General features: G+C 45.0%; 61 protein-coding genes and 2 riboswitches (1 of these 63 running past the window's edge). Of the genes, 6 read left to right on the forward strand and 55 right to left on the reverse strand.

Annotated elements, in window-relative coordinates; genetic code table 11:
* Positions 1-331: 331 nt before the first annotated feature.
* The 5 genes from BTR1S_RS07790 to BTR1S_RS07810 form a co-directional block, all read right to left on the reverse strand.
* The gene (locus tag BTR1S_RS07790; protein WP_006636417.1) at positions 332-1,372 is read right to left on the reverse strand and encodes an NAD(P)H-dependent glycerol-3-phosphate dehydrogenase; all 1,041 of its coding nucleotides are present in this window, start codon (positions 1,370-1,372) and stop codon (positions 332-334) included.
* Positions 1,373-1,386: 14 nt separating this feature from the next.
* Entirely contained in the window at positions 1,387-2,697 is a 1,311-nt protein-coding gene (gene der / locus BTR1S_RS07795) for a ribosome biogenesis GTPase Der (protein WP_006636418.1), read from the reverse strand.
* Between the two features lie 154 nt (positions 2,698-2,851).
* Positions 2,852-3,052 (reverse strand): capping complex subunit for YIEGIA, encoded by a 201-nt coding sequence (locus BTR1S_RS07800; protein WP_006636419.1) that lies wholly within the window; start codon positions 3,050-3,052, stop codon positions 2,852-2,854.
* Positions 3,049-3,948, reverse strand: a complete 900-nt coding sequence (locus BTR1S_RS07805; RefSeq protein ID WP_006636420.1) for a YIEGIA family protein — start codon at positions 3,946-3,948, stop codon at positions 3,049-3,051. The genes BTR1S_RS07800 and BTR1S_RS07805 overlap by 4 nt, the downstream gene beginning before the upstream one ends.
* Complete coding sequence (locus BTR1S_RS07810; RefSeq protein ID WP_006636421.1) at positions 3,945-4,547, reverse strand: YphA family membrane protein; 603 nt, start codon at positions 4,545-4,547, stop codon at positions 3,945-3,947. Before BTR1S_RS07810 ends, BTR1S_RS07805 begins: the two co-directional genes overlap by 4 nt.
* A 73-nt stretch (positions 4,548-4,620) precedes the next feature.
* Between BTR1S_RS07810 and BTR1S_RS21800 the strand changes: the two genes are divergently transcribed.
* Positions 4,621-4,752, forward strand: coding sequence for a YpzI family protein (locus tag BTR1S_RS21800; RefSeq protein ID WP_006636422.1), 132 nt, complete (start codon positions 4,621-4,623; stop codon positions 4,750-4,752).
* 64 nt (positions 4,753-4,816) lie between these two features.
* Here the strand turns inward: BTR1S_RS21800 and fni are convergent, their stop codons facing one another.
* The 17 genes from fni to BTR1S_RS07890 all read right to left on the reverse strand — a co-directional run bounded on the left by fni (position 4,817) and on the right by BTR1S_RS07890 (position 21,210).
* On the reverse strand, positions 4,817-5,869 hold the full coding sequence (gene fni / locus BTR1S_RS07815; RefSeq protein WP_006636423.1) for a type 2 isopentenyl-diphosphate Delta-isomerase: 1,053 nt from the start codon (positions 5,867-5,869) through the stop codon (positions 4,817-4,819).
* A 13-nt stretch (positions 5,870-5,882) separates the two neighbouring features.
* Positions 5,883-7,028 (reverse strand): 30S ribosomal protein S1, encoded by a 1,146-nt coding sequence (rpsA, locus tag BTR1S_RS07820; protein WP_006636424.1) that lies wholly within the window; start codon positions 7,026-7,028, stop codon positions 5,883-5,885.
* 219 nt (positions 7,029-7,247) lie between these two features.
* Positions 7,248-7,928 carry a (d)CMP kinase gene (gene cmk / locus BTR1S_RS07825; protein ID WP_006636425.1) on the reverse strand — a complete coding sequence of 227 codons (681 nt, stop codon included), beginning with the start codon at positions 7,926-7,928 and terminating at the stop codon, positions 7,248-7,250.
* 80 nt (positions 7,929-8,008) lie between these two features.
* Entirely contained in the window at positions 8,009-8,185 is a 177-nt protein-coding gene (locus BTR1S_RS22775; protein WP_006636426.1) for a YpfB family protein, read from the reverse strand.
* Positions 8,186-8,347: 162 nt separating this feature from the next.
* Positions 8,348-9,700, reverse strand: a complete 1,353-nt coding sequence (gene ypeB, locus BTR1S_RS07830; RefSeq protein ID WP_006636427.1) for a germination protein YpeB — start codon at positions 9,698-9,700, stop codon at positions 8,348-8,350.
* Between the two features lie 16 nt (positions 9,701-9,716).
* Positions 9,717-10,685, reverse strand: a complete 969-nt coding sequence (sleB, locus tag BTR1S_RS07835) for a spore cortex-lytic enzyme (RefSeq protein ID WP_006636428.1) — start codon at positions 10,683-10,685, stop codon at positions 9,717-9,719.
* A gap of 156 nt (positions 10,686-10,841) precedes the next feature.
* Positions 10,842-11,510 (reverse strand): glutamic-type intramembrane protease PrsW, encoded by a 669-nt coding sequence (gene prsW, locus BTR1S_RS07840; RefSeq protein WP_029418342.1) that lies wholly within the window; start codon positions 11,508-11,510, stop codon positions 10,842-10,844.
* 85 nt (positions 11,511-11,595) lie between these two features.
* On the reverse strand, positions 11,596-12,564 hold the full coding sequence (locus BTR1S_RS07845) for an asparaginase (protein WP_006636430.1): 969 nt from the start codon (positions 12,562-12,564) through the stop codon (positions 11,596-11,598).
* 110 nt (positions 12,565-12,674) lie between these two features.
* Positions 12,675-13,643, reverse strand: coding sequence for a YpdA family putative bacillithiol disulfide reductase (locus tag BTR1S_RS07850; RefSeq protein ID WP_029418341.1), 969 nt, complete (start codon positions 13,641-13,643; stop codon positions 12,675-12,677).
* Between the two features lie 87 nt (positions 13,644-13,730).
* Positions 13,731-15,005 carry a Glu/Leu/Phe/Val family dehydrogenase gene (locus tag BTR1S_RS07855; RefSeq protein WP_006636432.1) on the reverse strand — a complete coding sequence of 425 codons (1,275 nt, stop codon included), beginning with the start codon at positions 15,003-15,005 and terminating at the stop codon, positions 13,731-13,733.
* 193 nt (positions 15,006-15,198) lie between these two features.
* Positions 15,199-15,783, reverse strand: a complete 585-nt coding sequence (locus BTR1S_RS07860; protein ID WP_006636433.1) for a genetic competence negative regulator — start codon at positions 15,781-15,783, stop codon at positions 15,199-15,201.
* Positions 15,784-15,958: 175 nt separating this feature from the next.
* On the reverse strand, positions 15,959-16,738 hold the full coding sequence (locus BTR1S_RS07865; RefSeq protein ID WP_029418340.1) for a metallophosphoesterase: 780 nt from the start codon (positions 16,736-16,738) through the stop codon (positions 15,959-15,961).
* 81 nt (positions 16,739-16,819) lie between these two features.
* Complete coding sequence (locus BTR1S_RS07870; RefSeq protein WP_006636435.1) at positions 16,820-17,263, reverse strand: YpbF family protein; 444 nt, start codon at positions 17,261-17,263, stop codon at positions 16,820-16,822.
* A gap of 67 nt (positions 17,264-17,330) precedes the next feature.
* Entirely contained in the window at positions 17,331-18,092 is a 762-nt protein-coding gene (locus BTR1S_RS07875) for a LysM peptidoglycan-binding domain-containing protein (protein ID WP_029418339.1), read from the reverse strand.
* Positions 18,034-18,678, reverse strand: a complete 645-nt coding sequence (locus BTR1S_RS07880; protein WP_034325511.1) for a CPBP family intramembrane glutamic endopeptidase — start codon at positions 18,676-18,678, stop codon at positions 18,034-18,036. Before BTR1S_RS07880 ends, BTR1S_RS07875 begins: the two co-directional genes overlap by 59 nt.
* A complete protein-coding gene (locus BTR1S_RS07885; RefSeq protein WP_029418337.1) occupies positions 18,672-20,159 on the reverse strand; it encodes a RecQ family ATP-dependent DNA helicase in 1,488 nt (495 codons plus the stop codon). The genes BTR1S_RS07880 and BTR1S_RS07885 overlap by 7 nt, the downstream gene beginning before the upstream one ends.
* A complete protein-coding gene (locus BTR1S_RS07890) occupies positions 20,152-21,210 on the reverse strand; it encodes a YpbB family protein (protein WP_029418336.1) in 1,059 nt (352 codons plus the stop codon). The genes BTR1S_RS07885 and BTR1S_RS07890 overlap by 8 nt, the downstream gene beginning before the upstream one ends.
* Positions 21,211-21,475: 265 nt before the next feature.
* On the opposite strand from BTR1S_RS07890, the gene BTR1S_RS07895 reads away from it, so the two are divergent.
* Positions 21,476-21,724: a ferredoxin gene (locus BTR1S_RS07895; protein ID WP_003183064.1), complete on the forward strand. Its 249-nt coding sequence runs from the start codon at positions 21,476-21,478 to the stop codon at positions 21,722-21,724.
* Positions 21,725-21,810: 86 nt separating this feature from the next.
* Here BTR1S_RS07895 and BTR1S_RS07900 read toward each other — a convergent pair whose 3' ends face one another.
* Entirely contained in the window at positions 21,811-22,395 is a 585-nt protein-coding gene (locus BTR1S_RS07900; RefSeq protein ID WP_006636440.1) for an ECF transporter S component, read from the reverse strand.
* A 154-nt stretch (positions 22,396-22,549) separates the two neighbouring features.
* A riboswitch (FMN riboswitch) is annotated at positions 22,550-22,682 on the reverse strand.
* Positions 22,683-22,914: 232 nt separating this feature from the next.
* On the opposite strand from BTR1S_RS07900, the gene serA reads away from it, so the two are divergent.
* Positions 22,915-24,492 (forward strand): phosphoglycerate dehydrogenase, encoded by a 1,578-nt coding sequence (serA, locus tag BTR1S_RS07905; RefSeq protein ID WP_006636441.1) that lies wholly within the window; start codon positions 22,915-22,917, stop codon positions 24,490-24,492.
* 57 nt (positions 24,493-24,549) lie between these two features.
* On the opposite strand, the gene BTR1S_RS07910 is transcribed toward serA, so the two are convergent.
* The 20 genes from BTR1S_RS07910 to BTR1S_RS08005 all read right to left on the reverse strand — a co-directional run bounded on the left by BTR1S_RS07910 (position 24,550) and on the right by BTR1S_RS08005 (position 45,004).
* Entirely contained in the window at positions 24,550-25,395 is an 846-nt protein-coding gene (locus BTR1S_RS07910) for a M23 family metallopeptidase (RefSeq protein ID WP_006636442.1), read from the reverse strand.
* 166 nt (positions 25,396-25,561) lie between these two features.
* Positions 25,562-26,692, reverse strand: a complete 1,131-nt coding sequence (locus BTR1S_RS07915; RefSeq protein ID WP_006636443.1) for an RsiX family anti-sigma factor — start codon at positions 26,690-26,692, stop codon at positions 25,562-25,564.
* The gene (gene sigX, locus BTR1S_RS07920; RefSeq protein ID WP_006636444.1) at positions 26,628-27,212 is read right to left on the reverse strand and encodes an RNA polymerase sigma factor SigX; all 585 of its coding nucleotides are present in this window, start codon (positions 27,210-27,212) and stop codon (positions 26,628-26,630) included. The genes BTR1S_RS07915 and sigX overlap by 65 nt, the downstream gene beginning before the upstream one ends.
* Positions 27,213-27,512: 300 nt before the next feature.
* Positions 27,513-28,430, reverse strand: a complete 918-nt coding sequence (locus tag BTR1S_RS07925) for an LCP family glycopolymer transferase (RefSeq protein WP_029418335.1) — start codon at positions 28,428-28,430, stop codon at positions 27,513-27,515.
* 56 nt (positions 28,431-28,486) lie between these two features.
* Entirely contained in the window at positions 28,487-29,329 is an 843-nt protein-coding gene (locus tag BTR1S_RS07930) for a polysaccharide deacetylase family protein (protein WP_006636446.1), read from the reverse strand.
* A gap of 360 nt (positions 29,330-29,689) precedes the next feature.
* Entirely contained in the window at positions 29,690-30,823 is a 1,134-nt protein-coding gene (locus BTR1S_RS07935; RefSeq protein ID WP_006636447.1) for a PD40 domain-containing protein, read from the reverse strand.
* Positions 30,820-32,277 (reverse strand): sensor histidine kinase, encoded by a 1,458-nt coding sequence (locus BTR1S_RS07940; protein ID WP_029418333.1) that lies wholly within the window; start codon positions 32,275-32,277, stop codon positions 30,820-30,822. Before BTR1S_RS07940 ends, BTR1S_RS07935 begins: the two co-directional genes overlap by 4 nt.
* A gap of 3 nt (positions 32,278-32,280) precedes the next feature.
* On the reverse strand, positions 32,281-32,982 hold the full coding sequence (locus BTR1S_RS07945) for a response regulator transcription factor (protein ID WP_029418332.1): 702 nt from the start codon (positions 32,980-32,982) through the stop codon (positions 32,281-32,283).
* Positions 32,983-33,644: 662 nt separating this feature from the next.
* Entirely contained in the window at positions 33,645-35,426 is a 1,782-nt protein-coding gene (locus BTR1S_RS07950; RefSeq protein ID WP_006636451.1) for an ATP-binding protein, read from the reverse strand.
* Positions 35,423-36,145 (reverse strand): response regulator transcription factor, encoded by a 723-nt coding sequence (locus BTR1S_RS07955; RefSeq protein WP_006636452.1) that lies wholly within the window; start codon positions 36,143-36,145, stop codon positions 35,423-35,425. Before BTR1S_RS07955 ends, BTR1S_RS07950 begins: the two co-directional genes overlap by 4 nt.
* Positions 36,146-36,290: 145 nt before the next feature.
* Complete coding sequence (ccsB, locus tag BTR1S_RS07960) at positions 36,291-37,466, reverse strand: c-type cytochrome biogenesis protein CcsB (protein ID WP_006636453.1); 1,176 nt, start codon at positions 37,464-37,466, stop codon at positions 36,291-36,293.
* A 12-nt stretch (positions 37,467-37,478) separates the two neighbouring features.
* Positions 37,479-39,119 (reverse strand): cytochrome c biogenesis protein ResB, encoded by a 1,641-nt coding sequence (gene resB, locus BTR1S_RS07965; protein WP_006636454.1) that lies wholly within the window; start codon positions 39,117-39,119, stop codon positions 37,479-37,481.
* Positions 39,119-39,655 carry a thiol-disulfide oxidoreductase ResA gene (resA, locus tag BTR1S_RS07970; protein ID WP_029418331.1) on the reverse strand — a complete coding sequence of 179 codons (537 nt, stop codon included), beginning with the start codon at positions 39,653-39,655 and terminating at the stop codon, positions 39,119-39,121. Before resA ends, resB begins: the two co-directional genes overlap by 1 nt.
* 75 nt (positions 39,656-39,730) lie before the next feature.
* Complete coding sequence (gene rluB, locus BTR1S_RS07975) at positions 39,731-40,465, reverse strand: 23S rRNA pseudouridine(2605) synthase RluB (RefSeq protein ID WP_006636456.1); 735 nt, start codon at positions 40,463-40,465, stop codon at positions 39,731-39,733.
* 163 nt (positions 40,466-40,628) lie between these two features.
* The gene (locus tag BTR1S_RS07980; protein ID WP_006636457.1) at positions 40,629-41,165 is read right to left on the reverse strand and encodes a spore maturation protein; all 537 of its coding nucleotides are present in this window, start codon (positions 41,163-41,165) and stop codon (positions 40,629-40,631) included.
* A 4-nt stretch (positions 41,166-41,169) separates the two neighbouring features.
* Positions 41,170-41,760, reverse strand: coding sequence for a nucleoside recognition domain-containing protein (locus tag BTR1S_RS07985; protein ID WP_006636458.1), 591 nt, complete (start codon positions 41,758-41,760; stop codon positions 41,170-41,172).
* Positions 41,748-42,899: a D-alanyl-D-alanine carboxypeptidase family protein gene (locus tag BTR1S_RS07990; RefSeq protein WP_006636459.1), complete on the reverse strand. Its 1,152-nt coding sequence runs from the start codon at positions 42,897-42,899 to the stop codon at positions 41,748-41,750. The genes BTR1S_RS07985 and BTR1S_RS07990 overlap by 13 nt, the downstream gene beginning before the upstream one ends.
* A gap of 159 nt (positions 42,900-43,058) precedes the next feature.
* Entirely contained in the window at positions 43,059-43,547 is a 489-nt protein-coding gene (locus BTR1S_RS07995) for a YpuI family protein (protein WP_006636460.1), read from the reverse strand.
* A 115-nt stretch (positions 43,548-43,662) separates the two neighbouring features.
* A complete protein-coding gene (gene scpB / locus BTR1S_RS08000; protein WP_029418330.1) occupies positions 43,663-44,256 on the reverse strand; it encodes an SMC-Scp complex subunit ScpB in 594 nt (197 codons plus the stop codon).
* A complete protein-coding gene (locus BTR1S_RS08005; protein ID WP_029418329.1) occupies positions 44,246-45,004 on the reverse strand; it encodes a segregation/condensation protein A in 759 nt (252 codons plus the stop codon). The genes scpB and BTR1S_RS08005 overlap by 11 nt, the downstream gene beginning before the upstream one ends.
* Before the next feature lie 183 nt (positions 45,005-45,187).
* Between BTR1S_RS08005 and BTR1S_RS21805 the strand changes: the two genes are divergently transcribed.
* Positions 45,188-45,283, forward strand: coding sequence for a YjcZ family sporulation protein (locus BTR1S_RS21805; RefSeq protein WP_081605343.1), 96 nt, complete (start codon positions 45,188-45,190; stop codon positions 45,281-45,283).
* Between the two features lie 133 nt (positions 45,284-45,416).
* Positions 45,417-45,941, forward strand: coding sequence for a DUF309 domain-containing protein (locus BTR1S_RS08010; RefSeq protein WP_029418328.1), 525 nt, complete (start codon positions 45,417-45,419; stop codon positions 45,939-45,941).
* A gap of 11 nt (positions 45,942-45,952) precedes the next feature.
* On the opposite strand, the gene BTR1S_RS08015 is transcribed toward BTR1S_RS08010, so the two are convergent.
* From BTR1S_RS08015 to BTR1S_RS08060, 10 genes are all read right to left on the reverse strand, one after another.
* The gene (locus BTR1S_RS08015; RefSeq protein WP_006636464.1) at positions 45,953-46,327 is read right to left on the reverse strand and encodes a GNAT family N-acetyltransferase; all 375 of its coding nucleotides are present in this window, start codon (positions 46,325-46,327) and stop codon (positions 45,953-45,955) included.
* A gap of 102 nt (positions 46,328-46,429) precedes the next feature.
* A complete protein-coding gene (gene ribH / locus BTR1S_RS08020; protein WP_006636465.1) occupies positions 46,430-46,894 on the reverse strand; it encodes a 6,7-dimethyl-8-ribityllumazine synthase in 465 nt (154 codons plus the stop codon).
* 34 nt (positions 46,895-46,928) lie between these two features.
* Positions 46,929-48,125 carry a bifunctional 3,4-dihydroxy-2-butanone-4-phosphate synthase/GTP cyclohydrolase II gene (locus tag BTR1S_RS08025; protein ID WP_029418327.1) on the reverse strand — a complete coding sequence of 399 codons (1,197 nt, stop codon included), beginning with the start codon at positions 48,123-48,125 and terminating at the stop codon, positions 46,929-46,931.
* A gap of 19 nt (positions 48,126-48,144) precedes the next feature.
* Positions 48,145-48,792 carry a riboflavin synthase gene (gene ribE, locus BTR1S_RS08030; protein ID WP_006636467.1) on the reverse strand — a complete coding sequence of 216 codons (648 nt, stop codon included), beginning with the start codon at positions 48,790-48,792 and terminating at the stop codon, positions 48,145-48,147.
* 11 nt (positions 48,793-48,803) lie between these two features.
* Positions 48,804-49,892 (reverse strand): bifunctional diaminohydroxyphosphoribosylaminopyrimidine deaminase/5-amino-6-(5-phosphoribosylamino)uracil reductase RibD, encoded by a 1,089-nt coding sequence (gene ribD, locus BTR1S_RS08035; protein ID WP_006636468.1) that lies wholly within the window; start codon positions 49,890-49,892, stop codon positions 48,804-48,806.
* 118 nt (positions 49,893-50,010) lie between these two features.
* Positions 50,011-50,158, reverse strand: a riboswitch (FMN riboswitch).
* A gap of 98 nt (positions 50,159-50,256) precedes the next feature.
* Positions 50,257-50,601 carry a hypothetical protein gene (locus BTR1S_RS08040; protein ID WP_006636469.1) on the reverse strand — a complete coding sequence of 115 codons (345 nt, stop codon included), beginning with the start codon at positions 50,599-50,601 and terminating at the stop codon, positions 50,257-50,259.
* 572 nt (positions 50,602-51,173) lie between these two features.
* On the reverse strand, positions 51,174-51,611 hold the full coding sequence (locus BTR1S_RS08045; RefSeq protein ID WP_029418326.1) for an Hsp20/alpha crystallin family protein: 438 nt from the start codon (positions 51,609-51,611) through the stop codon (positions 51,174-51,176).
* 194 nt (positions 51,612-51,805) lie between these two features.
* The gene (locus tag BTR1S_RS08050) at positions 51,806-52,012 is read right to left on the reverse strand and encodes a hypothetical protein (RefSeq protein WP_006636471.1); all 207 of its coding nucleotides are present in this window, start codon (positions 52,010-52,012) and stop codon (positions 51,806-51,808) included.
* The gene (locus BTR1S_RS08055) at positions 52,002-53,132 is read right to left on the reverse strand and encodes a Rap family tetratricopeptide repeat protein (RefSeq protein WP_006636472.1); all 1,131 of its coding nucleotides are present in this window, start codon (positions 53,130-53,132) and stop codon (positions 52,002-52,004) included. The genes BTR1S_RS08050 and BTR1S_RS08055 overlap by 11 nt, the downstream gene beginning before the upstream one ends.
* 223 nt (positions 53,133-53,355) lie before the next feature.
* The gene (locus BTR1S_RS08060) at positions 53,356-53,793 is read right to left on the reverse strand and encodes a peptidylprolyl isomerase (RefSeq protein WP_006636473.1); all 438 of its coding nucleotides are present in this window, start codon (positions 53,791-53,793) and stop codon (positions 53,356-53,358) included.
* Between the two features lie 440 nt (positions 53,794-54,233).
* On the opposite strand from BTR1S_RS08060, the gene BTR1S_RS08065 reads away from it, so the two are divergent.
* Positions 54,234-55,082, forward strand: a complete 849-nt coding sequence (locus BTR1S_RS08065; protein WP_373870209.1) for a DUF1002 domain-containing protein — start codon at positions 54,234-54,236, stop codon at positions 55,080-55,082.
* A 40-nt stretch (positions 55,083-55,122) separates the two neighbouring features.
* Here BTR1S_RS08065 and BTR1S_RS08070 read toward each other — a convergent pair whose 3' ends face one another.
* Both BTR1S_RS08070 and lysA read right to left on the reverse strand, forming a co-directional pair.
* Positions 55,123-55,914, reverse strand: coding sequence for a poly-gamma-glutamate hydrolase family protein (locus BTR1S_RS08070; protein ID WP_029418325.1), 792 nt, complete (start codon positions 55,912-55,914; stop codon positions 55,123-55,125).
* A 237-nt stretch (positions 55,915-56,151) separates the two neighbouring features.
* Positions 56,152-56,922, reverse strand: partial view of a diaminopimelate decarboxylase gene (lysA, locus tag BTR1S_RS08075; RefSeq protein ID WP_006636476.1) — the 3' portion only. The gene runs 552 nt beyond the window's last position; only the last 771 of its 1,323 coding nucleotides appear in the window; its start codon lies beyond the right edge, outside the window; its stop codon occupies positions 56,152-56,154.

The following is a 56,922-nucleotide window of genomic DNA, read 5'->3' on the forward strand; positions in this document are numbered from 1 at the left end:
CACTAAAAGCCCTCCTTCTCTATCATTCTCTTATGATGTAAGCGTTATATTTCATTTTATATAAGAAAAACCAGAAGTTCAACAGCTTTTCCAATTTTTCGTAGCATATGAACCGGCACAAAAAAAAGCCTGAAGCAAAGAGGGGGACTTTGCTTCAGGCCTACTCACGATGACTATAAAAACCCAATTGACAAGATACAGCTCTTCCAGACTTCGATTCTATTTTATGCAAGTCTACGGACAAATGTATCCTCTCTTGCCTAGGTCTCCAAAATGTTTCAGTTTTTTTGTGCAAACTGCAGGAGAGCGGGAAAAAGCTGTGATGGGCTGGTCATTTTATTCGGTTTTCAAATGTATTCACAAGATCTTCCATCTCGTGTGTTTTGACTCTTGCCATTAATGATTCGACAGCTATGTCAACTTTTTTGCCGTCAAACAAAACCTTGTGCAAGGCTTCAGTGATCGGCATCTTGACATCATACTTCTGCGAAAGTTGATACGCCGCTTTTGTTGTGCGGACCCCCTCAACGACCATCCCCATTTCATTAAGAACTTCTTCAAGTTTGAAGCCTTTACCCAGCATATTACCGGCGCGCCAATTTCGTGAATGGACGCTTGTGCAGGTAACGATCAGGTCTCCGATTCCCGTAAGTCCCGAAAACGTCAGCGGATTTCCGCCCATTTTCGTCCCCAATCGGGCGATTTCCGCCAGGCCTCTTGTAATCAGTGCGGCTTTTGCGTTATCACCGTAGCCCAAGCCGTCCGCAATTCCAGCGGCAAGCGCAATCACGTTTTTTAAAGCGCCTCCGATCTCGACGCCGATGATGTCTGGATTTGTATAAACGCGAAAATTCTGATTCATAAACATATCCTGAATCTCCTGAGCGGATTCCAGGCTGTTTTTCGCTGAAACGGTTACCGTGGTCGGGTGTCTCAGTCCAACTTCTTCGGCATGGCTTGGGCCTGAAAGAACGACGATATCCTCCCTTATGTCTTCTGGGATTTCCTCTTCCATCATCTCCGAAATTCTAAGCAGTGTATCAGGCTCAATTCCTTTAGAAACATGGACAAAGATCGACTTTTGTTTAATAAAGGAGATCGCCTTTCTGAGAACTTCACGGATCGCTTTTGTCGGAACAGCGACAATAATCGTTTTCACATCTGCCAATGCAGCCTGCAAGTCCGTTGTCGCATAAACCTTCTCAGGCAGCTTGACGCCGGGCAGGTAGTCGTTGTTTTCATGATGTTCATTGATTTGCCGTATCAGGTCATCGCGATTCCCCCATACGCACACATCGTACTGGTTGTCCGCCAAGACGAGCGCCAATGCTGTTCCCCAGCTTCCGGCTCCTAGAATTGCTACTTTACTCATTCCATTACACCTCTTTATTTTCTTGCTCTTGCGAAAATCTTGATGGGTGTTCCTTCAAAACCGAATGCGTCCCTGATCCGGTTTTCCAAAAACCGTTCATAAGAAAAATGCATGAGCTCCGGATCATTGACAAAGACGACAAAAGTCGGCGGCTTCACTGCCACTTGCGTCGCATAATAAATTTTTAAACGCTGCCCGCTATGGGTCGGCGTCGGATTCATTGCCACCGCATCCATAATAATATCATTAAGAATGTTGGTTTGCACCCTCATCGAATGGTTTTCACTTGCCGTTACGATGGCGGGCATCAATGTATGAATCCGTTTTTTCGTCAACGCAGACATGAACAATACAGGCGCATAATCTAAAAATTGAAAGTGCTCCCTGATATTTTGTTCAAATTCTTTCATTGTACGCTCATCTTTTTCTACGGCATCCCATTTGTTGACCACGATGACAACGGCTTTTCCTGCTTCATGGGCATAGCCGGCAATCCGCTTGTCCTGCTCAATAATGCCTTCTTCGCCATCCAAGACGACGGCCACCACTTCCGAACGGTCGATTGCCTTTAAAGCTCTGAGGACGCTGTACTTTTCAGTTGATTCATATACTTTTCCTTTTTTTCTCATTCCGGCGGTGTCAACGATGACAAACTCGCGCTGATTATACGTAAATTTTGTGTCAACGGCATCGCGCGTTGTTCCGGCAATATTGCTGACGATGACGCGCTCTTCTCCGAGCATGGCGTTAACAAGCGACGATTTCCCGACGTTTGGCCGCCCGATCAGGCAAAATTGAACCACTTCATCATCGTATTTCGTGTCAGGTATGTTTTTAAAATGCTCGCTGACCGCATCAAGCAAATCACCGAGACCAAGGCCGTGCGTTCCGGAAATCGGGTACGGCTCGCCAAAACCGAGTGAATAAAAATCATAAATATTCGCCCTCATTTCCGGATTATCGACTTTATTGACCGCGAGAACGACCGGTTTTTTTGTCCGGTATAAAATCTTTGCCACCTCTTCATCAGCGGCTGTAACGCCCTCACGCCCGTTTGTCATAAAGATAATCACATCGGCTTCGTCCATGGCGATTTCCGCCTGATGGCGAATCTGCGCCAAAAACGGTTCATCTCCGATTTCGATTCCGCCTGTATCAATGAGATTAAAATCATGGTTCAGCCATTCGGCTGAGCTGTATATCCGATCCCGTGTCACACCGGGTGTATCTTCCACAATCGAAATTCTTTCGCCCGCAATCCGGTTAAAGATCGTAGACTTCCCAACATTGGGTCTTCCAACTATGGCTACGACAGGTTTTCCCATAGTACCCTTCCTTTCAATTCTCTTCCAGCATTCTTTTCAGGAATGATCATCCGCATATTCAAATATTCATCGTGAAGAAAGAAACCCTTCTTTTTTTGTACAGAAGGGCTTAACTCATATATTATATCAATTTCTAAAGAGATCACAACTGTAATTAAAAATGTTTCACGATCAAATACAGGTCATCTCCTATTCCATGGGCGATTCCGTCAAGGATCGCTTCTAGATTTTTGGCATACTTGTTCATTTCCTCGGCATCATCACAATAAAACACGCTAGTCCCTCCGATGACCCGGTCCCGCCTTGTCGTCACGACCGCCAGAATATAACTTTGAATTGTGATTGAATCGCTCATCGAATCACCTTACCATGCTGTTCTTTTATAAACTCCATCGGCACGCGTATCGCATTTTCCAGTGTCGGGACATCCCCGATCACTCTGATGGCCGTCTCCTTGTCCTTAATGACAGGAAGAACGAAAATCGCCACCCGGCCGTCATTTAAATCCCTCTTGGCCAAAGGTGTCAGGGATGGTTCACCCGAATCGCGGTACACCCCGAGAACGTTTGAGACATCAAATAAAATCGCCTGCCTTTGGCCGAGATTTGCAAGGGTGACAGCCGAATTGAAATTTTTCGGCTTCAGGACAAAGCCCATTCCATGCTCCAGAATCAGCTTTTGCTTTTCGGGGATCCCGATGTTCATGATGTAAATATCGTCTACATAAAGCCCCTGGTCCTCAAAGTGCAATGGTTGATGCTCTATATCGGCAATATGCTTAATAAAACTGCCGGACATCAATATGCGGCCGATGATAAAACAAAACAGCGCCATCACCATTCCGGCCCATACGGATGAAAAGAGAATATAGGTCAGCGTCGTCAAAAGCGCTGTGAAAATGACGATGTAATTCCGGCTTTCAAAAGCGATCGCAATTCCTTCGATATAGGTGCTTCCTCTTGAAACGAGCTCATAGCCGTCCAGCTGTGTCAATGTTTCTCTTTCCATATTGCGGACATCCCTGAATTGGGTCGCTGCTAACGTCAAGAACGTAATCGCTGTATAATCGGATTTCAAAATAGACGGGATGATGACCGCTCCGATTGAAGCTGCGATCATGGCCTGAGCTATATGTACTGTTTTTCCGTGAAGATAAGTTGGATACTGGCGGTAATCGGTCCGCAGCATGTACACTCTGACGATAATCCCGGCGACAATGCCCAAGATAATCGGATAGGTATATTGATTCATGACATTTTTGTTGCTCCTTTGTTCAATCGCTTCCATTTTTGATGAATCTGCTGTACAAGCCGCTCATATTGGGAAACTCCGTACAGCAGGACGATGCCTGCCGAACACATCGAAAGCCAAGAATATCCTCCGGCAACAAGGCCTTCATGAAACTTTCTGATGATGAGCGAATATAAAAGCTCTCCATGGCACATCCCGAGCACCATAAGCGCCAGGCGGTTTATGAAGCTTTTTTCAAATGTCAAGGTCATGATGACAAACAAGATGATGATCAGCCACTCAGGCTTTAGGATAAACCAAACCGGATCATATAATGCAAAAAGAAACAAAAATCCGTAGGCAGACACCATTGAAAGATGAAGCAGCAAGCGCTTGATACTTCTATGGAGCGCCGCATAGCCGCCAAGCAGATAAGCGCCCGCATAAAACAGCAGATAAGCGCCGTTCAACAACAGGATAAAGCGGACTTGATACATACTTAATATGATGTTGAGCAAAATAAATGCCGAGGCAAAAAAACGGGTTCTGTTTTTCTCAAGAATAAATGTGGTTAAAACCCATAAAAACCACATTGACCAATAGTAATAAAATTCTTCCATTGTTTTCGTCCTCCATATTTTAGTATGGAGTGACTGAGGAATTTTTAAACGTGCAATAAGGAGGGAAAGGCATTTGGGAAAAGACAGGCAGGAAAAGAAATTGAAGCAGCAAAGGCGCACCGAATCGGACCGTGATCAGTCCATCGCCCATAACGGAGCTACCTCTCTTGAAAGCGCGGAGGAAGCGCGTAAACGAAACCCATAAGTAAAAGGCAGCTTGCCGCAGAGCTGCCTCTGGTTCGCAAAAGCCGCCGGTTAACCGGCGGCTTTTAGCGCATGCTGTAAGCTGAAGAATCAATTCCTCTTGCTTTCAGCCAATGGTATGTATCCCCTTTTAAAACGAGAGGGGCTTTTTTCAGTTCATCTATTGTTTTACAGCCGAGCACGGTCATGATCCTTTTCAGGTCACTGATAAGACCGGTTATTTCTTCGACTAATGCGTCCTCTCCAGACGTTGTCAGCACTTTGAGGAAGTAGCCGGCCATTCCTGCCGCAGACGCTCCTAAAGCAATCGATTTGGCGAGATCGAGGGCGTTTTGAAGTCCTCCTGAGGCGATAACCGTCCCATGTTCACTGCATACGGTGCTCACCTCGGCAATGCTGGCAGCTGTTGATATGCCCCATTGATTGAAAAACTCGACCGCCTGATCTCTGCGCAAATTTTCGATTTCCGAGAAATTCGTCCCGCCATAGCCGCCGACATCCACCGCCGCAGCTCCCGCGTTAAAGAGTTTTGTAGCGGTTTCTCTGCTCATTCCGAATCCGACTTCCTTTACGGAAACGGGGACGCTGACCGTGCGGCAAATCTCTTCGATGCGTCGCAGACGTCCTTCAAAGCAGCGGTCTCCTTCAGGCATGACGATTTCCTGAATGACATTGAGATGAATCTGAAGCAGATCTGCTTCAATCATATCTACAGCCCGCTGGGCCTGATCAACCGTCGCTTCGCTCCCTAAATTGGCAAACACGAGGCCTTTTGGATTTTCCTGTCTGACAACCTCATAAGAAGGCCGTTCTGCCGGGTCGTTTAAAGCTGACATTTGGGAACCGACGGCAACCGGTATGTTCGTTTCTGCGGCGGCTCTGGCCAATGCTCTGTTAATCTCAAGTGTCGTCTGTCCGCCTCCGCCTGTCATCGCATTGATAAAAATAGGCGAACTTAAGAACAGTTCGCCTATTTTTGTTGAAGTATCAACTTGTGACAATGCCGTTTCCGGAAGGCTGACGTGAACAAACGTAATATCATCGAACCCTGTCAAACGTTTTTGTCCGGTGGACAGGGCATGTTCAATGTGTTGTTTTTTTCTCTCGGCTCGCGTCACCATCATCACCAAATTATTTTAATTTATTCAGTTTGTCTCCAATCATTTCTCCGAGCTGGAATCCTGAAGACTCTTCCTTCGCCTGATACTGGCGGTAGTCTTCCTGTTCTGTTTTATCGTTTTCTTCAAGCTCCTTCATGCTCAAAGAAATCCGTTCTTCGGCTTCATTGACATCAAGAACCTTGACTTTCACGTCCTGGCCTTCTTCAAGCACTTCGTGAGGTGTTCCGATGTGTTTATTTGAAATTTGGGAAATGTGAACAAGACCTTCAACACCAGGAAGCACTTCCACGAAAGCTCCGAAGCTTACCAGACGCTGGACTGTTCCGTCAAGGACGTCTCCCGGTTTCACTTTTTCACCGATGTTGGCCCATGGCCCCGGAAGCGTTTCTTTAATGGATAATGAAATCCGTTCATTGTCGCGGTCGACGGAAAGCACTTTCACTTTTACATCCTGGCCTTCTTCAACAACGTCTGACGGCTTCTCAACATGTGAATGTGAAAGTTGTGAAATATGAACAAGTCCGTCAATGCCGCCGATATCAACGAAAGCCCCGAAATCAGTCAAGCGCTGGACCTTGCCTTCAAGAACCTGTCCGGCTTCAAGCGTCTGCAGGAATTCCTGCTTTCTTTCGGACTGTTCTTTTTCGACAACCGCACGGTGGGACAAAATCACGCGGTTTTTATCTCTGTCAAGCTCAACGACCATCAGCGTAAGCGTCTTTCCTTTATAATCCGTAAAGTCTTCGACGAAATGAGCCTCGACAAGCGATGCCGGAATAAATCCGCGCACGCCTATATCAACGACAAGACCGCCTTTGACAACGTCTTTAACTTCGGCTTCAAAAATTTCTTTTGACTCAAATTTTTTCTCTAGGTCTTCCCAAGCGCGGTCTGCATCAACAGCACGTTTAGATAAAATCAAGGCGTCGTCTTCCACTTTTGTCACTTTCAATTCAAGCTCATCGTCAACATTGACGACATCTGATGCTTTTTCTACATGGAGACTTGATAATTCACTGATTGGAATAATACCGGTTTGCTTGCAGTTGGGAATGTCGACATCGACATGCTTGTCCTCTACTTTGGTTACAATCCCTTTGACCACATCTCCAACCTCTGGTACTTGAACATCAATTTGATTCATTTCCTCTGTCATTTCAATAACCTCCTTGGTCCAAACCTACACAGCTTTTGTAAAAACGGTTATACCGAACTGAGCGTAAACATCAATCCGGACAGCCGAATATGTACTAAAGAACTATTCAAAATGGATATTTGAATGTTCTATAAAATGATTTATTATTACTAACTTCTAATAAAAGCATGTGTTTGTCAAGTCAAAACATGCGGACAAAACGTAATTTGTCCGATTTTTTTAATTTTGCGCCTTTTTGTCTACTACCTGCAGGATTTTTTCGGCCACTTCAGCGATGGAAAGTGAAGTCGTGTCGATTTCAAGCGCGTCATCCGCTTTCTTCAGAGGCGAAATCTCCCGCTCGGAATCAAGCTTATCGCGCCTTCTGATCTCCTCTGCAAGCGTTTCATAATTAACATTGTACCCTTTTTTGAGATTTTCTTCAAAGCGGCGTTTGGCCCGTTCTTCGACTGATGCCAAAAGGAAAATCTTCACTTCCGCATCCGGGAGGACATGGGTGCCGATATCACGGCCGTCCATGACGACTCCGCCTTTCACGGCAAGCTGCTGCTGCCTTCTTGTCATTTCTTCGCGGATCCCTCTGTGCTTGGCGACAATCGATACCTGATTGCTGACTTCGTCTGTACGGATCGCTTCTGTTACATCTTCGCCTGCAATAGATACCTTCTGTTCCCCATTTTCCGAAACGGTAAGATCGATGGCCGAGTCTTTCAGGAGCTGGGTCAAGCCGGCCTCATCCGTCAAATCGACGCCTTTTTTCAGCGCCAAATACGTAATGGCCCGGTACATGGCGCCGGTATCAATGTAAACATAGGCTTTTTTTCGAGCCACGATTTTCGCCACAGTGCTTTTTCCGGCTGCGGCAGGGCCGTCGATTGCAATACATAATTTCTTTTCCATAATTCCTCTCCTTGCTCTCTGGTACTCCTTATAGGATTGTATCATGTTCTCAGCGAAAAAGGGGAGATTTTCACGTCGATTTACGGCTTAAATGTCTCGATCCATTCGCCGATATTCATTTTATTCACGCCTTCATACTGCACAACCTTTGACAGATAAGGCTCCGTCTGAGAAAAATGGTAGAGAAGCTGCACACATAATAAAATCATTCCCTGAACGACGAGTATTTTGATTAATATCCGCTCAAATGTTTTCATAAAAATTCCTCCGTGCTTTACCGGAACCGCCGATAAGCCTTTTCATTGAAATATATGGGCTGGCCTCCGCCTCCCATACCATCAGTATGGAAATGTTCACCGCTAATTATTCCGGATGCCAAAAAGGAAAAGGCGTATCGGCCGCCTTTTCCCTTTGTCTTTTTACAATCCCTTGTATATCGGTTCTGCACTTTTCATTTTTTCTATTTTTTCTTCGCTGCCGTCGTTCGCGTTGATGAACATGCGGAACGTATCGTTTTCGATCGTCCCCAGCATTTCATAGCAGAGGACCTCCTGAGAGTCCTCGTTTGTAATCAGGGCAAGCCGTGTTTCCTGGACTTTTACATTATGATTCAGACTCGCTTTCGCTTTCTCAGGCGTCAGCTTAGGCTTTGGAAGGTCCCTTTTCCTGTGGGATGTCAGAAAATCTTTTGCAGAAAAACCGACAATTTCCCCATCGTCAAGGGCAACCTTCATGCGGATGCTGTCAGGGTAAAGCCATACGCCATCCTGAACGGGAACAAATGAAAACACGCCGACACCGTCATATTGAGAGCTTTCGTCCATTTTAAGGTCATCTGTGTCATAACCGTTCTTTTTCAAAAATTGCAGCGCACGGTTTGTGGCATCGTTTAAGCTGATTTTTTCATCCTTGATTTTTTTGTTTTGAATCAGGTAGACCGGATACCCGCCTTTTTCGGTGATGTCCATATAAATATCGGATTTTTGGTCGGGGTCCTGCATGCTGACGGAGTAGACATCTTTGTTCGTCTTCCTGCCGCTTTTCGCTACTTTAATATTGTAATTTTTGTCTTGGGCAAATTTTTGGGCAATCTTTTTCGCTTCTGCCTGGGTGATTTTATCGCCCTTTAAATGATTATATCCTTTTTCCTCTTTTACCTTGTTTGTCATGGCCGCCGGGCCTAAATCGGTATCCGAGAACGCGTTTGCTGTATTTTCAACCGTTTTAAAGCCGTCGATGATGGTATTGTCGCTTTGCTTCTGGCCGGAAGCAAGCGCAAGCTCGACATCCATCCATCTTAAATTATTGTCAATGATCAGGTGCTGGACATTGCGCAGTTCATTTTGTATATCTTTCGATTTTTCGTAAAGCTTGTTCAAAGATGAATACTCTTTTTTATTCAGCGGTTCTTTATCAAGGTCGCGAACGGCTGTTTTATAACTGAAATCCCCGACGTTTGCCAAAAACTCTTCCGTTTTATTAAACGGCATAAGTGTAAGGGGAAGCTGGCTGACATTGTTGTGTGCTTCTGACGTTGTTCTCCAGACTTCTGCCAGGGCGGGGGAAAGCGTTTTTTTGCTGTTCATGGCAAGCGTGCTGCCGATTTGATCGTGAAGCTGGTCCACCTGATACGTTAAATCGTGGAATGCCCGCTGATAATTGTTTTCGGCATGCAGCAAGACCGCGTCTTTCTCCTGGTGTTCTTTATAACCCCAGTAGCTCGTTCCGACAATGGCGATTCCTAAAATGGCGATTAAAATTCCTCTGATCATTTATAACACCTCGCTTTTATTCACAGAAAATGTGTTTGCCTATCCTTTTGATTTGAGGTCTTCCCCATATCCACGGGCTCGTGGCTGTGTCAGGGTTGAAATAGTATAAGGCATTTTCTGAAGGGTCCCAGCCGTTGATGGCATCCAGCACGGCTTTTTTCGCCGTTTTATCCGGCGTCATATAAATTTGGCCGTCGGCCACCGCCGTGAAGGCGAGCGGCTCAAAAATAACGCCGGCTACCGTATTCGGGAAAATCGGGCTGTCAATCCTGTTTAAAATTACAGCCGCCACCGCAACTTGGCCGTCGTATGGTTCACCGCGGGCTTCACCGTAAACCGCTTGGGCCAATAGGTTGATGTCATTGTTTGAAAAGCCGCCCGGCATGTTGGCAGCGACCGCATCGTATTTTCTCGGTGCCGCTTGTTTTTCCGGCTGTTTTGGGGCCGCCTGCTGTTTCTGTTGCTGCTTTGGGGCCGCCTGCTGCTTCTGTTGCTGCTTTTGCGCCGCGTACTGCTTTGGAGCGGCCTGCTGGCGCTGTCTGGCCTCCGCTCTTTGTCTCGCCTGCTGCTGCACTTCTTTTGAAGGCTTTGTCTGATACTTCAGCGGCATGCCTCCGTAATGGGTAAATTGGTTACCTTTTCTAAGCTGTTTGTGCACATAAGCACTGTAGTATTTTGTCGTGTTGACTAAATGTTGTTTTGTTTTCGGTCCGACAAGACCGTCTGTTTCCTTCAATCCAAACCGGTGCTGAAAATTGCGGACCGCCCAGTATGTCGCCCATCCATAAACACCGTCAATCTTGCCATTATAATAGCCGTTATATTGAAGTCTTGCCTGAAGTTCAATTACATCGTCCCCCGTCGCCCCCCGCTGTATCACTTGCGCAGTAAAGGCGGAGCTTGTTTGACTGAATGGAAGTGAAAGACTTGTTGCCATAAGGGTACAAAGAATGACATTCAAACAAAAAGAACCTTTCGACTTCATGTTTTAAGCCTCCTCCAGCATTTTTGTACCCATATCTTTTGTAGCGAGGCAGATTTTATACACGCTTTCCTTTCTGTTTCAATCCAATAAACATTTGGCTCAGCTGTTTCAAAAAGAGCATTTTGGAAAATAAAATAGCCGCCTTGATAAAGGCGGCTACAGATCGAGCGGCTGTTCCCCGGCATGGATGGAACGGGCTTTTTTTGCTTTTCGCAGGCCGAACCACCATAGAAACACCATAAAGGGCAGCATAAAATACATCCAATTTTTAAGAGCAAGGAGAATATAATCATAAAAGCCGTGAAGTACAGCCGGCACAAAAAACGACAGCAAAAGCCATTCCAGCTGCTTTTTGCGCTTCGAAAAACGTGCTTTACCGATATAAAAGCCCATAATAACGCCGAACAAGGCATGGCTTGATACAGGAAGAAGCGCCCGCGCAAACGCGTGCTCCACCCCGTTTCCGATCAAGTACAAAATGTTTTCCAGTGTGGCAAATCCGAGCGAAATGCTTGTCCCGTAAACGATTCCGTCATAATGTTCATCAAAATCGACATGCTGGTAAATGCTGAACATGAGCAAAAACCATTTTAAAAATTCTTCCAAAAACCCGGAAGATAAAAACGAGATGACAAAGTTGCTCTCAGATATGTTTTCTTTTTCCAAAACATACTGTATGAACATCGTCGGAAAGACGAGCAAGACTCCTAGTATAAAAAGGCGGATAACCATACGGATGGGCTCTGTTTCATACTTTTCCTTCAAGTAAAAATACATCAACAATGCGATTCCTGGAGCTACGCCTGCGGAGATAATTCCGAACATGTGAAACCTCTTTCCTTTCCATCTGATTCTATCCTACCATGATTCACAATGTTTTGAAATTGAAAAAGGCAGGCGAAAAAAACAGCTAATAGCAAAACTTGTCTTTTATTCCATCGTCATAGCTTGCAAGCAGAACCGCCAATTTGATCCGCGCTTTTTTGCTGTCATAATCTTTTCCGAGAATGACGCCTTTTTTGACGAGGTCATAGCTGCTGCCGGCGTAGTCATAAGTTGTATAGACCTGGCCTTCTTCTGCGCTTGTTGTGACCACGATATGAACGCCTTTTTGCAAAGCGGCCTCTATATCCGCCACCATTTTCGGCGTCACCTGCCCCCTCCCGACGCCTTCAAGCACGATTCCGGCGGCTCCTTCCTGCACAGCGGCGCGGATAAACTTCCCGTCCGCATCAAGATAGCTTTTAATAATATCGACCACAGGGAGGCTTTTTTTCAGCTGATGCACGTCCCGTCTTAGCGGCTTCTGATAGACGTATACTTTATCATTGTCAATGATCCCGAAGTATCCAAAACCAAATACGTCGAAACCCTGAAGATTTGACGCATGAACTTTTTTAACGTAGCGCGCATTGAAAATCCTTTCGTTAAAAACGACAACCGTCCCGGCTCCTCTTATCTCCTTGCTGCAGGCGGTATAAACGGCGTGCCTGATATTTGTATATGCGTCACTCCCCTGCTCCTCCGGGGGGCGCTGTGAGCCTGTGACGACAACCGGCCGGTCGTCCCGGATGGTTAAATCGAGGAAGTAGGCCGTTTCCTCAAGCGAATCAGTCCCGTGCGTTACAACAGCGCCGTCATACGTGTCATCTTCGAAGACCTTTTCGATGGCGCTTTTCAGCTGGAGCAAGTCTTGAAAGGTAATGTGCATGCTCGGAAGCTGAAACGTCGGATATACATCGACTTGCACATCTTCCGGAAGCTTGCAGATTTCGGCCAATTCCGTACCGCTGATGGCGCCTGCCGCAAGCCTTCCGCTTTCTGTCTTTCTGCTTGCGATCGTTCCGCCCGTCGTGATGAGAGCCACTTTATTTTTCATCGTAGGATGCCCCTTTTCGTCATAATCTGTGCTGCTATAAAAAAAGAGAGCACATCTATATATAGAATATGCTCTCTTTCTTGAGTTACAAACCGCAAACTAAAGAATATTTATATCCGTTTTGCGATCTCGGCGGCTATCATTCCGCCATGGAAACGCCCGTTTTCGATGAAAATTTCATTTGCATTGTTCCCGGCAGCGATCACACCGGCGATGAAAATGCCTTCTTCGTTTGTCTCCATCGTTTCTTCATTAAACAGCGGGCGGCCTGACTCAGGCTCAATTTCAACCCCCATTTTTTCAAGAAAGCTGTGATCGGGATGGTAGCCTGTCATGGCAAACACAAAATCGTTTTTAATCGTCTCTTCCTCTTTGGAATCAATCGTAAAGGTCAGCTGATCCTCTGTGATTTCCTTGACGACCGCACGAAACTCCATCCGTATTTTCCCGTGTTTGACGAGGGACACGAATTCAGGCAGAATCCACGGTTTAATGCTCGGGGAATATTCTTTTCCCCTGTATAAAACGGTCACTCTTGCTCCGGCTTTCACAAGCTCCAGCGCAGCGTCAACACTTGAGTTCTTTCCGCCGATGACCGCAACATCTTTGTCAAAATAAGGATGCGCTTCTTTAAAATAATGAAAGACCTTGGGCAGATCCTCACCCGGTACATTCATATAATTCGGGTTGTCATAGTATCCCGTCGCAACGATGCAAAACGAGGCCAAATACACATCTTTTGACGTCTCGACTAAAAAGCGGTTCTTTTCTGTTTTCGTTACAGAGTGGACCTTTTCAAAAGCATTGATTCTTAAATTCTTCCGTTTGGCCACTTCCCTGTAGTAGGCGAGCGCCTGGTTTCTGACCGGTTTGCGGTTTTCCGTGATAAAGGCAACATCACCGATCTCAAGCTTTTCACTTGAGCTGAAAAACGTCTGATGGGTAGGATATTGATAAATGCTGTTTACGATATTCCCCTTTTCAATGATGAGTGCATCGATTCCGATTTGCTGCAATGCAATACCTGCTGAAAGCCCGCAGGGGCCGCCGCCGATAATGATCACTTTTTCTTCTTTCATGTTCCGTTCATCTCCTGTCATATCCGAAAAACAAAAAATCTCCTATTTTAGGATAGGAGATTTTTTGACTTGTTGCAAATGCTATGCTTATATCCAGCCTCTGAACCGTGATGCTTCCGCCATTTTCCTGACGCCCACCATGTAGGCGGCAAGCCGCATGTCGATTCTGCGGTTTTGGGCCATTTCATAAATGTTGTTAAACGATTTGACCATCATTTTTTCCAGTCTTTCTTCCACTTCTTCTTCAGACCAGTAGAAGCCCTGGTTGTTTTGCACCCATTCAAAATAGGATACCGTGACACCGCCGGCGCTCGCCAATACATCGGGAACCAGGAGGACCCCGCGGTCTGAAAGAATTTGCGTCCCTTCAAGCGTTGTCGGGCCGTTTGCGGCTTCAACAACGATTTTCGCTTTAATGTTATGCGCGTTTTCTGCGGTGATTTGGTTTTCAATCGCCGCCGGCACTAAAATGTCGCATTCCAGTTCAAGCAGCTCCTGGTTTGTAATCGTGTCGTTAAAGAGCTTTGTGACGGTTCCGAAGCTGTCTCGGCGGTCAAGCAAATAATCGATATCAAGACCTTCAGGGTCGTATAAGCCGCCGTATGCATCAGAAATGCCGACTACCTTTGCGCCTGCGTCATGCATAAATTTCGCAAGATAGCTTCCCGCATTTCCGAACCCCTGCACGACGACAGAAGCCCCTTCGATATCGATGTTTTTCTTCTTCGCCGCTTCTTTAATACAAATCGTAACCCCTTTTGCTGTCGCAGATTCTCTGCCGTGAGAACCACCTAAAACGAGCGGTTTTCCGGTAATGAAACCCGGAGAATTGAATTCATCGATTCTTGAATATTCGTCCATCATCCATGCCATAATTTGAGAATTGGTAAATACATCGGGAGCAGGCACGTCCTTTGTCGGTCCGACAATTTGGCTGATCGCTCTGACGTAGCCTCTGCTTAAACGTTCAAGTTCAGGAAAGGACATATCCCGCGGATCACAGATGATCCCGCCCTTTCCGCCTCCATATGGAAGGTCGATGATTCCGCATTTCAGACTCATCCAAATAGAAAGCGCTTTAACTTCTTTTTCTGTAACTCCCGGATGAAAACGGATGCCGCCTTTTGTCGGCCCTACTGCATCATTGTGCTGAGCGCGGTATCCCGTGAAAATTTTTACAGATCCATCATCCATGCGAACCGGAATTTTAACCGTTAAAAAACGGATCGGCTCTTTTAACAATTCATACACTTCTTCTGGATACCCTAATTTTTCAAGCGCCTTATGTATCACCGTTTGCGTTGATTTCAAAACATCATGTGTATTTTCCTCAGTATGACCGGTGTTTTGATCGGCTACCATTATAAGTTAACCTCCTAAAGTCTTTCTGGCATGTTGTCCTTTCAGAGAATAGTATACACCCTTGCATTAATCATGCAAAGGACAAACAGCCTTTTTTCGCAAAAATATTCGGGAAAAATCATGTTTGTATATTCTTATTTTCGGCTAAAAAAAACTGCTGTTTAACACAGCAGTACATCTTTTGCGCTTTAGGCTATTTAAAGTACGTTTGAATGGTCTCGACGGCATTGTTTTCCATGATTTTCTTCCCGTATTCCTGAAGCCTGTAAATGGTTAACGTCGTCGGGTTTCCATACTCGGCTAAAATCGAGATCACGCCATCGACGGAATGGGAATCGAAATCGTCAAGACTCAGGAAATACCTTCCTTCATAATGATAGACCGTTCCGCCTTGAATTCCGATCCGGTCGAGATTTTTGGAAAGCTCGATCAGATGTTCAAACGTTTGAAACTCATATATAATGTCAACACTTTCACCAAGTTTGACCTGCATTTCTATATAATCCTCATCATACTCATTATCGTCTTCATCTGCTTCCTGGTTTTTCGTGACAATGATGACCATTCCCTGTGCTTGGAGAGAATACACTTCTACAGCGATTGGGCCATTTGCTTCAAACCCGAGCTCTGTATTCGCTTCGTTCATCATGTCCTTAAACAGCTGCTGGACTTTAAATGAGTCTTTCCAAAGGTCTTCTTTCGTCAGCCCCCGGTCTGTCAGATCGTCAAGTGTCAGAAAGATTTTGATCTTGTTATAATTAAGACGCTCAAGCCGCATAACGTTCCCTCCTGCCTCTTCTTGCACACATCATTTATCTTATTATATGGAGATGATGAGTCATAGGTTCTTAATTTTGATACCAGTTTACACTGTGTTTGGGCGGAAGACAAGCACTATGCTGTCTTTTCCTTCTTTTCCGGGAAAAAAGCCGGGAACGGATGCGTGCAGCGCCTTATTCCTGTCCGGGCATCAGTCTGATGAGGTGCGTTTCCGGCCTCGCCCCGAACCTTAATGGAAGCCTTGTCGTTCCATAGCCGTTGCTGATCAGATAATGCACTTGATGAACCATTCCCGTTCCGCCGATGTCATAAAGGCCGAATCTGCCGATGCGAATCTGGCCTCCATGGGTATGGCCGCTGAGAATCAGATCGATTCCGTCTTCCTCATGTATTTGATGATGAATACCGGGATTGTGCGACACTAAAAGAGTCGGAGCTCCGGGGCAAAGCTTCCTGACCGCCTCCGGATAATCGGCAAACCCGAGCCTGAGATCGTCAACACCGCTGATATTGATGATCTGTCCGCAGTGGTCATAAATGACCGATTCATTGCGAAGAGCGGTCACACCATATGTTTTGAACAGACGGACAAGCCTTTCCTGACTGACCTCGTAATCATTGTTTCCCCATACAAAATACGTTTTTCCCAAACTTGTCAGCCGTTTGATATTTTCTTCAATCCTCGTAAACGGGACGCCCTGTTCTGCCAGATCGCCTCCGATGACGACCATATGCACGCCGTGCTCCTCCACTTCGCGGATGATCTCTTCACTGACTGTGCGTCTATGAATGTCAGATATAAAAAAGATGTTCAGCGGCTCTTTTCCCCCCAGTCGTCTGAGCGGAAAATCAGCGCGCTTTACACGGTTTTCTTTGGCGATGGCCGACATTTTCCAAATGAATGCAATAGCGCAAACGAAAGCAGCGGAAATAAGACTGAGCAAATAGATCATATTGATTCCCCATTCTTGTTTTCTTTCATATAAGACGCCTGATGAAAAAAGACGTTTCTTTTGCCAAGAAAACGCCTTTTTTTATTTGCTTTCAAAATACAAATTGATGTCATACTGCTGTTTCATGACTTTATAAACCGTTTCCCTCGATTTCCATTCCTCGGGCTGGGGCCACAAATCGGTGCTTTTCTGAATAATCTCGCATCTGAGCTTATGAAAGTCCGCTTCCGCTTTCTCTTCCTTCTTTTTAAAAAAATATGCTGTGCTGTAAGCGAAAGCCGCCGACAATATCCAAAGCATGTACATGGAATCGTTCAGCAATTCTCCCAGGATGCTGTTTTTTCCATACCCTTTCCAGGCTACAAACAAGCAAAACGATGCGGCGCAGATCAGGGCGGCCGCCTGCCATCTGAACGATTGCTTTTTATAATTTTCATATTTTCGTTTTCTTTTAATTAAGCCGCGAAGCATTTGTTTTGTAGGTTCGTCAGTAAAACGATCAAGCTGATCAAGTGCGCTTTCCACATTCCTCACACCTTGTCCTCATGTTTGTACAATGTATATGAGGAAGACGGGACAATCATGCAGGCCCTCAATAAAAAGGAATATCGAGCACCTGCCCCGCGTACACGTTGTTGCCGGATAATTGATTGTAATTGCGGATTTTTTCCTCTCCTGACCGGTCTTTATAATATTTCATGGAGATCCGGTAAAGGGTTTCTTTTTCAGCGACGGTATGCTGAATCACCTTTTTTGGTTGCGGCGCTTGCCGGACCGGGGGGGCTTTTGCGGTATTTTTCTTTGTGGAAGCGGACTTGTCTTCGGATTTTTTCGCAGTTACGGCAGGCTTGTTCTCTGCCGCAGCAGGCTTGTCCTCCGTTTTTTTGTCTTCTGTAGGCTGTTCTTGCGCTGTTTCTTTTTTTGGGGTCTCGTCCGTTTTTTCGCTGTTTTCCTGCTTTTTTTCTTGAAGAGCGGCGGCTTTTTGCTCAGAGTCCGCTTTTTGATCAGCCTCCTGATCGCCGCCGTTTTTTTCATTGAGGAAGCCTGTATCGCCTGACTTTTCATAAAACACATCGTCATATTGCTCAGGATTCGTACCGCCTTGATTCATCATATACATAAACACCAGGAAGACGATGATCGGAATGAATAAAAATATGACAGCAAGCGATGTAAATAAAGGATTCCTGTTTTTATTCTTTTTTTTGCTGTTTTTCTTCTTTTCATGATAAGACTGTCTGGAAGGGATCTTATCTTCGCGGATTTCCGGCTCTGGCGCTGTTTGCCGGGCAAGCTCAGCCTGAGCCTTTTCCCGCTCCTTTTTCTTCCTCTCTATCCTTGACATCTCCGTCATGTAAACTCCTCCTAACGTGTTGAAAACGAATCTGAAACGCAAATACAGCATCAATCAGGAAATGCGCTGTTACAGGGATGAATAAATTGTTTGTCGCTAAAAAACTGATTCCGAGCAAAAAGCTGATGGAAACCACCATGACAAAGAGCAGCCACTTTCTTAAATAACGAAAATGCAAAAGCGCAAAAATGATGCTTGCCGTCCAAATGCCGAAATGGGTCTGGATCACGCCCCTGAACAATATTTCTTCTGTAAATGCGATGAAAAGCGTCAGCACCAGTATATGAGGATAAGAACGGCTTCGAAAAAGCTTTTCATTAATCCCTTCATCGTCATACATATGCTCGGGAACCCATTTCATCACTGCCAGGTCGATGATGATTACGAAAACAGCAAGCGGCACGCCGTATGTCAGGATTCTCAGATCATATCCATTCCACAGCGAGAAAAAACTGCCGGTATCATCAAACAAAAAGACGCCCAGCAAAATCGCTGTACAGAGCATGAGAAGCTGGGAAAAATAGAGCTGCTTCAGCATTTCCCCGTCTGACAGCCGCCGGATGATGTCCGATTGTTTTTTCAGCATACATGATCACGGCTGACAGCGAAAATCATATCCAATTCTTCTTCCCATGCTGTTAATTGATTCATAATCGGGTGGTCTCCTTTAGCTTCATAATCTTCAAGATGTAATCCGCAGTGCGTGCAGCAAGGCGTTTTCCTCGGTTTTCGCCTTTCATTAAAATAAGCAAGCAGCCCTTCGCGAAAACATCCTTTGTTCGCTGCGATGTGGGCAAAGCCTTCCATCTTGCTTAATTTTTGCTGCTTTCTGAAGTCCATTTCCTGATAAATGTGCTCTCTGCCTTTATTCCCTAAATGGCGAAACTTTACATACAAGTGGGCAAAATGGCGGGCCTGTGTTTCCGTTAAGCCCGATTGCTGAAGGGTTTCTTTTAAGCCGCGTTCATCCCGAACGCCGGCAAGCTTTTCATACAAAAAATCGATATCATGCCGGCTGAGGGCTTCTGTCTGAATCAGCTGCTCTTGAATTTCCTTATCTCCGGGAGCCTTCAGCAGAATGCTGATGCTCCGGTTTCCATCCCGTCCTGCCCGCCCGATTTCCTGCATGAATGCCTCAGCTGTCTGGGGAAGGTTAAAGTGGATTACATACCTGACATCCGGCTTATCAACACCCATTCCAAACGCATTTGTGCAGCAGACGAGGTCGAGCTGGTTACGGATGAACTGCTGCTGAATCAGCATCCTGTCCCCGGCTTCCATTCCCCCGTGATAAAACCCCGTTCTCAGCCTCGTCCCCTCTGTGATCCGATCAGCCAGTTCTTCAGCCCATTTTCTTGTCGGACAATAGACGAGGCCGGGCCCCTGAAGCTTACGGACCAGTTCGGTAAGCCTTTTCGTTTTTTCGGCGGTATCCTGCACTTCCTCAATATGAAGGGCGATGTTTGGCCGATCAACGGAATGAATCAAATAACGGGCTTCTTCCAAACCGAGGAGCCGGGATATATCCTTTAATGTCGCTTCTGTTGCCGTTGCTGTCAGCGCCAGGGTAACGGGGCCGGCGAGCTGTTTTTTGATCTCGCCGAGCTTCGAGTAGTCAGGTCTGAAGTCATGCCCCCATTGCGAGATGCAGTGGGCTTCATCAACGACGAAAAAGCTGATATTAATCGCTTGAAGCCGCTTCAACATCTGCTCCGACTGGAGAGCCTCGGGTGATATATAAAGAAACTTGAGCCGGTGAAGCTGTTTTAAAACCGCTTCTTTTTCCTGATAGGTTAAGGCGCTGTTGTAAGCCGCGACTCTTTTTTCACCGCGCATTTTTAATTGCTGGACCTGATCCTCCATTAAAGACAGCAGCGGGGATACTATCAGCACCGTTCCGTCTGTCAAAAGACCGGGAAGCTGGTAGCACAATGATTTCCCTCCTCCTGTCGGAAGCATGGCCACCGTGTCCCGTCCTTCGATGACGCTTTTTATAATGTCTTCTTGTCCCTTTTTAAAAGAGCTGTAGCCGAAATGGCGGTAGAGGGCCTGATGAAGTTTATCCATGCCGGGTCACCGTTTTCGACAGGGCCAGGCGGATTTTAAAATAGCTGTATCTTCCGCCGAGCCCTTCTTTAATTTGTCTGATTTTATTGGTTTGATTGATTTTCGCATAATCGGCAATGATTTTTTGTTCCTCTTTTGTGACGTATTTTTCAATGGAAAAAGCCGGATCATGAATCGCGATTTCCACGATATGGTCCTCGATCGTCGCCGTTTTTAAATTGCGGATTTCCGCTATCCGGTCAATCGATTTTCCTTCTTTAATCAAAAACAGCGTTTTCCTTGTCGACTGTGTCAGTCCGTCTTTAAATGGGATGTCTTTGATCAGCGCTTGAAAAAGCGGGCTTTCACCCTTTTGAACGGATTGAATAAAATAGTGCAGAACATCCCAAAACAGAGCATATATGTACCATTCATCCTCACGCATTTTTTCTGCAAGCTGTTTACATGTAAAACCGACTTTGGCGGCTGATGTCAGGGAATGTACAAACACAGCGGCCTGCCGGTCATGATCCAATGCCGACAGTTTTTCCTTCAATTCCGCATGAAAACGCGCTGCCAGCTCGTCTGCATTCCGGTTTCTCAAGTACTGCCTGACCCAATGTTGAATCTGGTAATCTTTTATGATCGGCAAATAAACGCGTTCCCCATAACGTCTGTTTGACAACACCTGAATCAATAGGGACATCCTTCCCCACATGATGTTTGCGGCCGCCTGATAATATGCGCAGTGAAAATGGCGGGGCCAGGGATGCAGGCTGAAGCAGCGGGCAAGTTCCTTTTCGCCGCTTTCAGTCACGACATAAGCGCCTGTTTCCCGCTTTTCGGTGATGAAAGATTGCCGCAGCAATTTTTGAAAGCTGCCATTCAACCGGTCTCTTGAAAGGGACGAACAAAAGCCGAAATACTTTGAGACGGCAAATAAACCGGCATCCTGTATCGTCTGTGATGACCTTTTCCCCTTTAACAAATGATATACGGCGCTCGGCGACCGTTCTCCCCTCATCGCAGAGAGGATGTCCAGCACGACGGCGTCAAAAAAATGAACTGACATAGCATCACCTACATTCTTCCGGACAACATTCGATCATTTTCTTCTTATTATTTTAACAGATTTTGCAGAGAAATCGACGTTTAAAGTCATTTAAAAGGGGCATGTTAGCAGTAGAACCCTTGTGTGATAAGCATTCTCAATATTTTTGAGTTGAAATGTAGGATTAACAGCATTACAATAAGGAATGGGAATAGGTTTCATATCGGACAGATAGAGGGTTAAACCATTTGTTCCAACGAAGAACAATCTGGGAGGTTTTTTATTCATGCCAAAATATACAATTGTAGACAAAGATACGTGCATCGCATGCGGCGCTTGCGGCGCAGCCGCTCCTGATATTTATGACTACGATGATGAAGGAATCGCGTTTGTCACTCTCGATGACAACCAAGGTGTCGTCGAAGTGCCTGATGTCTTAGAAGAAGACATGATGGATGCGTTTGAAGGATGTCCTACCGATTCGATTAAAGTTGCGGATGAGCCGTTTGAAGGCGACCCGCTTAAGCACGAATAAAAAAGCAATATCCGGCACAGCGTGTGCCGGATATTTTTTAATCAAAAAGCCCGGCTGCTTTCGAGCCCGGGCTTTTTTTCTATGCGTTAATGCTGTTTAGCCATCCGGACATTTTCTTTCAGCCAAGGTCTCAGCTGAAGGAAAATCGGTGTGGACACCAATGTCACGACAAGGCCTTTAATGATATTGAAAGGAAGGATTCCGGCCACGATCGTCGTCTTCAGCGCGGCTGCCGATAATGCCGGAGCATGTAGGAACCAAGTGTATGCAGGCATAAACAGTACATAATTTAAAATGCTCATTAAAACAGCCATCAATACCGTTCCTGCAATGAGCGCCGCCGCAAACCCTTTGGCAGAGCTTGATTTTTTCAGCAGCAAAGCGGCCGGCAGAATAAACAGCGTTCCTGCGATGAAGTTCGCCGTCTGATCGATCGGGACGCCTGACGCGCTGCCCGCAATAAAGTAGTTTAGCACATTTTTCACTGCTTCAACGGCGATACCGGCACCCGGGCCGTATAATATGACGGCAAGCAGTGCGGGAATATCGCTGAAATCAATTTTCAAATACGGATACGCCCCCAAAATCGGAAAACTCAGCATCATTAACACAAATGCAATGCTGCTCAGCATACTGATGGACACTAGACGTCTTACTCTGTTGTGTTTCATTTTGTCACTTTCTCCTTTTCGATCAACATCTCACGAAAAGAGGAATGGTTCTTGCCCCCGCCATTAAACAAAAAACCCGCTTTTTTGACAAAGCGGGGCTGTTTTCAGACAGGTTAAATAAACGCTTGAAAATGTTGCATTTCAAACGCGGAACCTCCATCTTCTCCCATCCAGACTATACTGTCGGCTCCGGAATCTCACCGAATCCTGCCTAAAAAAGGCTCGCGGGCTTAGAGTCAAAACTCATCACCGCCGGTAGGGAATTTCACCCTGCCCCGAAGATTGATCATATGATTTTTTAATTTTGATATTATTATAATGTAATTGTGAAGAAATGTACAGATCGAAGCTCAGCTTCTTCCATCAGCAAAACACATTTCCCCTCTCCAGCTAAAATCCGCACATTCACAGTTTATTCATTTTTAATTTTCGTCTTTTCCGCGGGAACTCATTGACACCATTTATGGAATATGGTAAATTATCAGATATTTATGACGCTTATTTAGGAGGAAATCTTACATGTTTCGAGTATTGGTCTCAGATAAAATGTCTAGCGATGGCCTTAAACCATTAATGGAAGCTGATTTTATTGAAATTGTTCAAAAAAATGTCGCGGAAGCGGAAGATGAGCTTCATACGTTTGATGCTCTTTTGGTGAGAAGCGCCACAAAAGTGACGGAAGAACTGTTCAACAAGATGACATCATTAAAAATTGTCGCCAGAGCAGGGGTAGGCGTGGACAACATCGATATTGATGAAGCGACGAAGCACGGCGTGATTGTCGTTAACGCGCCGAACGGAAACACAATCTCAACGGCTGAACATACTTTTGCGATGTTTTCCGCTTTGATGAGACATATTCCGCAGGCGAACATATCCGTTAAATCGCGCGAATGGAACCGTTCTGCTTACGTGGGTTCAGAGCTTTACGGAAAAACGCTCGGCATCGTCGGAATGGGGCGGATCGGAAGCGAAATTGCAAGCCGCGCCAAAGCGTTTGGAATGACGGTCCATGTATATGATCCGTTTCTAACCCAGGAGAGAGCAAACAAGCTCGGAGTCAACGCCAACAGCTTTGAAGAAGTTCTCGCCTCCGCAGATATCATTACCGTTCACACTCCGCTGACGAAAGAAACGAAGGGGCTCTTAAACAAGGAAACCATCGCCAAAACGAAAAAAGGCGTCCGCCTTGTCAACTGCGCCAGAGGCGGAATCATTGATGAAGCGGCACTTTTTGAGGCGCTTGAAAGCGGTCATGTCGCAGGGGCGGCCCTCGACGTTTTTGAAGTCGAACCTCCTGTGGATTCAAAATTGATCGATCACCAGAACGTGATCGCCACTCCGCATTTGGGAGCTTCAACAAAAGAAGCACAGCTAAATGTAGCGGCCCAGGTTTCAGAGGAAGTCCTGCAATATGCACAGGGGAACCCTGTCATGTCCGCGATCAACCTTCCGGCCATGACGAAGGACTCTTTCCAAAAGATCCAGCCTTATCATCAATTTGCCAATACAATCGGAAACCTTGTATCACAATGTATGAACGAGCCTGTTAAAGATGTGGCCATCCATTATGAAGGGTCTATAGCAAAGCTTGAAACATCATTTATTACGAAAAGCCTTTTGGCCGGATTCCTGAAACCGCGCGTCGCTGCCACCGTCAATGAAGTAAACGCCGGCACCGTTGCGAAAGAGCGCGGCATCAGCTTCAGTGAAAAGATTTCTTCCAATGAATCCGGCTATGAAAACTGCATTTCCGTTAAAGTAACCGGCGATCTGTCAACGTTTTCGTTAACAGCGACGTATATTCCGCACTTTGGCGGACGGATTGTCGCTTTGAACGGATTTGACATTGATTTTTATCCAACCGGTCACCTTGTCTACATCCACCATCAGGATAAACCCGGCATGATCGGCCATGTCGGCCGGATTCTCGGAGATCATGACATCAACATCGCGACAATGCAGGTGGGACGGAAAGAAAAAGGCGGCGAAGCGATCATGATGCTCTCATTTGACCGCCACCTTGAAGACAGCATTGTCAATGAATTAAAAAACATCGACGACATTGTATCGGTTAAGGTCATCGACCTGCCATAGCAGCCGGCAGAGCTCAGGAGGAAGACTTTCTCTTTCCTGAGTTCCGTTTTTTCGTTTTCATGATGAATGATCATCTCTGATAGTCAAGGGCTGGCGCGGATAGATTTGCTCCCCTTTCAGATCATTCCATTGTTGAATATGCTGAACCGTTACACCCATTTTTTCGGCAATTTGGTAAAGCGTATCCCCTTTTTGGACAATATAAGTGCGGCGTTTCGCCTCCCGCTCATCAAGGTGCAGGATTTGTCCGACGCTAATATGCGAATTGGCAAGAGCATTGATCTTCATGATGCGGTTGACAGATATTCCGCTCTTTCGGCTGATCTTCCAGAGCGTGTCTCCTTTTTGCACGGTGATCGTTCCGTTTGCGTCACTGCTCCCCTTATGGACATGAACAGAATTTTGCTGAAACGCTTTCTCGTTGTAGACTGTCAGCGGATCAATCGCGTTTTTCTTATTCTCTGTCCATGGTCCATGATGGATTTCAAAGTGAAGATGCGTTCCCGTCGAGATTCCGGTATTGCCGATGATTCCGATCTGCTCGCCTTTTCTCACACGGTCGTTCTTTTGTTTCAGCCGTTTGCTCAAATGGGCATAGACTGTTTCATATCCGTTATCGTGTTTGATGAAAATGACTTGGCCGTATGAATCGGATGCGTATGATTTACTTACGGTTCCGCCTGCGGCAGCCACCACGCTCTCTCCTTCAGGAGCAGCGATATCAAGTCCTTTATGTTTGCCTCCCCTTGTGCCAAACTGATCCGTAATTTCCCCTTTAATCGGTTCGATCCAATGTGAGGCTTTCGCTCCTTTAGATGCAGCAGCAGATGGGGCCATGGTGTAAGCGAAGCCCGACAGCGATATGATCAGCAATATGACGTATTTATGTCTAAGCGGTTTCAAGTGTTCCAGTCCTCCTATGCAATGGCAGGATACAGCCTGCACGCCGATGTATGCCCGTTCGGCAAGAAGATTTTTCTTTTGCGACAGCTTAGTATACTTCCAAATAAGGACATTTTATACATTTTATCCATTGAAAAAGAGACCCCGGGACAGGAGTCTCTTTTTTTTATTTTTTTATCGTAATCGGGTTTGGAGCATATGGGACAGGTATGGATTTTGACAAGTCATAGCTTCCGACCCTGTTTATATTTGCATTCATAAATTTCACTTTTGTGAAACCGAAATCTTTTGCTGTCAGGAGCAGGCCTTCCAGCATTAAAATATCATCGGTTTGATTTTGAATGTCCGCTGAGGACGAAAAATGAATAATAAGCTCTTTGCCGTTTTCTTCAACCGATTGAATCAGCCGGTCACTCGGTATAATGGATGTTAAATGAGAGCCGCTTTCTCCTTGCTGCATCTTCCTGATTGCTTCCTTAATATCTCGATATGAGTCATTCGACGGTACAAGATACTGCTTTCCGTCAGCGCTATCATACAGTAAATAGCCTCTTTGTGACTGCTGCTCAATGGACAAATCCATAAGCATACCATATGAATCGACTTCAATCCCCGGTTCTCCGTTTGAGACGAACTGTACGGAGTTATAAGAACTCCATTTAAATGTTTCATTGAGCACTTTTTTCATCAGCTGAAAATCACCAGATGAAATGCCGGAAATGTTTTCATCCACTTGAATGGTCACAGTTTTGCTTTCTTTCTCTTCATCAAATTTTATATTTTGCAAAAAAGATGTGTTAAACGGTTTGAACTGATCAACATCAAGCTGGCCGTATTCGTTAAGGGCATCTTCCACGCTTTTCACGCCGGTGCCTTTTCGTATGCTGACCGGTACGATAACCGAGTCTGAATCATCTAAAAATGCCAAAGTGACATAATTGTCTTTTTGATCGCTGGGAACGACAAAAGTAGTGGCAGGCTTCGACTGGCCTGCATCAGCCGTTTTCGCTTCCCCGTGCCCCGCTTCTATGTTGCTTTGGCTGCCTGAAGCGATGTCAGCCTTTTCCCCGCTTTGCGATCTGATTTGATCGACTAATTGAGGAGTGATCAGCATGAGAAGAAAGAGAACCATCACTGTCGCAGCAAATGCCCCTGCCCGATTTTTAGGGGATTTCATCTTCGGCTGCGCAAGAAGCAGCTTTTGATAAATTTGCTTTGCTGAACGGTCATCTTTAACTGTTGGAAGTTGGCTTAGTAACATCTTTAGCCGTTCTTCGTTCCATTCTGACTTCTTCATTCCTTTGATCCTCCTTCAAAAGCTCCATCTGTTTGCGAAGTACCTTCAGGCCGCGATGCTGGGTCGTTTTCACTTTGCTTTCAGAAAATTGCAGCGCCTGAGCCGTTTCTGAAATCGAATAACCTTGAATAAAGCGCAAAATAATCACAGATCTTTGATCCAGTGTACATTTATCAAGCGCTTTAAAGATGTCATTTAGGTTTTCATTTTGCAGCAAAATGTCTTCAGGCAGTGGCTGCTGGTCTCTCACCTCTTGTTTTTCCCAATCAAACGTACCCATAATCCGCTGGCGGATCGTCTGCTGTTTTCTGAACCAGTCGATGGCGACATGCCGGGCAATCGAAAGAAGCCAGGTTTTTTCGCTGCTTCTGCCTTCAAATGTTTCATATGAGTGCAATACGCGGATATACACTTCCTGGACTAAGTCTTCCGCTTGGCTTTTATCTTTTACCATATAAAATAAAAACTGAAATAAATCCTGGTGATATGTATCATATATTCTCTGAAAGGTTTCTTCCACCTGAAACCCCTCCGTTCAATTTATTGTCGTTTGTCAATCTCAAAAAGTTACATTACAACTATTACAACTATATTACGAACATATGAAAATTGAAAGGGGATTTTGCTAAAGTTAAGCTTAATTTTAACTAAACTACAGCATAAAAGCACCTGTTCTAAATGAACAGGTGCTAAGCTTATAGTAACCCCCATTTTCTCTACAAGCTGTGCCTGTAAAAAGGCTTTTGTTCTTGTGACCGGAGCGTTGTTGACCTTGTCAGGCAATTAAGGTTTATACTTTGAAATTGACTGAATTCGCTCGTTATGATTTTAAGTTCAATTGCCGGCGAAGCTTTTTTGAGATCTCCTTTCGCTTTTCGTCAGTCACAATATGGTACCATAAGCCATCCATTTTTTTATCTTCACCTTCAATTTCTATTTGTTTAATATTCTTTGCAGCTTCTTTATAAGAACTTTGAATATCGATCATTTTGTCCAGCGTCAAGTTCGTTTTTACGTTTTTTTCTAATGCCGTTAAGATCTCTTGATAGTTTGCTAATGATTTTAATTGTGCACCTTCATGAATAATTTGGTTGATGATCTCGCGCTGCCGCTGTTGACGTCCAAAATCACCGCGAGGATCGTCTTTTCTCATCCGCGCATATGTAAGAGCAGTCTTACCATTAAGATGTTGCTTCCCTTTTGATAGATGCACTCCTTCAAGGGTGAAGTCAATACGATTATTCACCGTGACTCCGCCAACCGCATCTACAATATCTTTAAACCCGTCCATATTTACTTTGATATAGTAATTGATTGGAATGTTCAAAAATTGTTCTACCGTTTGAACGGTACCTTCAATTCCGCCATAGGTATATGCCGAATTCATTTTAGAAAAGGTATTCTTTGATCGTATAAATACCCTCGTATCACGCGGAATACTTGTCATCGTGGTTTTTTTTGTCTCCGGATTAACAGTCATGACAACCATAGAATCCGGGCGGCCTTTGTCCCCTGGGCGCTCGTCTATCCCCAATAAAAGAATGGATATAGGATCGTGCGAAGCGGCTGCATTCTGCTGCTCGGAATCCCGCTTTAGGGGTTCGTACATATTACTTATTGATTTTGCTACGTTGCGGTAAACACCGTAAGAAACCAAACCGCCAACAGTCATCAATAGAGCCAGGACCAATAATATTATATTTTTTATCTTTAATTTTCTTTTTCTCATTTTCACTATAGTATCCCTTCCTTGTCGATGCAGCTAATATGCTGATTCGCAGTCGAAATCGTTTATTAATTCCATCTGAAATGAAGAGGCTTCATCGAATCATGAACCGCCTTCATTTCATAACCGTTTTCTTGAAAGTATTTTAGCAACTTTTCCAAATGCGCCGCAGTCGTCGGTTTTTCATGCATTAATACGACAAGCGGCTCTACTCCGGTAAGGTTATTGACTTGCTGAATCGCATTATTGACGAATTGGCCATTTGTATTTGCAGACTTCCAGTCCTCTGAATCAACAGTCCAATCCCAAATGTTAAAATGCTCACGTTTAATGGCTTCTTGAAATGGACCAGTAATGTAAGGCTTTGATCCATAAGGCGACCTGATCAAATGTGTATTGACGTTGGTCGTTTCTTTGATCGTTTTAAGCGTATCGTTCATTTCTGCCGCAAAGCTTTCAGGAGATTTATAGATTTTCGCTACTTGGTGCGTCACTCCGTGAGACCCAACGGAATGACCGTTTTTGACCATTTCCCTTACAATATCAGGGTTCTGCTCAATATTCGGTTTTAACATGAAAAACGTTGCTTTTGCATGATACTTATCAAGCAAACTTAAGATTTTTTTTGAAGCAGCCGGATTCGGCCCATCATCAAATGTCAAATAGACTACCTTTCCGGTTTCCAGCGATGTTTGCTTGCTTTCCTTTTTCGCTACTGAATGTTTGCCTGAATGTTTGCTCCCCGACATCTGCTCTGAAGCGTTGGCACTTCCTTTTAGCGGTTCCTGCTTTGAACCGGCAAGTGCATTCCAAGAAATGCATAACAAAGTTACACCCAGTACAATCAACATACCTAATACTATTTTTCCTAGTCCGTTCAATTTACGATCTTTTTTTGGTGAATCTGACACTTTTTCCAACTCCTCAACTGTAGATATCATCACTAGGTTTCTTTTAAAAACTCGTCACACACAAATGACAATTTTTTAGTTTTGATGTTTAAAGACAAAGTTCGATAAGAAGGATGCTCTTTTAATATAAGGGGAAGATATCGCAGAAGTTCGACCAACTTGTAAACAAAATGTCACAAAAACAAGGAAAACATCATTTTTTGCGGGATCGTAAAAAGCAAATAACCGGACTTATTACCCTGTAATGTAGTGTAATCGGAGTAAATGGGTAGAAATCAAGAGGTATAATCGTTAATAAAAAAAACCTTATTTCGGTATATAACTGAAATAAGGTTTTTAGCTAAAACTGAAAACTGTCGGTTATTTAAAAGTTATGATATAAGATTGATCATCTAAAAATCTCGCTGAAGCACTCTCCATAGAAGAATACTGGTTTTGCACATTAACGAGCAGGCTGTTGCCATCCGGACTCCAATATATTTCTGTTTCTGACGGTATGGTGCCGTGATATACCGGTTCTTCATAAAGGATATTTTTTCCTTGAAGCTTACCTGCATAGAGACTGTCCTTATCAGGATGCAGAGAGTAAGCGATTTTCTTTCGGTCATTTGACAATGTGAAAGTGGCTACTTTTTCGAGCAGAACAGAAAGCTCGTTGTTTCGGCGATCGTATTCGTACAGGGTTTCCCCGGTGCCCAGGAATACAAATTGATCATTGTTTAACCAAACAGGCTTCCCAAGGCTGTTCTGACGCTTGTCCTGAATATTGATGCGATTGCCGCTAACGGTTCCCATCATGATGTTTTCTTTCTGCCCGGATTTCTGTAACACGGTAAGCAGCAATCCGCGTCCATTATCAGAGATGTTAACTCCCGTAAGCGAATCTTTCTCGGCAAAATCCTTCAATGGATACGTTTTGAGCGTTCCGGAATCTGTATCAAAAACATAAATGGTAGCCTGACCGTCTTTCGCAGCATCTATGACTAGATAACAAACGTATCTGCTATTATTTGACCATGAAACATCTTGGAGATAGACCTCATTGTTGGAGGTGAAGCTGGCGATTTCCGTTTTTTTCCCGTTTGCCAACGAAATCAGCTTCATTGAGGCCTTATTTGATGATATGGTTAATCCGGCGATGCTCGTTCCGTCTGGAGATATCTTGAGATTGGATGTATTGCTTTCAATCCCTTGCAGATTTTCAGCTTTTTCATAGGGAGAGGAAAGGCGCTGAAGACGATGCGCTGTACGTTCTGATGTCTCATTTCCCTTGAAAAAACCGACTATGGAATCCGATGACGACCATCCAAGCAACTGATCTGCTTTTGGAAGGCGATATATCGTCTTCACTTGAAATGGCCGGTTCTTCTGAACATTCTCTTCCTTGCTCGGTATAATAACGGTTTCCGACCGTTTTCCCACATTATAACTGGACACGATAATGACGAGAAATAAAAGCAGCCCTGACCAGATGATAAACTGTTTGTTCTTCATGATGATTTCTCAACCTTCGCGTAAGCTATTTCAACATTAATCATTGTATAGTTTTCCTTGTAGAACATCTCGATTGTTCCCCCGTGTTCGTCAACAATTGTTTTAACAATGCTTAACCCCAAACCGACACTTCCCTCTTCCTTGATCTTTTGGTTTACCGAATAAAAAGGCTGGAACATTTTGGAGTGGTGGTTATTTTCAAATGGAGCACTTGGGTTTTTGAACGTAAAAAGAACTTTTTCTCCAACGATCCCGGCCTTAATGATGATTTCCGAATGAGATAAGCTGTATTTGATCGCGTTGTCCAGCAGATTGATAAAAAGCTGGCGCAGCCTGTTCGCCTGACCGTGAACGTACAGACCTTCTTCGATGTCACAGGTGATCCTTTTCTTATACCGTTCTGCCCGAAACTTCATGGATTCGCATACATCTTTTAAAATGTCTCCTGCGTCGATCCTGTCAAATCGATCATCCTTGGACGTTTCCCGGGATACTTCAAGAAGTTTGATCACCAATTCGTGCAGGCGCCGGCTTTCTTCAACAATGTGATCCATTCCTTTATCAAAAAATGTCTGATCTGATGCCCCTTTTTCTTTTATGATTTCGGCATATCCTTGAATGGAAGTCAGAGGTGTTTTTAGCTCATGCGTCATATTGTCAAAAAATCGCTTTTCCTGTTCGTTTAGTTCCTTTAACCGATCGCGATCCCTTTCAATGGTTGAAATTTGATCTCTAATCCGGTTGATCATATCATTAAAATTGACGGCAAGCTGGCCGATCTCATCTTTTCTGCGAATCTGGATATCTACATCCAACTTGCCCTTTTTGACTTGTGAGGAGGCCTCTGTCAGCTTGACAAGCGGAATCGTAATATGTCTGGAAAGGATGTAGGAGAAAAGGAACGCCGCCACAAATATGGCAAGTGCGATATAAAAAACAATATCCAAAATCTCTCCGCTTTGCTTGTACAGCAGGTTAAAATCTTTAGAAAAGCGTAATATGCCTACTTTTGTGCCATCAATGACAACTGGATATGAGAAAAAAACCTCTGCTTTATTTCGATCATAGGTGATATGATAGGCAGTCTTTCCTTTGATAGCCTGTTTAAGATCCTCATCATTCCCTCCGGAAAACACCTTCTTATCAGTAGAAGACAACAGAGTGCCATCGACGGTATATACACTTACATTGCTTCCAGTGGAGTGATTTAAATTATCCGCTATTTCATCTGCCATATCGCCGAAATAAAGCTCATTGTTTTTATAGTGATTGATTAAAAATGCTTGATTTACATACACGATACTGTTTTTTTTCAGATCGACTAAATCCGAGGTCACAATCTTTTCATTGCTCGACCAAATGACGGTCTTTACCGTTTGATTGAGCACGAGGAAAGAGAGAAAAAAAATCAGAAAAAAGCCGATAATAAATTTACCCTTGATGGTCCGCAACACCCTCTATTCCTCCTGTTTCTCGAATTTATATCCGATACCAAACACAGTTGTAATCAAGTCACTTGCATCAAGCTTTTTTCGAAGTCTTTGAATATGAGTATCTACCGTACGTGTATCTCCTGCAAAATCGTACCCCCAGATGAATTCCAAAAGCTCTGAACGCGTATAAATTTTCCCGCGATGGTCAATCAAAGTCATAAGCAGATCATATTCTTTAGGAGTTAATTCGATCGTTCTTCCGTCTTTTTTTACCAGTCTTTCTTCTGGAACAATCACAATATTTTTAAAGCGAATTTCATGCGCTTTGGCCGTTTCCCGTTCGTTCAAATGATGAGCTTGCTCCAGACGCCGAAGTATCGTCCGTATTCTGGCCACAACTTCGCGCAAATCAAACGGCTTTGTAATATAATCATCCGCCCCGAATTCCAATCCAAGTACTTTATCCGTGATATCTGACTTTGCGGTGATCATCAGGATCGGAATATTATAGCTCTCGGTCACCTTTTTACAAATATCCAATCCGCTGCAATCAGGCAGCATCCAATCGAGCAGCAGAAGATCGGGTTTGAATTGTTCTAATTTGCTCATCCCCAGAGCCCCGCTAGCCGCAGTGTACGTCTGAAATCCTTCCGCTGTAAGCCCGTATGAAAGCAAATCGGCAATTGGTTCATCATCTTCAATAATCAGTATTTTCGTTTTATCCATATAAAATCACTCATTCCCTATTTCATGCTTATATTTATCTAGATATCTCTTGGGTTTTCCGATATGAATTGATTGTAGCATCCTTCTTATAGAAACTATTGTCCATTCAGGTCTCACAACCACCCGGCACCAAATATAACCTTGCATCGAAAGTCATTCGTGTGATGGCTTGCCAGCAATTCATTTCCCCCGTTAAAAAGCCGTTATTGTATGGCATGATGAAAGATGGAGATCAAGCGTGGAAATATGTCCGTATTGGATCATCACTTTAAAAGCGTAGTGGAACGTTTAGGTTTAGAAAAATCCCTGTACTTTCTATAAGTTTCCTATAATGAAATGACAATTTCCGCATGTAGTTTTCCGGGAATTGCGGCGCCTTCGCTATGATGATTTGCCATTGGCAAATCAAATGGTTCAAGTTTTTTGCTCCTGAAAAATTCTTTGATGTCCGTATTCTTTCTGTCCTTCCACAAAATCCCTTGTTAGCAGGATGGTTTACACCTGTCTCCATTTTTATTAGCAGCTCAGGTTTAAACGTTCCAGCAAGCAGTACGTTAAGCAGGGAATTTCTATCGAATTGACTTGCTTTTGCTGTTCGAATGACTGAGCACCTGTTCGAAATGAACAGGTGCTCTCTGTTTCTTATGGAACAATATTCTTCGTCAAATTTGGCCAGCATCTTGCTTTTTTCTTGGAATATAAAACGTAAAGGTCGTACCTTCGTTCAGCCTGCTGTGAACCGTAATCGAACCGTTATGGGCATCGACAATATTCTTGACGATGGCAAGGCCGAGGCCTGTTCCGCCTTTCCCTCTCGTTCTCGCTTTATCAGCTTTATAAAAGCGCTCAAAGATAAACGGCAGATCTTCCTCGGGGATCCCGCTGCCCGAATCTTTCACCGCGATTTTCAAGCCGTTTTCGACAGACTGCACATCGATATGGACAGTGCCTTTTGCATTGGTATGGCGGATGGCGTTGTCAATTAAGTTTGTCAGCACCTGCTCCATTTTATCCGAATCAAACACAAATTGGTCTTCATGTAGATCCAGATGGTTGGTAAGGCTGATATCTTTATCGCCGGCCACTCCGTAGAACTTTCTGAACACCCTTTCGAAAAACTCCTTGAGCTCGACTCTTTCAACATTTAATGAAATATGTCCGGCTTCCATTCTGGCAAGATCGAGCAGATCGTTGACCAATCGTCCCATTCTCAATGATTCGTCATAAATCACCTGGGCGATTTCCTTTTTCTCTTCCTCAGAACTTGCGATATCATCCACTATGGCTTCGCTGTAGCCTTGAAGCATCGAAATCGGGGTTCTCAGCTCATGGCTGACATTGGCGATAAAATCTTTCCTCAGCTTATCAAGCCGCCTTTCCTCCGTCATATCCCTCAAGACGGCGACCGCTCCGCGTACATGGGACTGATTGTAAAGCGGACTCATTAACAGCACCCAGGATCTGCCCTGCAGCGTCATTTCAATCATCTGCTCTTTTTCCGTGCTGACGGTGTTTTGGAACAGCTCCCGCGCTTCCGGGGGCAGTTCATTCCCCTCTTTGACATTCATGTTCTGCTCGTAATACCATGCCTGCAAAAAACGTTCCGCCGGAGGGTTTGTCACCAGGATCGTTCCATCGATATTGATGGTGATCACTCCGTCCGCCATACTGCTTAAAATATTCGACAGATGCTCTTTTTCCTGATTAAGGGCTGTAATGTGGAATTTCAGCTGCCGCCCCATTTGGTTAAAAGCGATGGCCAATTCCCCGATTTCATCCTGTGTTAAAATCGGGATTTTTGTGTCAAATTTGCCTTTCGCCAAGTCCTGCGCCCCTTCCCGCATTTTTCTGAGCGGGTAGGTGATCCGGCTTGACAGGAAGAAAGCGAAGATCGTCGTTAAAACGATGGCGATCGCAGCAGCAAAAAGGATATACCTTGTCGTATGCTCTGTCGTATCCTTGACGGCGAGAAGCGACTGGGAAAGAAAAACCATTCCCTCATCCTTCCCGTTTCCATAAGGAACACCGACAATCAGCTGATCGTTCTTCTGGTTGTTCAGGGACATCCTTTTTTGCACCTTTTCATGATTGGCGAGCGCGCGGTTTAAATCGGAATCGCGCTTGATTTCTTTTAAGGTAATGGAAGACAGCTTTTTATCCTGATTCGGCGAATACCAATATTCCTGTTCATTTTTCACGATTGCGATGGCGGTCATCTCGTCCGCCAGCTCCCAGGTGATCGACCTGGCCACTTTTTGATCTTCATGGTTGTCAATAATGACGGCCACCTTGTTGGCAAGCTTCGTCAAATCAGCCTCTGCTTCCTGGACATGATAGTTCTCGATAAATTCAAGCAGAAAAAACGTTAAAATAATCAAGACGAGTGAAACTAAGAGAAGAATGGTAAACCATAGTTTACCAACGACGCTCTTCCAAAACTTCATTCGTTTCCGACCTCAAATTTGTAACCGACACCCCACACTGTCACGATTTTTTTCGCCGCTTTCGGAGAGACTTTGTTCAGTTTTTCACGTAAACGTTTGACATGAGTGTCGACCGTTCTTAAATCCCCGAAAAACTCATACTGCCAAACTTCCTTCAACAGCTTTTCGCGATCGTATACTTTGTCAGGCGTTTTAGCCAAAAAGTACAAAAGTTCATATTCCTTCGGCGTCAGGCTGACTTCTGTTCCGTCCGCCATGACCCGGTGGGCGTCGTGATCAATTGATAAATGAGAAAAGACAAGTACATTTTTTGCCGTTGTATCCGTATTGAGATAAGAGGTTTGCGATGATCTTCTTAAGAGCGCTTTGACTCTTAGCACGACTTCCCGCGGGCTGAAAGGTTTCACTATGTAGTCGTCTGTACCGACTTCAAATCCCTGCACCCGGTTCGCTTCTTCCCCTTTCGCCGTCAGCATGATGATCGGCGTTGCTTTTTTATCCCGTATCTGTCTGCACACTTCGATGCCATCAGTTCCCGGCATCATCAAATCAAGCAAGATTAAATCATAGTCATGGCCAAGAGCTTTATCGATGGCTTCATCTCCGTTCTCGGCTTCTTCAATTTTGTAATTTTCTCTTTCAAGATACATTTTTAATAGACGTCTGATTCTTGCCTCGTCATCTACTACTAATATTTTTGTCTCTTTTGTCTGTTCCATCGTAAACCTCCTGAAATTGAATCTTCTTACATTCATTTTATTAGAAAAGCTGTTGTAATCCAAGTGAGATTTACTCTTCCCCTTATTTTTCCATCCTTGGAGATCCGGCAGGTCCAGGCAAGGCCTGAACCTCCTTCCCCCGGGGTCAGGCGTAGGAATGCAGTCCTGCGATCACAAGGTTTACAAAGATAAGATTAAACATAATGATGGCAAAACCGATGACGGCGAGCCAGGCCGATTTTTCTCCGTGCCAGCCCCGCGAAAGCCTGAGATGCAAATAGGCGGCATAAAACAGAAACGTAATCAGCGCCCACACCTCTTTCGGGTCCCAGCCCCAGAATCTGGTCCAGGCCAGCTGCGCCCATATCATCGCAAAAATAAGCGCCCCCAACGTGAAAACCGGAAAGCCGATCGATACGGACCGATAGCCGATTTCATCGACAAGATCGAGATTGACGTTTTTCGCCAGCGGCTGAAGGAGCGCGCTGATGCGTTTTCGCACGATCAGCCTGATGGCCCCGTACAGCAGGACTCCCACGGCGAACGACCAAAGCACGGTGTTCAGCTTCCGGCCCGAGAATATCGGCGGAACATCAACAACCGGCTCCATCTTCCCCTCTGTCAAAAGCTCTCCTTTGTTCGGCCCGATTAAAGCAGGAAGCTCATAGACCATGACCTCTTCCTGATTGCTTTTATTCACCCACTTAAATTCCGCTTCATAACCGGCGATTCTGAATGCGGTGGTCACAATGATAAACGCCAGCGTGGTCACAAGCATAAACATCACAACTTCCAGCCAAAACGTTTTTTTGCCGGGTTTCGACTGATCCACATGCTTGAGCAGAAAGATCACGCCGGCGACGAAGCTGATCGCGAGAATCGCCTGACCGAGCGCTGCCGTTATCACGTGGATATGCAGCCAATTGCTTTGCAGCGACGGGATCAGCGGTGTGATATCGGTCGGGAACATGCTGGCGTATGCGATTAATAGCAGCACGACAGGCAGCGTAAACAACCCCAAAGCGGACAGCCTGTAAATAAAATAGATGAAGATGAACGCCAGCACGAGCATCATGCTGAAAGCCGTTGTAAATTCAAAGAGGTTGCTGACCGGAGCATGTCCGGACGCGATCCATCTCGTGATAAAATACCCGAGCTGGCACACAAATCCGCAGATCGTAATAAAGACGGCGATTGACGCCCATCGGTTCTTCTTTTTATGCGCCGATGTCTTACTTCTGATTGAGCCGCCAAAAAAGAAGACCGCTGCCAGATACAAAAGAAAAGCCGCGTACAATAAATTTCCGCTGAGCTCTGCCATGAAAACCCCTCCCTATGCTGGCTGTTTATTTTTTTCTTTGAACAGTTCTTTTTGATCGGCCGGTTCGGATATCCCCGTATCCTCAAGCACGGCCTGCAGGTCTTTTTTCAATCCGTACCAGTTTTTATTCGTATGGCCGGCGACAAGCACGTGCCCGTCAGCTGACCGCAGCCAAATCCGTCTGTGGTGCCAGTACATTCCTTGAATGACTCCGATCATAAAGATGGCGCCGCCGAGCATCAGCACCCACAGCGTCAAATCTTTTCTGACCGTCAGGCCCGACAGATTCTTTGTTTCAACATGATCAAATTTCATTTTATATTTGTTATCGTCAGAGCCTTCAATCGTTTCCTGAATCGCCACAAAGCTTTTTTCCCCCTTTGGCTTGTCAGGAGCGGTAATCTGAAAGACAAAAGCCGGATTGTTCGGGTTTCTTGTTTTCGTGCTCGGCTCTCCGTCTTCATTAAAATAAAAATCCGGCAGATAGCTTGCAAGGTGCACCTTGTAACCGTTGCCAAGATCATAGTCCGGCTTCGGATCGAAAAGGTCAATCGACACCTTCCCGAACGATTTCCCCGTGTCCTTTTCGATTAGCTGAAACACCATTTTGCTGAGCTCGCCTTCCTTGTAGGTGAGCTGATAAAGGGTATAGGAACCGAATTTCATCGGCTCATTGACTCTGATTTTGCCGTCTTTCACCTTTTTTAATTCAGGTGATTCGCCCGGCAGGCTGTTATCTTTTCTTTCATACAGCTCGACATCGGTTTGAAACGATTTGGCGACCATCCCGTTTCCCGCTTTGTTGATGGCCTCTGAAAATACCTTTTTCTCATTTTCACTGTCGTACATTTCCTTCGTAAACCGATTATTTTTTAAATAGTAATGCCCGTCCGTCCCCGGGATCGGAACTGTTTCCCCATCCCTGATCCAAAGGGATTCATCAACGTACATGCCGGGAACGAAGCGGAGCATGACGCCGATCAGGAAAATGATCAGTCCGATATGGTTGACATATGGCCCCCATCTTGAAAAACGGCCTTTTTCAGCAAACAGATTGCCGTTTTCTTCTTTTACGCGGTACCGCTTTTTTTGCAATTTCTCGATGATTTGCATTCTCACATTGTCGGAAAGCTCTGTTTCCGTCCGGCTGAACAGCCTCTGCCTCTCCATAAAATTCGGGTTTCGGGTGATCCCCTGTTTTTTCAATGCCCTGTATAAAGGCACAACCCGGTCAAGGCTGCAAATCACCAGTGACACGCCGATTGAAGCGATCAAAATAATAAACCACCAGGAACCGTAAAGATTATGAAAACCAAGAGTATAATAGATTTGTCCCATCAGTCCGTATTGTTCTTTATAATATGTATCAGCCTGCGCTCCTGGCGGCAAAAACATTTCCTGTGGAAAAACTGTCCCGAGAGCCGAAACCGCCAAGGTGATGACGATCAGCCAGACGCCTACCTTCACAGACGAGAAGAAGTTCCAGATTTTATCGACAATCGTTTTATTATATGTTTGTGAGCGCCTCGCGCTTCCGTCATACCGCATGTCAAGGAGCTTTGCCCCCTGTTCCTGCAGCGGCTTTCCGCAGGATTCGCACAAGACGGTTCCTAGCGGATTTACGTGCCCGCACTCGCATTTGATTTCTTTCATCATGAAGACCCCTCAGGTTTTATCATATTCATATAATCATGAATCATACGCTCGGTCATGGTGCCTGTCACGACCTTGACAATCTTGCCTTCAGAGTTAATCAGAAACGTAGTCGGAAGCGGTGTGACGTCATAAGCTTCCAACACTTGCCTGTCCTTATCAAGCACGACCGGAAAATTAACGCCGTAGTCCTTCATAAAGTTTCGGACGGCGAGGTTTGATTCCCCGACGTTTACTGCAACGATTTCCACCCCTTGATTCTTGAATTTCTTATATTGGTTCGCCATATAAGGAAATTCTTTTTTGCACGGTTCACACCATGTGCCCCAAAAGTTTAAAAATATCCCTTTGCCTTTTAAATCGTCCAGTTTGAGACGGTTGCCGCCAACATCCTCAAGCGAAAAATTGGGAGCCTGATCTCCCTCCGCGACTTGCTCTTTGTCTTGGAATACAGCGCTGTAAAGTGTATAGCCGAGCGCAGCCAGCAAAACAAGGAGAATGCCTGTCCGAATGTAAAAACGCTTTTTCTTCATAATCCGCCCCCTCATTTAGACACTCAGTATCATTATAGCATCTTCGAACTCATCCTTTTTTGAAGGTTGTGTGAAAATTTAGAAAGCGTGTTTCCCGTGTTCTGCCATCGCCCGCAGACGTTTCACCTCATGCGGCGTCAGCTCTCTCTTTTCCCCCGTTTTTAAGCCTTGCAGGTTTAAAAAAGCATATTTTTCCCTTTTCAATTTCAGCACTTGATGGCCGATCGCTTCAAACATTCTCCGCACTTGGCGGTTGCGCCCCTCATGAATCGTGATTTGGACGATGCTTGTCTGTTTTTTCTTGTCGAGCGACAGCAGCTTGACCTTTGCAGGGGCGGTTTTGCCTTCTTCAAGCCGTATGCCGCGCTCCAGTTTTTTGAGGTTTTCCTTTGCAGGAATTCCTTTTAACTTTGCCACATATGTTTTATCGATCTCATATTTCGGATGCATCAGCTTGTTGGCAAAATCGCCGTCATTCGTTAAAAGGAGCAGCCCGCTCGTTTCATAATCAAGCCGGCCGATCGGATAGATTCGCTGCGGGATCTCTTGAAAAAAGTCGGTCACCGCTTTCCGCCCTTTATCATCTTTGACAGCTGAAATAACGCCTCTCGGCTTATAAAAGAGGAAATAAACGGGTTCTTCGCTTTCCAGCTGGATTCCGTTCACCTCGATCCGGTCAGAGCCTGTCACTTTGACGCCGAGCTCCCTGACCGTTTTGCCGTTGACGGTGACTTTCCCTTCTTTTATCAATTCCTCCGCCTTTCTTCTCGATGCGATTCCGGCGTGAGCGATTACTTTCTGAAGTCGTTCCATATCTTTCACCTCATGTATTATCTTACTTTTTTCCAAACGAACAAACAAGCATACCTTTTGTACAGGCAGCAGCATGTCTTAAAAAACGGAACTTCGCCCTTAAATGTATCCTTTCTGACGCAAAAAGTAAAACAGTTTTGCATGAAAAGCAAAAAAGCGCCCTTCAGGCGCTTCCAAACAGTAATGTCACAATGATAACAGATGCGATGATCCCCGCTAAATCGGCAAGCAGTCCCACTTTTAAAGCATCCCCCATTTTTTTGATTCCAACCGCGCCAAAATAGACGGTCAGGACGTAAAGAGTCGTGTCAGTCGATCCCTGCATGACGGCAGCAAGCCGGCCGATAAAGGAATCCGGTCCGTAAACAGCAATCAAATCGGTAGTCATGCCGAGCGCGGCCGTCCCTGAAATCGGCCTGATCAACGCAAGGGGCACGACTTCCGTCGGGATTCCGATGGCTGAAAAAACGGGCTTCAGCTGATCCATAAAAAAATCCATCGCTCCGGATGCCCGGAAGACCGTGATCGCAACAAGCATTCCGACCAGATAAGGGATGATGGAAAACGCAATCTGGATTCCTTCTTTCCCCCCCTCGACAAAGGCCTCGTAGGTCGGAACCTTTTTTAATGTGCCGTATAAAAGAATTGAGGCTATAATAAACGGAATAAGGGCCAAAGAAAGCCAGTTGATGAATTCCAAATGCTCACCCCTTCTTCTTTTTTCTGCGGTAATAAAAATATCTGTCAATGATGATGGCGAAAATGCCTGAAATCAGCGTAGCTAAAATCGTCGGCCCGACGATATCTGTCGGCGATTTCGCATCATACGTCATCCTCACGGCGATTACCGTTGTCGGGATAAGCGTGATGCTTGACGTATTGACCGCTAAAAAGGTAATCATTGAACGGCTTGCCTCGGCCCGGTTTTGATTGAGCGACTTCATTTGTTCCATCGCTTTAATGCCGAGCGGTGTCGCCGCGTTTCCAAGCCCGAAAAAATTGGCCATGAGATTGGATAAAATATAACCCATCGCCGGATGATCAGGGGGAATCTCCGGAAAAAGCTTCGAAATGAACGGCCGGCACAAGCGGCTGAATTTGTCCAAAAGCCCGGACTGTTCGGCGATTTTCATCAATCCAAGCCAAAACACAAGAACGCTCATTAATCCGATCGCTATCGTAACCGCTTCTTTCGCCCCGTTAAAGACAGCCTCGTTGACGTCCTGAACCGTTCCGTTAAAAAGCGCGAAAACAAGGCCTATCACGGTTAAGCCCACCCAGATTATATTGACCATGCTGCACCGCCTGCGGCTTTCTTAAAGACTGATGTAAAGGTGTCCAAAAACGATTGTTTCGGTTTTTTGTTCTGCTCGTTCTCATAATAAATGGGCAATTTCGCGATCGTTTCTGTGTCGAGCTTCACATTCATTTCACCGATGATGTCCGGAATCGCCTGTTTGTTTTTCCGCCAGGATTTCTTCGGCTTGAGCAGCTTTGTTTCGATTCTCACATGATCTTTCTCATCATCATTTAATAAGTATGTGACATCCCTTTTGATGAAAGCCTTCGTTCCATAAAAGGTATCTTTCAGTTTAGGGATTTCGCCTTTTTTGGCGATGACATAGGTTTTATAGTGGTCATACACATAGTTGAACATCTGGATATGATCGTTCCAATCGTCCGGTGCGTTTATGGTGACGGCGATCAGATTTGTCCCGTCTTTAGATGAGGTGGATACAAGCGTCCGCTTGGCGAGCTTCGTGTAGCCCGTCTTCCCTCCCGTGCTGTACCGGTAAAGACCCGTCAGGAGCTTATTTTTGTTCTTCCAGAAGCCCTGCATGGTTTCCGCTTTATAATGCTTTGTCCCGGCGATCTTTTGGTATGTCTTATTTGTCATCGCATATTTGGTCAAAAGCGCCATGTCATATGCGGTTGAATAATGGTCTTTATGATCATCAAGTCCGTGCGGGTTATGAAAAACGGTGTTTTCCATGCCGAGGTCTGCCGCTTTTTGATTCATCATATAAACGAAGCCTTCACGGCTTCCGCCGACATGTTCGGCAATGGCCACCGCCGCGTCATTCCCCGATCTCAACATCAAACCGTATACAAGATCTTTCAGCTTCACTTTTTGTCCGCTTTTCAAATAGATAGAAGACCCTTCAGTCCTGACCGCCCTGTCGCTGACCGTTACCGTCTCCTCCAATTTTCCCGATTCTATGGCCAAAATGGCTGTCATGATTTTCGTGATGCTTGCAATGCGCCGTTTTTCATGTTCGTCCTTAGCAAATAAAACCCTTCCTGAGCTTCCATCCATGACAATGGCGCTTTTTGCGCTGACACTGATGGAGGGTTCTGCTTGGCTGATCTGGTTTGAAGAGAAAAAAAGAGAAAACGTGATAAACATTGCTGCAGCTTGTTTTAGAAAGCGCATTTTCTCACGTCCTTGTTGTGGTTTGTACAAGTTTATGCGCTTGTCTTACGGTTATGAACTTCAATTGTCCAATTTCATAAAAAAACTCCCCCAAAAAAGGGGGAGTTTCGCATTGGCTTTGCAGCGCCGGCCTCAGGCCGGCACATTTGCCGTCTGTATTTATCTGGATTGAACCATCTTCATCCGATAGTCATTCGCATAGTATTCCAACTCTTCTCTCATCGATTGATACCCGGTTTCAAGAGAAGCCATCAAATTCTTTAATGAGGCTGGTGCTGGTTCGTGAAAACGAATGGCATTTCTTCCCGTATAAGCTGCTCTGCTGTCTTCGTACCACGTATCTTTTTTTGGAGTAAAAAATTCTTCTATACATCGATGATAAATCTGATAGAGCGTCCTTTCGGCTGCAGCGTCCTGAAAAGGCTCCTGCTGCAGCCTGATGCGGCAGGCTTCAAGTCCTTCTTCACAGTAAACCGCAAGCTTTCTTAAATTGCTGAGGATCTCGCGGTAATAATCCTTTCGCCCTGACTCTTCCTGTTCCAGTGATGCCAGCGTTGTTTCATTTAAATAATCGCTTAACGTCTGAACAGACTGTGATAAAAATTCCCGCGCCTGCTCGGTTTGGGCTCTTGCCATTGAATGTCCCATTGGTGTCGGCAACCTTCCCCTCATTGCTTTGTTACATTCGTATTCTTTGATTTCAGCAAATAAACATAAAAAATACGATAATATATATTATCATACTTCAGTCCTTAAGGTGAATCTATTTTATATCTTCAAACGTCTGATTGAAATTCTCGAAGAACAAATCGGCTTCCTCCTGCATCCCGTCTTCTTCTACGTTTTCAGGCAGAGGCGGCAGCTCCTCAAGCGCCTTTAAGCCAAACTGCTCAAGGAAGGTCTCGGTTGTTCCGTATAAAATCGCCCGCCCGGGCCCCTCCGCGCGTCCGACCTCGCAAAGAAGCGCTTTTGCCACAAGGCTTTGGAGAATCCGTTCGGATTTGACTCCTCTAATATCTTCCACTTCAGCTCTTGTAATCGGCTGTTTGTAGGAGACGATCGCCAAAACTTCAAGGGCCGCCTGGGAAAGTCCTTTTGAAGGAGCTTCAATCAATTTTTTTAAATAGACGGCAAAGTCTTTTTTGGTTGATAGCATGTAAGTATCCGCGTATTCGACAAGCTCTATGCCTCTGCTTTCGTTCTCATAGCTTTCTTTGACGTCCAGCATAATGTCCTGGAGCTCCGTCTCATCGACCTCCAACACGGATAGCAGCTGTTTTTTGGTGAGGCCCTCGTCTCCTGCTGCATACAGCAAGGCTTCAACGATGGCCTTCCAATTCACGATATCAAGCGTCATGAATCGCTTCACTCCCTGTTATGTAAATATCGGAAAAATTGTGTTCCTGTTCAATGATGATCAGCTGATTTTTCATCAGCTCCAAAATCGCTATAAACGTCACAACCAAGTGCTGCTTTTGCTTATAAGGGAACAGTTCCATAAAGTGCACTCTTTTCCCTGACGATTTCAAACGGTCGACGATCTGGGTCATTCGTTCTTCGATCGGAATCTCCTGTCTGGAAATTCTCGTTTCAGAAGGCCGGCTGATTTTTTTTCGGTTCAGCACCTTTTGAAACGCGCCGAGCATATCGTATACCGTGACAGAGAGCTTCTGTTCGCTTAATTTGACTTCCTTGGCGTAATCGCTTAAATCGCTTGGCGGCTTGGCAAAAGATTTTTGCCGTTCTTCTTCGCGCTCTTTTAAAGCCTGTGCCGCGCTTTTATATTTTCTATACTCTATCAATTTTTCAATTAATTCGTCTCTCGGATCCTCTTCTTCTTCAAGCAGTTCCTCATCAAACAGTTCCTCCTCCTGCTTCGGGAGGAGCATCCGGCTTTTAATGCTGAGGAGGGTGGCAGCCATCACCAAATACTCGCTTGCCACATCAAGCTCAAGCTCGCGCATCGTATGCACATATAATAAATATTGCTCGGTTATCTTCGCAACAGGTATGTCATAAATGTCTATTTCGAGCCGATTGATTAAGTGCAACAGCAGATCTAAAGGTCCTTCAAACGCCTCGATTTTCACCTGATATTCCATGATCATTTCTCACCATTTTCAACATCGCTTCTAAGCCGGCTTAAAACTGGCTATCCTTTAGTATAAATTACGCGTCTATGTGAAGTCCAATATAATTTAAGAAGTGCCGGCATCCGCCCATACAGTTTGCGGCAAACAGACATAGGATAATCGTGTAAAATTCTTAATGAAACAGGAGGAGACACCATGGGAGGTAAAGGATTCGGCCACGGCGGAGGATTTGCTTTGATTGTCGTTCTGTTTATTTTATTGATTATTGTAGGAGCAGCCTGGATCTATTAAATACATCATGAGCGGCCGAAAGCAAGCCGCTCATGTTTATGATGCGCCCCGGAAATCGAGAGGATGCGGCGGCATTTTTCCTCTGTTACTTCCCTGTGATACACTTTAACGGAAGGATAAAGGAGGATGTCGGATGTATCCCGAAGCATATATCGAATACCTGGCCGAATTTCATGGCTCAAGAGATTATTTTGAGTGCCACGAACTTTTAGAAGAACATTGGAAAAAAGACCCTCCGGGAAAACGGAAATTATATTGGGTCGGTCTGATCCAGCTTGCCGTCGCACTCTATCATCAGCGAAGAGGCAATTTCACCGGAGCCAAAAGGTTAATGGCAAACAGCCTCCGGATTCTTGAAGCTGAACAAGCCGCCGTCGAGGCGCTCGGCTTGGATCACGGTCGCTTGGTCAGCCTCATGCGGCGGACCTGTCAAAAAATCGAAGCGCATTCTCCATATGAAAGCATCATGCTCCCCATCAGAGATCCGAGGCTCATTCACGCCTGTCAAAAAGTATGCGAGCAAAAATCCTACCATTGGAGGCAAAAAAGCCCGGAGACGGACGCTTTTCTCGTTCATAAACACCGGCTGAGGGACCGGACCGAAGTCCTGACAGAAAGAGAAAAGGAGATCGCGCGGCGAAAAAAGAGCAGAGGCTAAACAACCTCTGCTCATTTGTTATATGTGATGTCTTCATTTTCGTGATCCTGACAGCGTTCAAAAAATCCTTTAGTTAATTCATTCGGAACCAGCGGCTTTGGTTCAAACATTTGTGAAAGGGCGGAGACCATTTTTTTGCCGATTCCTTGGTGACGGTGAGACGGATTTACACTGATATGCTTGATTTCAACTTCATCATCTTTTTTTTCAACCCCTGCGCAGCCGACAATATCCTCGCCTTCTTTCCAGAGGAAAAGCTGTCTGTCAGTGTCCGTTTCATAGTCTTTCATTGTCTGCTGAAGCTGCTTGACGTCCTTCTCATTCGGCATGAACGAAAGGAGACCCATCGCAATCTTTTCGAATGACTTCTTATAACGAATTAACATAAATACCCCTCAATATATCAAAATGTGGATCTAACGAAGGCTAGTCGCTTCACATCACATTATAAACATTTTTATCATCATTTTAAACTCTTTTTCCGGAAATTAATGAAGCGACCGGGTCAGGTTCGCCATTTCAATCGCCGCAGCAGCGGCTTCGGCGCCTTTGTTTCCGGCTTTCGTCCCAGCCCGTTCAACGGCCTGTTCGATCGTGTCGGTCGTCAACACGCCAAAGATGACCGGAACGCCCGTTGACATGCTGCTCCCTGCAATTCCCTTTGCCGCTTCATTGCATACATAATCATAATGGCTTGTAGCACCTCTGATCACCGTTCCTAGCGTGATCACAGCATCGTACTTTTTGGTTTCAGCCATTTTTTTCGCGATCAATGGAATTTCAAATGCGCCGGGAACCCAAGCGACATCAATATCCTCGGATTTGACCCCATGTCTTATCAGCGTATCCTCCGCTCCGCTTAACAATTTGCTTGTGATAAAATCATTAAATCTTGATACGACAATACCGATTTTCAAATCTGTTCCAATTACATGGCCTTCTATTTTATTCATATGAATCCCGTCCTTTTTTGTGAATGTTTTTTGATTAAAAATGAAGCAAATGTCCCAATTTCGCTTTTTTCGTTTTTAAATAATGTTCATTGTCTTTATTCGGCTCCATTTGCAATGGAATCCTGTCGGCGATCGTCAAACCATAGCCTTCAAGGCCCGCGATCTTTCTCGGGTTATTCGTCAAAAGCTTCATGTTCTTGACGCCGAGGTCCCGCAGCATTTGCGCGCCGATTCCGTAATTCCTCAAATCGGGAAGAAAACCGAGCTGTTCGTTTGCCTGAACCGTGTCATACCCCTCTTCCTGAAGCTTATAGGCTTTCAGCTTATTGATTAAGCCGATGCCGCGTCCTTCCTGTCTTAAGTAAACCAGCACCCCTCGTCCTTCTTTCTCAATTTGCGACAGTGCTGCGGCAAGCTGCGGACCGCAATCACAGCGGTGGGAGCCGAACACATCGCCTGTCAGACATTCCGAATGAACGCGGACAAGCACCGGCTCATCGCCAAATGGAACATCACCTTTTACAAGGGCGATATGTTCTTTATGATCGATTTCGTTTGTGTATCCAAAAACCTTGAACGTACCGAAATCTGACGGAAGCATAATGCTGACTTCGCGGTTGATCAGCGTTCCCTTGCTATAGCGGTATTCGATTAAATCCTTAATCGTAATCATTTTCAAGCCGTGCTGGTCGGCAATTTTTTTTAACTCGGGCACCCTCGCCATCGTGCCGTCTTCATTCATGATTTCACAAATGACGCCGGCAGGTGCCGAACCGCATGCCTCTGCGAGATCGACAGCTGCTTCCGTATGTCCGGCTCTTTTTAAAACTCCGCCCTTTTTCGCTATGAGCGGAAAAATGTGTCCCGGTCTTTTAAAATCTCCGGGAAGCGCCTGTTCATCGATGAGCGACTTGACGGTCAATGACCGCTCCTGAGCGCTGATTCCTGTCTTTGTATCCCGGTGATCGACACTGACCGTAAAAGCGGTATGGTGGGAGTCGGTATTCTCATCCACCATCGGATGCAAGTTAAGCCTTGACGCAATTTCTTCATTGAGCGGCGCACAGATCAATCCTCTTCCGTAAGACGCCATAAAGTTGATCACTTCCGGTGTTGCATGCTCCGCGAGCGCGACGAAGTCGCCCTCGTTCTCTCTGTCATCATCATCGACGACGATGATGACTTTTCCCTGTTTCAGATCGTGTATGGCTTCATCTATTGTATGAAACAAAAGCCGCTCCTCCTTTCGTTCAAAACCCGTTATTCTTTAAAAATGCTTCAGTGATGGTTTTCGTTTGCTTCGCTTCTTTCTGCTGATGGAGAAACCGGTAAATATACTTGCCGATCATGTCACACTCGATATTGACGATGCTTCCGACTTTTTTTTCCGGAAAAATCGTTTCGTCAAGCGTATGGGGTATAAGCGAGACAGTGACCTGGTCCTCCGTCAACCCGAATATCGTCAGGCTTACGCCGTCGACGGCGATTGATCCCTTCAAGACGAGCATTTTCGCAAGTTCATGATCCAGTTTTAAATCATAGTATATGGAGTTTTCCGCTTTTTCTATCCGTGTGATGACAGCCGTGCCATCAACGTGTCCGGACACCATATGCCCGCCGAAGCGGCCGTTTGCAGCCATCGCTCTCTCCAGATTGACGGAGCTTCCTTTTGTCAAAGTGCCGAGCGATGTTGCTTTCAGCGTTTCCAGCATCACATCTGCCGTGAACCGGTCATTTTGATAATCATTGACGGTCAGGCAGACTCCGTTGACCGCAATGCTGTCGCCCAGCTTGACGTCCTCTGTCACTTTGTTTGATTTGATGACTAAAGACATGGCGTTTCCCGTCTTTTTCATGTCTAAAATCGTTCCGATTTCTTCAATGATGCCTGTAAACATGGGTCACCACCCTATTCTTTTATAGGTTTTGCCGCCAGTTTTAAATCCCGGCCGATTTTGGAAATGGTTGTGAATTGCAGTAAGGGGACATCTTTCATCGATTGAAAGCCTTCACCGGAGATGGCGCTGGGAGAATGCAGCCCTCCGATTAATTTTGGGGCAAGATAGAAGATGATTTGCTGATAAAGCCCTTCATTGACAAAGCTTGCGTGAATGGTCGAGCCTCCTTCAACATAGACCGATGTGATGCCGTTTGCCGCCAGATGCTGAAGAACAGCCTTTACTGAAATCGATCCGGAATCCAGCACGTTTACCTGAACGCCTTTGTCTTCCAAGTATCGGATCGTGTCAGGATCGGCCTTTGAGGTTGTGTAAATCCAGGTGGGCGCTTCGTTATCATGAATGACTTTCGCGTGAAGCGGGATCGTCAGGTTTGTGTCAAGAATGACCCGAACCGGCTGATTCGCCGTACCAGGCAGCCTGCATGTCAAACTTGGATCATCTGCTTTTATTGTGCCCACACCGACTAAAATACTTTGGTGATTTCGCCTGTACTTGTGAGCATCCATCCTTGCTTCTTCTGAAGTGATCCATTTGCTGTCGCCGGTAGTTGTGGCGGTTTTGCCGTCAAGGCTCACCGCGGCTTTCAGCGTGACATACGGAAGCCCCGTCCGCATAAAGTGCATGAATTTTTCATTCAGCTCTTCCGCCTGTTCCTTGAGAACGCCTGACGTCACTTCAATTCCGGCTTCTTTTAACATGCCGATTCCTCTCCCCGACACAAGGGGATTCGGGTCTTCGGCGGCGACAACAACTCTTTTGAGCCCTGAACGAATGACCAGCTCGGCACATGGCGGCGTTTTTCCGTAATGGCTGCAAGGTTCGAGCGTCACGTATATCTCCGCTCCCTCTGCATGGCGCCCCGCCATTTGAATAGCGTGCACCTCAGCATGCGCTTCGCCGTATTTTAAGTGGGCCCCCATACCGACAACCTGTCCGTCTTTGACGACGACCGCTCCGACAAGCGGATTCGCGCCGGTCTGGCCCTCGCCCTGCTTTGCGAGCCCCAATGCGAGGTTCATATAATGCTCGTCTGTCATCTTTTTCCCTCCCTTCTGTTGTAACATCACGCAAAAAACCCCGGAATATTCGTTCCGGGGTCTGTTTTTTATGCATGAGAAATAAAACTATGCTTTTACACCTGTTTCACATAGTCTCATCATCCTTCTCCCATCCAGACTTTCACTGTCGGCTTCAGCTTTTCACTGAATCCACCGCCTGCATAAAGCAGAGCGGGTCACGGGCTCTAAAGCTTTTTCGCTTTACTACCGCCGGTCGGGATTTTCACCCAGCCCCGAAGGATACAATCGATATTTTCTTGTCCTTATGCGTATTATAGCCGCCGATTGTCGAAATTGCAATGAAAACAGTTTTGCAAAGAAAACCCCCCTCTCGAAAAGGGGGTTAATTCGTGACTTTGACGACTTTGATCAATCCGTCAATCCGGTTGGCATTGCTGAAGTAAGCCTTCACTTTGTCTCCTTCTTTAATGTCGGACAGATCCTGATCCAGATTTTTCGCATCAAAAATAATCTTTGTTCCGTTATCAGATACGCCTTGATACTCCGTACCGTCGACTTTGGTGATCTTATATTGGTAAACGGTATAGTTCTTTTCTTCAGATGAAACCGTTTGACTGAGTGCCGTCGAAACATCTTGCATACTCCCGTTTTTTAAATAGTAAAAGCCTCCTGCCAATACGGCGGCCAATATAAACAGGATTGTGAGCTTGGCTCTTATTTTCCCCATGAACAAAACCTCCAGAACACGTTCTGAACTATCTATATGTTTTTTCCCTTAAAATGATGAAATAAAAACATATTCGCGTCAGACGGAAAATATGTGGTTTTTAAGTATAACGCAAAACGGCGTCAAATCGTTTCATATTCCGTCGAAATACTCCATATTTCCTACGAATATATATTCTGTTTCGGGGTGCATGGTAGAACAAGATGAACATCGCGACAATAAGACGATAAAATTACCAAAAAAGAAAAAAGCGTCTGACAGATTTACTTTGCGTGTTGGTTGAACCAGTTCAAGCACTGCACTTGCCGGTTGCGAATAGCGTAAAAACGGCCTCATCACTTCATGCGCCACGCCTCCTTTAATAGATTCACTGGAGGATACAAATTTACTGCTCAGCATCGGAACGAAAGTCCTAACGGTGATCAGCTTGTCATATTTTGTTGATTACTATCTATTATAAAAAATAATTCTTCTTCTTCCAAGAAGAAACAACTGTTTCTGCCATTTGTTCCAAAACCATCAAAAAAAGATCCCTTTTTAATTTTGGGATCTTTTTTGAAGCCACTGAGCCGTTAATGAAATTCTACGTCTATCCTTCTTTTCTGCTCTTGCCTGTTTTTAGGCATTCTGACTTCAAGCACCCCGTTTTTATATGCAGCCGTGATCCCTTCATTCGAGACGGGCCCGGGAAGTGCGACCGATCTGTGAAAACGCCCGACAAACCGCTCTTTCCGGTGCACGTTTTCCTCTTTTACTTCATTTGATCTGTTGATTGAACCGCTGATATGCAGCATATTGTTTTCAACATCGATATGAACATCTTCTTTGCTTTCGAGGCCGGGAATATCGCAGGATGCCACGATTTCATTTTCCGTTTCATGGACATCGACGCGAATGCCTCCAAAGCCGTGTTCACCTCCGAAAGTCGCCGGAAAATCGGCAAACACCCGGTCAAATTCTCTCCTGATGGTATTCAAATGTTTAAATGGTTCATAAGGTACTAATGGCATACACTTACCTCCATTATGGTTTCGTTTATCTTATGGTTTCTCGTTCTTTCCCGATTATGTAATTAAAACCGTTTTTTATCCTGTAAAAACTTCCTCGTTTGGAAGGCTGATCTGTGTATATGGAAAAGGTAAACATGAAAAAAGCAGTGCTTTTACATAAGGCACTGCCATTTTTTATGCGCAACTTGATAGGGTTATATCACATTTCTTTCTGCAATTTGGATTGGTGCGGATGGGACAGATGTTACGTTTCTTTCTGCGATATGGACCGATTTTGATGGAACGGATGTCACGTTTCGCTCTGCAATGCTTGTACCTTCTGTCTTTGCTGTTAACGCAATACTCGCCAAAGATAATCCAATGACTGAAGCAGCGGCAGTTAGCAAAAGCTTAGACTTCATACGACCAGTCCCCTTTTTTCATTTTTTTTCGGGCACTGAATACTATCTGATAGAAATACACCGAGTCGCTCAAGCGCCCAATTTCATTATAGTATTCAGCCGCCTCCAAAGCCAAGTCTTCTATGTCCGGATACATTTTTTTGGATTCAAGCAGATGAAATGTCTCCAAAATTGAATTCATCCCGTCATCATCCACATATAAAGCCTTTAAAAAACGAAATTTTGCTATATAGATCATATCGTTTAATTGTTGAGCTGTTTTTATGCCTTTGTTAAATATGTCATTGGCATGTTTATATTGTTTTTGTTTAAAGTAAACATGTGCAAGGCTAAACATGGCTTTTGAAAGAATATCTGATTTTTCTTCTTTATATATCTCAATAGCCTGATGAAAATATTCAGCTGCTTTACCTCCATGGCCCATCTTCTCATAACAATTTCCCAAATTGTAGAAAGTGTGTCCTTCTAAAATGCGCTGATCTTCTTTTTGAGCAAGCTTCAGCGCTTTTTCAAGATGGGGCAGCGCTTTTTCATTAGACTCCAAATCATCATAGTTTCCTGCAATCACAAATTCACATTGAATTCTGCGGACTGTATACGTCTCATGCGCCTGATAAGTTTGGATGGCTTGAAGCGCATAATTCATCGACACATGACTCTGTCTCATTTGATAAAACACTTCAGCCATTTTAAAATGGAATTCCGCTCTTTCTATTTCATCTTCTACATGGAGCAGTTTCTTTTCTGCCCGCCTGTAAAAAGAAATCGCTTTAATGTAATCATGATGTCTATATTCATACATCCCTCTGAAAAAATTAAAATAATATTCAAGCAAGCCTGTCAGCTGATCTTGATTATCTTCAATATCTTTTAATATTTTAGAAAAGTCTGGCGGAACTTCACCGTCTTCCAGCGGCTTGATGTAGTCCAACATGATGCGATGCCTGAATTCCATTAAAGCGTAGTACAATAACAAGTCCTGATCTTCTTCCATTTTGGACAATTCACGCTCAATTTCAGCTTTAAGCATTTCCGCATCTGTCACATTGAATTTGCGTATTGCATTATACCACTCGTTAATTTTGACCCCAACTGACGCCGATGGAATTTTCACACTCAATCTATCCGCCCCTTTCTTTATCAAATTGACGTTCTATCTTACGCTTCGTTGAATATATTTTACATAAAGGGACATTTTTTTACAATTGTTTTTTGATAAGAATTGTTTTTATTTATTGGGACGGACATTTGCTTCATCCATCTCCTTCTTTTTGTTTAAGGATGTTTCAGATCAAGGATAAAACAAAAAACAGCCCGCCTCCGGGCTGTTTTTCTATACGATTTTACGCATCAAATACTTCGACTTTTTCCATTCCTTGGCCCTGCTCCATTGATGTGACAGCGTCAAGGCCTGAAGTGACTTTGCCAAATACAGTGTGAACGCCGTTTAGGTGCGGCTGAGGCTCATGGACAATAAAGAATTGGCTGCCTCCTGTATCTTTTCCGGCATGCGCCATAGAGAGAGAACCAGCTTCATGTTTATGGGGATTCCCTTCTGTTTCACATTTAATCGTATAGCCCGGTCCGCCTGTTCCATTTCCGTACGGACAGCCGCCCTGGCTGACGAAGCCCGGGATGACACGGTGGAATTTCAGGCCGTCATAGAAGCCCTCGTTTGCAAGTTTTTCAAAGTTGGCGACAGTGCCAGGCGCCGCCTCCGGATATAATTCAAACTCGATTTTTTTGCCGTTCGTTAATTGTATGTATCCTTTTTTAGCCATGTTGATTCTCTCCTTTCGTTTCACATGGCTCATTATATCATAGAAGGGATAAGCAGAGCCAACTGCAAAAACACTCCCAAAATTCCCCTCAGTCGCTCCGCAATTTGAACAGCGGCAGCTGTATTATTGTTTTACCAGCATTTTGATTTATTATGGCGTATTTTATCCGCCAGGAAAGACAGAATCAATGCTTCTCCGTCTAAACTGCAATTCTGACAGTCTTGCAAGTTCAAATACGAATTTGCTATTTTTTAAATGAAACCTCCCCCTCTTTTCATCCGTCTATATTGTCGGAACGAATCACGAGATAAAGATATTGTTCCGGCAGGCTTCTCCCAAAATAAACAGCAATATCTGCCTGAAGCCTGCATTTTTTAAGGAGGGCATACAGCTTGAAAAAATCGATACTTGGAATTTGCACAGCATTGTTTCTGCTTATCATGCCGCAGATCAGTTATGCTGACTCCGCAGAGGGAGACGTGATCATCACACTCGGTAAGGACCTGTCGGCTCAAGACAGGCAAAAAGTGCTGAACGAAATGAATGCTCCGGAAAACGCGACGATCATTGAGGTCACAAATGCTGAAGAGCATAAATATTTGGGAAACTATATATCTAAAGCAGACATCGGAACAAGGGCAATCTCTTCTTCATCGATTACGATTGCGAAAAAAGGAAGCGGTCTTGAAGTCAAAACAAATAATATCAGCAAGATCACGGATGAAATGTATTTAAACGCGCTGATGACAGCCGGGGTAAAGGATGCGAAAGTTTATGTAACCGCTCCGTTTGAAGTATCCGGAACGGCCGCATTGACGGGACTGATGAAAGCATATGAAACATCTTCCGATCAGAAGATTTCCGATGATGTGAAAAAGGTCGCCAATGAAGAGCTTGTCACCACTTCCAAGCTCGGCGAAAAAATCGGTAATGATAACGCATCTGCGTTAATGGCAAAAGTCAAAGAAGACATCGCGAAAAACGGCGTCCCGCAATCCCAGGAAGAACTGGGGAAAAAGATTGATCAGGCGGCCTCCGATTTAGGTGTTACACTGACAGATGATCAAAAGAATTCCCTCTTGTCTTTGTTTAATAACATGAAAGACATCAACATCGACTGGGGGCAGGTTGGAGACCAGCTTGACAAAGCAAAAGACAAAATCACGAATTTTATCAACTCTGATGAAGGCAAAAACTTCATTCAAAAGCTGATTGATTTCTTTGTTTCGATCTGGAATGCCATCGTTTCCGTATTTACCGGAGGCGGAGCATCGGAATCAAATGGTTAATGAAAACATAAAACACCTCTTTTAAGGAGGTGTTTTATGTTTATTCATAATGGCTTTCGATAAAGTTTGACAGCAGCTTTGTAAAACGGTAAAAATCCTCATTTTGTGTGGAAGCCCTGTCTTTTAACGTAAACACGCCGAATAAAGACCTTCGAAAACCGGTGCTCATTTCAAGCTGAATGCTTAGGCCTGATATCGATTTGTTGGCGATATTATCCGGACTAGTTCCGGCATATCGATCGTCCGTCTTCAGCATTTCGGCAGTAAACCCGGCTTTATTTAGTTCCTCAACGAGTATTTTGATCCTGCCGCGGTCTGTGCCGCCCACTTTGATAAGACGGTCTTCTGCATAATAGCCGTGAAGCGAAATGATATACGTATGCCCGGCTGCCATATCAAGTGCCGACGGTTCATCAAAGTTTGTGCTCGTAATATGCAGGCTCGAATTTCCAGATGACTTCAATCCTTCAAACAAATACATAGAATACGAGTGTGACAATTCATTTGCGATTTCGCTTGTTCCCGGTTCGATTCCTCCCCCATGGATGGCCATAATCAGCATCGTGCTGCCGGCTTGTTTCGTCGCGATTCGGTAATCCGACGGATCTTCGTTTTGTTTGAGCTCTTCAAAGCTTGCATATCGATCGTCTGATTGTCCTGCCGCATATTCATGATGAGCCATTGCGAAGGATGGGATGGAAATCACAGAAGAAATTAATAAAATCTTCACATATCTGTTTATTGCTGTAAATCGGTTTGCTGTGTTACAATCAACACATTGCTTCAGGCATTGGAGCATGCGGCGGGGTAGGGATACTTTGGCCGGTTCCATCTACTCCGCCTCTAGATCGGTATGAATAACCGCACTCTTCTTTTCGATAATGATCAATACGAATCATCTCCCTTTGTTAAATTTTTGTTAAATTCCCAATATTATATACAATTAACCTGCATGCTGTTCTATTTATTACCCGTTCTTTTTCAAAAAAAAAAGCACTTCCGGCATGCGTAAAGCGCTTTTTTGTCTGCAAAACAAAACGGGAGCCCTTTAAAGGCTCTCCCGTTTTGTTTATGATTGTTTCACTTTTGATTTCAGCGGCAAGTCAAGTTTGACGATATCTTCATATGACTCTCTTTGGATGACAAGCTGTGCTTCACCGTCTTCCACAAACACGACGGCCGGCCGCGGAATGCGGTTGTAATTGTTGGCCATGCTGTAGCCGTAAGCTCCTGTGCAAAACACCGCCAATACGTCACCGTCCCGAACCTCCGGAATATCTAAATCCCAAATGAGCATATCGCCGCTTTCACAGCATTTCCCCGCAATCGATACCGTGTCATCACAGGCGGCGCCCATTCTGTTGGCAACGGCTGCTTCGTACTTGGCTTCATAAAGCGCGGGTCTGATATTGTCGCTCATCCCCCCGTCAACCGCCACATACTTGCGAATGCCGGGCACTTCTTTTTTGGACCCGATCGTGTAAAGCGTTGTTCCGGCATCTCCGACAAGCGATCTGCCTGGTTCAATCCAAATTTCCGGGACGTCAAAGCCAAAGTGTTCGGCGTTAGCTTTGACCGCTTCAATAATTTTTTCAACATAGCGATCTGCGGCCAGCGGTTCATCCTCTTTTGTATAGCGGATTCCGAATCCGCCCCCAAGATTCAGCACCTTTGGCGTATAGGAATAGGACTCTCTCCACTCCGCAAGCTTTTCAAAAATTTTATCGGCCGCAAGAACAAAACCTGCCGTATCAAAGATTTGCGAACCGATGTGGCAGTGTACGCCAAGCAAATGAAACACCGGCGACTCAAGCACCCGCTCAATCGCCTGTTCGACCTG

The organism is Bacillus sonorensis NBRC 101234 = KCTC 13918 (assembly GCF_001592005.1).
Classification (GTDB): Bacteria; Bacillota; Bacilli; order Bacillales; family Bacillaceae; genus Bacillus; species Bacillus sonorensis.

What these genes read in the sequence shown, in the direction of transcription:
- BTR1S_RS07790 (WP_006636417.1), bottom strand. Translation starts at nt 1,372, where the DNA reads ATGAGTAAAGTAGCAATTCTAGGAGCCGGAAGCTGGGGAACAGCATTG.
- der (WP_006636418.1), bottom strand. Translation starts at nt 2,697, where the DNA reads ATGGGAAAACCTGTCGTAGCCATAGTTGGAAGACCCAATGTTGGGAAG.
- BTR1S_RS07800 (WP_006636419.1), bottom strand. Translation starts at nt 3,052, where the DNA reads ATGAGCGATTCAATCACAATTCAAAGTTATATTCTGGCGGTCGTGACG.
- BTR1S_RS07805 (WP_006636420.1), bottom strand. Translation starts at nt 3,948, where the DNA reads ATGAATCAATATACCTATCCGATTATCTTGGGCATTGTCGCCGGGATT.
- BTR1S_RS07810 (WP_006636421.1), bottom strand. Translation starts at nt 4,547, where the DNA reads ATGGAAGAATTTTATTACTATTGGTCAATGTGGTTTTTATGGGTTTTA.
- rpsA (WP_006636424.1), bottom strand. Translation starts at nt 7,028, where the DNA reads ATGACAGAGGAAATGAATCAAATTGATGTTCAAGTACCAGAGGTTGGA.
- cmk (WP_006636425.1), bottom strand. Translation starts at nt 7,928, where the DNA reads ATGGAAAAGAAATTATGTATTGCAATCGACGGCCCTGCCGCAGCCGGA.
- BTR1S_RS22775 (WP_006636426.1), bottom strand. Translation starts at nt 8,185, where the DNA reads ATGAAAACATTTGAGCGGATATTAATCAAAATACTCGTCGTTCAGGGA.
- ypeB (WP_006636427.1), bottom strand. Translation starts at nt 9,700, where the DNA reads ATGATCAGAGGAATTTTAATCGCCATTTTAGGAATCGCCATTGTCGGA.
- sleB (WP_006636428.1), bottom strand. Translation starts at nt 10,685, where the DNA reads ATGAAGTCGAAAGGTTCTTTTTGTTTGAATGTCATTCTTTGTACCCTT.
- prsW (WP_029418342.1), bottom strand. Translation starts at nt 11,510, where the DNA reads ATGTTCGGAATTATCTCCGCAGGCGTAGCTCCAGGAATCGCATTGTTG.
- BTR1S_RS07845 (WP_006636430.1), bottom strand. Translation starts at nt 12,564, where the DNA reads ATGAAAAATAAAGTGGCTCTCATCACGACGGGCGGAACGATCGCAAGC.
- BTR1S_RS07850 (WP_029418341.1), bottom strand. Translation starts at nt 13,643, where the DNA reads ATGAAAGAAGAAAAAGTGATCATTATCGGCGGCGGCCCCTGCGGGCTT.
- BTR1S_RS07855 (WP_006636432.1), bottom strand. Translation starts at nt 15,005, where the DNA reads ATGGTAGCCGATCAAAACACCGGTCATACTGAGGAAAATACACATGAT.
- BTR1S_RS07860 (WP_006636433.1), bottom strand. Translation starts at nt 15,783, where the DNA reads ATGCGGCTTGAGCGTCTTAATTATAACAAGATCAAAATCTTTCTGACA.
- BTR1S_RS07865 (WP_029418340.1), bottom strand. Translation starts at nt 16,738, where the DNA reads ATGATCTATTTGCTCAGTCTTATTTCCGCTGCTTTCGTTTGCGCTATT.
- BTR1S_RS07875 (WP_029418339.1), bottom strand. Translation starts at nt 18,092, where the DNA reads ATGACGGAGATGTCAAGGATAGAGAGGAAGAAAAAGGAGCGGGAAAAG.
- BTR1S_RS07880 (WP_034325511.1), bottom strand. Translation starts at nt 18,678, where the DNA reads ATGCTGAAAAAACAATCGGACATCATCCGGCGGCTGTCAGACGGGGAA.
- BTR1S_RS07885 (WP_029418337.1), bottom strand. Translation starts at nt 20,159, where the DNA reads ATGGATAAACTTCATCAGGCCCTCTACCGCCATTTCGGCTACAGCTCT.
- BTR1S_RS07890 (WP_029418336.1), bottom strand. Translation starts at nt 21,210, where the DNA reads ATGTCAGTTCATTTTTTTGACGCCGTCGTGCTGGACATCCTCTCTGCG.
- BTR1S_RS07895 (WP_003183064.1), top strand. Translation starts at nt 21,476, where the DNA reads ATGCCAAAATATACAATTGTAGACAAAGATACGTGCATCGCATGCGGC.
- BTR1S_RS07900 (WP_006636440.1), bottom strand. Translation starts at nt 22,395, where the DNA reads ATGAAACACAACAGAGTAAGACGTCTAGTGTCCATCAGTATGCTGAGC.
- serA (WP_006636441.1), top strand. Translation starts at nt 22,915, where the DNA reads ATGTTTCGAGTATTGGTCTCAGATAAAATGTCTAGCGATGGCCTTAAA.
- BTR1S_RS07915 (WP_006636443.1), bottom strand. Translation starts at nt 26,692, where the DNA reads ATGAAGAAGTCAGAATGGAACGAAGAACGGCTAAAGATGTTACTAAGC.
- BTR1S_RS07935 (WP_006636447.1), bottom strand. Translation starts at nt 30,823, where the DNA reads ATGAAGAACAAACAGTTTATCATCTGGTCAGGGCTGCTTTTATTTCTC.
- BTR1S_RS07945 (WP_029418332.1), bottom strand. Translation starts at nt 32,982, where the DNA reads ATGGATAAAACGAAAATACTGATTATTGAAGATGATGAACCAATTGCC.
- BTR1S_RS07950 (WP_006636451.1), bottom strand. Translation starts at nt 35,426, where the DNA reads ATGAAGTTTTGGAAGAGCGTCGTTGGTAAACTATGGTTTACCATTCTT.
- BTR1S_RS07955 (WP_006636452.1), bottom strand. Translation starts at nt 36,145, where the DNA reads ATGGAACAGACAAAAGAGACAAAAATATTAGTAGTAGATGACGAGGCA.
- ccsB (WP_006636453.1), bottom strand. Translation starts at nt 37,466, where the DNA reads ATGGCAGAGCTCAGCGGAAATTTATTGTACGCGGCTTTTCTTTTGTAT.
- resB (WP_006636454.1), bottom strand. Translation starts at nt 39,119, where the DNA reads ATGAAAGAAATCAAATGCGAGTGCGGGCACGTAAATCCGCTAGGAACC.
- rluB (WP_006636456.1), bottom strand. Translation starts at nt 40,465, where the DNA reads ATGGAACGACTTCAGAAAGTAATCGCTCACGCCGGAATCGCATCGAGA.
- BTR1S_RS07985 (WP_006636458.1), bottom strand. Translation starts at nt 41,760, where the DNA reads ATGGTCAATATAATCTGGGTGGGCTTAACCGTGATAGGCCTTGTTTTC.
- BTR1S_RS07990 (WP_006636459.1), bottom strand. Translation starts at nt 42,899, where the DNA reads ATGCGCTTTCTAAAACAAGCTGCAGCAATGTTTATCACGTTTTCTCTT.
- BTR1S_RS07995 (WP_006636460.1), bottom strand. Translation starts at nt 43,547, where the DNA reads ATGGGACATTCAATGGCAAGAGCCCAAACCGAGCAGGCGCGGGAATTT.
- scpB (WP_029418330.1), bottom strand. Translation starts at nt 44,256, where the DNA reads ATGACGCTTGATATCGTGAATTGGAAGGCCATCGTTGAAGCCTTGCTG.
- BTR1S_RS21805 (WP_081605343.1), top strand. Translation starts at nt 45,188, where the DNA reads ATGGGAGGTAAAGGATTCGGCCACGGCGGAGGATTTGCTTTGATTGTC.
- BTR1S_RS08010 (WP_029418328.1), top strand. Translation starts at nt 45,417, where the DNA reads ATGTATCCCGAAGCATATATCGAATACCTGGCCGAATTTCATGGCTCA.
- BTR1S_RS08015 (WP_006636464.1), bottom strand. Translation starts at nt 46,327, where the DNA reads ATGTTAATTCGTTATAAGAAGTCATTCGAAAAGATTGCGATGGGTCTC.
- ribH (WP_006636465.1), bottom strand. Translation starts at nt 46,894, where the DNA reads ATGAATAAAATAGAAGGCCATGTAATTGGAACAGATTTGAAAATCGGT.
- ribE (WP_006636467.1), bottom strand. Translation starts at nt 48,792, where the DNA reads ATGTTTACAGGCATCATTGAAGAAATCGGAACGATTTTAGACATGAAA.
- ribD (WP_006636468.1), bottom strand. Translation starts at nt 49,892, where the DNA reads ATGACAGACGAGCATTATATGAACCTCGCATTGGGGCTCGCAAAGCAG.
- BTR1S_RS08040 (WP_006636469.1), bottom strand. Translation starts at nt 50,601, where the DNA reads ATGGGGAAAATAAGAGCCAAGCTCACAATCCTGTTTATATTGGCCGCC.
- BTR1S_RS08045 (WP_029418326.1), bottom strand. Translation starts at nt 51,611, where the DNA reads ATGCCATTAGTACCTTATGAACCATTTAAACATTTGAATACCATCAGG.
- BTR1S_RS08050 (WP_006636471.1), bottom strand. Translation starts at nt 52,012, where the DNA reads ATGAAGTCTAAGCTTTTGCTAACTGCCGCTGCTTCAGTCATTGGATTA.
- BTR1S_RS08060 (WP_006636473.1), bottom strand. Translation starts at nt 53,793, where the DNA reads ATGGCTAAAAAAGGATACATACAATTAACGAACGGCAAAAAAATCGAG.
- BTR1S_RS08065 (WP_373870209.1), top strand. Translation starts at nt 54,234, where the DNA reads ATGCCGCAGATCAGTTATGCTGACTCCGCAGAGGGAGACGTGATCATC.
- BTR1S_RS08070 (WP_029418325.1), bottom strand. Translation starts at nt 55,914, where the DNA reads ATGGAACCGGCCAAAGTATCCCTACCCCGCCGCATGCTCCAATGCCTG.